Below are 57,671 nucleotides of genomic sequence, written 5' to 3'. Positions count from 1 at the left end.
GACCGTGCCGAGTCCCGGCAGCAACAGCACCGCGATCTTCGCCCGCCGCGCCTCGTCGACCGCCGCCTCGATCAGCTTCCGTTCGTCCACAAGGGAAAAGCCGTAGTTGAACGTCGAGCCGCCGAGCCCGTCGCCGTGGCTGACCTCGATCAGCGAGACCCCGGCGTCGTCCAGCGCCCGGACGGTGTCACGCACGTTCTTCTCGGTGAACTGATGCGCCATCGCGTGGCTGCCGTCGCGCAGACTGGTGTCGACCAGCCGGACCTCACGGTTCACGTCGTCCCAGCTCATGCCGCCACCTCATGGGTGGCCAGAAGGTCACCGACACGGGCGGCCGCGGCCGTCATGATGTCGAGGTTCCCGGCGTATTTCGGCAGGAAGTCCCCGTTCCCGGCGACCTCCAGGAACACCGCGACCCGCGCCTGCCCGCTCCAGCCCGGCCGGGGCGGGTCGTACTGCGGATCCGCTTTGAGCGTGTAGCCCGGCACGTAACCCTGGACGGTCTCGACCATCCGGTGGATGGATTCGCTCACCGCGTCGAAGTCCGCGTCCGGGTCGATCGCGCAGAACACCGTGTCGCGCATGATCATCGGCGGTTCGACCGGGTTGATGATGATGATCGCCTTGCCACGGCTCGCTCCCCCGACGAGTTCGATCCCGCGCGCCGTCGTGGCGGTGAACTCGTCGATGTTCGCGCGCGTGCCCGGCCCGGCCGAACGCGACGAGACGGACGCGACGATCTCGGCGTAGGGCACCGGCGTCACCCGCGACACCGCGTGCACGATCGGGATCGTGGCCTGGCCGCCGCAGGTGATGAGGTTGACGTTGGGCACGTCGAGCCGTTCGGGCAGGCCCACCGCGGGGCAGGTGAACGGGCCGACCGCGGCCGGGGTCAGGTCGATCGCGCGGATCCCGGCGGTGGCGTACCGCGGCGCGTTCGCCAGATGCGCTTTCGCCGAAGTCGCCTCGAAGACCAGGTCCGGCAGCTCGTCCCGCGACAGCAGCCAGTCGACACCACCGGCCGAGGTCTCCAGCCCGAGTTCCGCGGCCTTCGCCAACCCGTCCGAATCCGGGTCCACGCCGACCATGTACCGCACCTCGACGTGCTCGCTGCGCCTCAGCTTCGCGAGCAGGTCGGTGCCGATGTTCCCGGGACCGACGATCGCGGCCACCGCTTTCCGTTGCGCCATGCCAGGTGACGCTCCCCGAGCGGATAGGGCACACTCAACCCATGCGTGCCGCTGGGCGGAACGACGACACCGAACGAACCGGAGCGGACGGCCTCGTCGCCGCCCGGATCTCCGCGCTGCTCTCCGCCTTCCGGCCCGGCGACGACGCGCTCGGCGTCTCCGAGCTGGCACGGCGGACCGGGCTGGCGAAGTCCACCGTCCACCGGCTCACCGGCCATCTGGTCGCGACCGGTCTGCTCGAACGCGAGGGCGCGGCGTTGCGGCTCGGGCTCAAGCTGTTCGAGATCGGCCAGCTGGCCGTCCGGCGTCGCGGGCTGGTCGAGGCGGCGCGGCCGTATCTCGCGGATCTGCGTGAGGCGACCCGCAACACCGTGCACCTCGCCGTGCTGGAAGGCACCGAGGTGGTCTATCTCGACATCCTGCGGGGACCGGACGCGCCGTCGCTGCCGTCCCGGATCGGTGGCCGGTTCCCCGCGCACGCCACCGGCGTCGGCAAGGCGATCCTCGCCTTCTCCCCGGAATCCGTGGTGACACAAGTGATCGACGCAGGTTTGCCTCGCGTCAGCGTGCGGACGATCACCGCCGCCGGTCTGCTGCGCCGTCAGCTCGCCAAGATCCACGGCGAAGGGATCGCGTTCGAGCGGGAGGAGTCCGGCGTCGGCGTTGTCTGCGCCGCGAGCCCGCTGCTCGACGCGCACGGTGTCGCGGTGGCGGCGTTGTCGATCTCCGGCTGGGCGAATCGCATGCACACGAACCGCGTCGCGCCGGCCGTCCGGACCGCCGCTTTGGCTCTTTCCCGCACCCTGTAAGGGTTTACGCGACGAGCCCGCGGCGGGCCAGCTCCGGCCGCACCCCTTCGCCGAACCAGTACGCCTCTTCCAGATGCGGGTATCCGGACAGGACGAACTCCTCGATGCCGTGCGCGTGGTACTCCTCGATGAGGTCGGCCACCTCGCGGTGGCTGCCGACGAGCGCGGTGCCCGCTCCACCGCGCACCAGGCCGATCCCGGCCCATAGATTCGGGTACACCTCCAGACCGTGGACGCCGCCGTCGGTCTTCCCGCCGTGCAGCGCGGCCATCCGTTGCTGGCCGACGGATTCGCTGGCGGACAACTGTTCCTGGGTGTGGGCGATCCGCTCCGGGTCGATCGCGTCCAGCAGTTTCCCCGCCTCCGCCCAGGCTTCCGCCGACGTGTCACGGGAAAGCGTGTGCAGCCGGATGCCGAAGCGGATCTTGCGCCCCTGCTCCTCGGCGAGTTCGCGTACCTTGGCGATCTTCTCGGCGACCTGCGCGGGCGGCTCGCCCCAGGTCAGGTAGACGTCGGCGTGTGCCGCCGCGACCGGCAGCGCCGCCGCGGACGACCCGCCGAAGTAGATCGGCGGGACCGGATCCGGCGCCGCGCGCGTGGTCGCGCCCTCGACCTTGAGATGCTCGCCGTCGAAATCGAACGGCTTGCCACTCCACACTCCGCGCACGATCTCGAGGAACTCGCCGGTGCGGGCGTAGCGCTCGTCGTGGTCGTGCCAGTCGCCGAACCGGCGCTGCTCGACCGCGTCGCCGCCGGTGACGACGTTGAGCAGCACGCGCCCCTGCGAGATCCGCTGGAACGTGCCGGCCATCTGCGCGGCCAGCGTCGGCGAGATCGTCCCTGGCCGGAACGCGACGAGGAACTTGAGGCTGCGCGTCTCGCGGATCAGCGCGGCCGTCGTCAGCCAGGCGTCCTCGCACCAGGTGCCGGTCGGCGTCAGCACGCCTTCGAAGCCGTTGGCCTCGGCAGCGCGAGCGACCTGGGCGAGATAGTCGAGGCTCGGCTCACGCGCGGAGGACGCTCCGGCGGCGCGGCTGGCGTGGAAGTGCTCGACTATCGTCCGGCCGTCCCCGGTGGTGGGCAGGAACCAATGCAGCTTGAGCGTCACGGTTCCGAGCTTCGGCTTCCGGGGCGGGCCGGGTCAATCGGCGGGCTCCGCGTCCCGCGATCTGGACGCATTTAGTCCTCTGGATGCGCCTCAGCCGCCGAACATCAGCCGCCATTCCTCCAGCGACTTCGGCTGGAACACGAAGTTCGTGTCCTTCACCCGCGACAGGTTCGCCGACGGCTCGGCGGAGTACTGGTGCCCCGGGTAGACGACCGGATCGCCGTCCAGCCCGGCCAGCCACTGCAGGCTCCGGTAGATGGCTTCCGCGTCACCGCCCGGGAAATCGGTCCGGCCGCAGCCTTCGAGGAACAGTGTGTCGCCCGAGACGAGCTTCCCGTCGACCAGGAAGCACTGGCTGCCCGGGGTGTGGCCCGGCGTGTGCAGCAGCCGGATCGGCACCGCGCCGACCTCAACGACCTCGTCGTGCTCGTGCGAACGCAGGTCCGTGCCGGAGACGCCGGTGATGCGGCGGACCCACTCGGCTTCCGCGCCGTTGACGTGGATCGGCACTTGGACGCGTTCCAGCAGTTCCGCGATGCCCGGCAGCGAGAACCCCATCATCTCGCCACCGACGTGGTCGGGATGGTGATGCGTGGCGAGGACGCCGGTCAGCCGCATGCCGTCGGCTTCCAGCAGGTCCAGCAGATCGCCCACGGCGTACGCCGGGTCGACGATGACGGCCTCGTTCGTCTCCCGGTCGCCGATCAGATACGCGAAGTTGACCATCTGCGTCGCGACGGGATCCCCCACCGCGAAGTCGCGGCCCGCGAGCAACTGCCGGAAGTACAGCCTGTCAGCCATGGCGCACACCTTACGGTGCTATTCGCCGGTGGTTCCGTCGGCCAGCTCCCGCAAGACGTCCAGATGCCCGACGTGGCGCGCGGTCTCCTGAAGGACGTGGGCGAGCACCCAGCGCACGGTGAACTTCCCCGACCTGCGCGCCCGGTCGTCCGGCGAGACCCCCGCCAGCGACGACTCCGACAACGCCCACTCGGCGCGGTACGCCTCGACGACCGAGCGGGGATCGTCGTCCTCGGACAGATCCCAGCTCGGATCCGGTGAGCCTTCCCACAGCGACGGCAGGTCGGCGCCGCCCGCCTCGATCGAAAGCCACCAGCGTTCCACCGCGGTCAGATGTTTGAGCACTCCCAGCGCGCTCATTCGCGGGGACGACGGCAAGGGTGTCGCGGCCGCCTGGTCCCTGGTCAGCCCGGCGACCTTGTTGACCGCCGTCGCGCGGAGGAAACGCAGGAAGTCCCACTGGATCCCGGTCTCGTCCTCGGCGATCCGGTCCGGCCAGGCCCGCTCCACCGGCTCGGCGGTTCTCGAACTCGTGTTCGACATGCGCTCACCCTACACATCCGGCGAACTCGCGTGATCAGACGGCGAACTCGCGTGATTGAGCGGCGAACTCGCGTGATTGAAGGCGGAACTCGCGTGATCACGCGAGGGCATCACAGGGCTAGGCTCGTTTCATGTGGTGGGGATTGATCTGCGCGTTCTTCGCGGCCTGTGCCTACGGCGTCGCTTCGGTGATGCAGGCGATCGCCGCGAAGGCGACTTCGGGCACCGAAGACCGAGTCGATCCCCGGTTGCTCGTGCGGGTGCTGCGGCAGTGGAAGTTCGTCGCGGGCCTGGCGCTGGACGTCATCGGGTTCGTCGCCCAGGTCGCGGCCCTGCGCGTGCTGCCGCTTTTCGTGGTCCAGGCGGCGCTCGCGGGCAGTCTCGCGGTGACCGCGGTCGCCGCGCGCACGCTCGGCGTCCGGCTGGGCCGTCGCGAGTGGACGGCGGTCGCGGTCGTCTGCGCCGGGCTCGCGTTGCTCGGGATGTCGGCGGAGAGCGAGGGTTCGGAGCCGACCGGGCTGGGTTTCCGGCTCGTGCTGATCGGCGCGGTGGTCGTCCTCGGCACGGCCGGGATGTTCGCCGGCCGCGCGGCACGGCGGATCCGGACACCGGCGCTGGGCCTGATCGCGGGTCTGTGCTTCGGTGTCGTCGCGCTTTCCGGCCGCGCGCTCACCAGCCTCGCCCCGCTGGATCTGCTGACCGACCCCGCCACGTACACGCTGGGTGTGGCGGGCGCGCTGGCGATGTTGTTCTACGCCACCGCGTTGCAACGCGGCAGTGTCACCACCTCGACCGCGATGATGGTGATCGGTGAGACCGTCTTCCCGTCCCTGATCGGCGTGCTCGTACTGGGCGACACCACGCGCCCGGGTTTTGCGGCCGTGGCGGTCGTCGGCTTCGCGCTCGCGGTCTCCGCGGCGCTCGCGTTGGCCCGCTTCGGCGAGCCCGCGCCGATCGAGCCGGTCAGCGCGCAGCCCGGCTGACCCCGCGCCGGGAAACCAGCAGCCAGGCCAGGTACAGCCCACCGATCGCCCCGGTCACCAGGCCGACAGGCAGACCCGCCAAGAACTGCTGGGTGACCAGATCACTCGTCACCAGCAGGAGCATGCCCATCAGCGCGGCGGCGGCGAGCCCCGGGCCCGAAGACCGGGTGAGGCGCTTCGACAGCTGCGGCGCGGCGAGGGCCAGGAACGCGATCGGCCCGGCGGCCGCCGTCGCGATCGAACACAGTCCGACACTCACACCGAGCAGCACGATCCGGCTCCGCTGGACCGGCACGCCGAGCCCCATGGCCGAATCGTCGCCCATCTCCAGCAGGGAAAGCCTTCTGCCGTAGACGAACCCGGGCGGCAGCAGGACGGCGATGGCGATCGCGACCGGGACGACGTGCTCCCAGCCACGTCCGTTGAGCCCGCCGACCAGCCAGGCCTGCGCCGCGAGCCCGTCCTGCCAGGCGGCCCTGGTGATCAGATAGGAGTTGAACGCGATGAGCATCGCGTTCACGCCGATGCCGACGAGGATCAGGCGGAAGGTGTGCACGCCGCCCTTCAGCGCGAGCAGCGCGATCAACGCCGCCGTCGCGACGCCGCCGACCAGCGCGCCCAGCGAAACCTGGAGCATGCCGCCGTGCACCACGATGATCATCAGCAGCGCCCCGGCCGCGGCGCCTTCGGTGAAGCCGATGAAATCGGGGCTGCCCAAGGGATTCCCGGACAGGCTCTGCAGGATCGCGCCGCTGACCGCGAGCGCGCCGCCGACCAGCAGGGCGGTCAGCAGCCGGGGCAGCCGCAGGGTGGTCACGATGAACTCGGTGGCCCGGTCGCCGAAACCGAACAGCGTCTGGATGACCTCGCCGACGGACAGGGGGTAGTCGCCGGTGGTCATGCTGACCGCGCCGACGAAGAACACGGCGACGGCCAGCAGGGTGACGACGATCGCCGCCCGCGGGGTGACGCGCAGGGAAAGCCCGCCGCCCGGGGTGCGCAGGACGCGGGTGCTCATCCGGGGATGCTCCTTGATCGCGTTCACAGGCGGGCCAGCTTCCGGCGGCGGCACAGCGCGATGAACACCGGCGCCCCGAGGAACGCGACGACGATCCCCGCCTGCAGTTCCTCCGGCGGGTTCAGCACGCGGCCGACGACGTCGGCGCCGATCAGCGCGATCGGCGCGAGCAGCATCGAGTACGGCAGCACCCAGCGCTGATCCGGGCCGACCAGCATCCGCGCGGCGTGCGGAATGGCGAGCCCGAGGAACAGGACCGGTCCGATCGCCGCGGTGCCCGCGCCGCAAAGCAGCATCACCACGACCGCACCCAGCACCCGGGTGCGGCCGACATGGGCGCCGAGCGCCTTGCCGGTCTGGTCGCCGAGCGCGAGGACGTTGAGCGGGCGGGCGAGCAGCAGCGCGATGATCACGCCGAGTACGACGAACGGCGAGATCTGCAGGAACACGTCCCATTTGCGGCCGCTGAGCGAGCCGACGTTCCAGAACCGGAACTGGTTGAACGTCTCCGGCATCAGCAGCAGCACACCGACGATGTACGCCTGCAGCACCGCCATCACGGCCGAGCCGGCGAGCACCAGGCGGTCCGGTGTGGCGCTGCGCCCCGCCGAGCCGAGGGCGTACACCACGACCGAGGCGATCGCGGCTCCGGCGAAGGCGAACCAGATGTAGCCGAGCACGCTGGTGACACCGGCGAACGCGATCCCCGACACGACGGCGGCCGAGGCACCGGTGTTGACGCCGAGCAGGCCGGGGTCGGCGAGCGGGTTCCTGGTGAGCGCCTGCATCACCGCGCCCGCGAGGCCGAGCGCCGCCCCGACGACCAGGCCCAGCAGGGTCCGCGGGATGCGGAGGTCGTGGATGATCACCGCGTCGGTCGAGCCGTCGTTGTGCCACAGCACCGACCAGGTGGAGGTGAACGGGATGCTCTTCGACCCCACCCAGATGCTGAGCAGGAAGACGAGCGCCAGCAGCGCGAGCCCGATCACCAGACCGCCGGCGCGGAACGTCCGTGCCGCCGCGCTGGGCGGGGACGCCGCTTCGGGCGGGCGTTCGGTGACGACCACGGGACCTCCTTCGAGTGAGGCGAGGCTAACCGAACGCCGGAGTTCACCTCAACGAGCTACCTACTTAGACTAGCCTTACCTACTCCCCACTAGGAGGCGCCGGTGACCGCAACGGCCACCACCAGCCGAAGCGTCCTGCGCCAGGCGATTTCCGGGCAACGACGGCAGGTCACGCTCGCGTCCGTGCTCGCCGCCGGGCACCAGGGCGGCGAAGCACTCGTCCCGGTGATCATCGGCGTGGTGATCGACCAGGCGGTCGACGGCGGTTCCGTGGGCACACTCGTGTTCTGGCTCGCCGTGCTCGCCGTGGTCTTCGCGGGACTGTCCTACAGCTACCGGTTCGCCGCGCGCGCGGCCGAAGGCGCGTCGCTGCGGGCCGCGCACGACCTCCGCATCGCGATCAGCCGCCGGGTCCTGCATCCCGGCGGTGGCGCCGAAAACGGCAAGCTCGCCGGGGAACTGGTCAACATCGGCACCAGCGACGCGCAACGCGTCGGCGTGGTGAACGCGGTGCTGCCGTTCGGGATCGCGGCGCTGGCCGGAGTGCTGGTCAGCGCGGTCGCCCTCCTGCGCATCTCGCTTCCGCTGGGTCTCCTCGTACTGCTGGGCACGCCACCGCTGCTGTACCTCGCGCATCTCATCGGCAAACCGCTCGAACGCCGCAGTGAGGCGGAACAGGAACGGTCCGCGCACGCCTCGGGGGTCGCCACGGACCTGGTGTCCGGCTTGCGGGTGCTCAAAGGCATCGGCGCCGAACCCGCGGCCGTCGCCCGCTACCGCGACACGAGCCAGGACTCGCTCAAGGCGACGCTGCGCGCCGCGCGGGCCAAGGCCTGGCACGACGGCGCGGTGCTCGCGCTGACCGGCGTCTTCATCGCGATCGTCGCCCTCGTCGGCGGGCATCTCGCGTCGTCGGGTTCGATCAGCGTCGGCGACCTCGTCGCGGCCGTCGGGCTCGCCCAGTTCCTGCTCACGCCGTTCCTGATCTTCTCGTGGGTCAACGGCGAACTGGCACAGGGCCGCGCCTCCGCGTCCCGGGTCGCCGACCTGTTGACCACACCCGCCGCGGTGGAATCGGGCGACGGCGAACTCCCGTCGCCCACCGCCGGTAACGTGCGGCTCTCCGCGGTCTCGTACGGCAGCCTTCGCGGTGTCGACCTCGACATCCCGGCCGGGCAGCTGATCGGTGTCGTCGCCGCGGATCCGGCCGCCGCGACCGATCTGCTCGACTGCCTCGGCCGCGCGGGCGATCCCGCCGAGGGCAGGGTCGACGTCGACGGCGTTGATCTGTCCACTGTGGACCCCGAACGGGTGCGGGAGGTCGTCCTGGTCGCGGCGCACGACGCGGACCTGTTCGAAGGGACGCTCGCGGAGAACGTCCACGCCGGCGACCGCCCGCTCGACGAGGCACTGGCCGCGTCGGCGGCGGACGAGGTCGCCGCCGCGCTGCCGGACGGCACCGGGACCGCGGTCACCGAACGCGGACGTTCCCTGTCCGGCGGCCAGCGGCAACGGGTCGCGCTCGCCCGCGCGCTCGCCGCGGACGCGCCGGTGCTCGTCGTCCACGATCCGACGACGGCGGTCGACACGGTGACCGAGGCGAAGATCGCCACCGGGCTCGCCCGGCTACGACGAGGACGGACCACGATCCTGGTGACCACGAGCCCCGCCCTGCTCTCCGTGGCGGACCGCGTCGTCGTGCTCGACGGCGGCCGGATCACCGGCGAAGGCGGTCATGCCGAACTCGTCCGCGATCGCGCCGACTACCGCGCGGCGGTGCTGTCATGACCCGCGAACTCCTGCCCACCGCCGACGGCAAGCGGATCCGGGCTGTCCTCGGTGAACTGCTCCGGACGTCGAAGGCCCGTGCGGCGGGCGCGCTCACGATGCTCGTCGGCGCCACCGCGATCGGGCTGCTCACCGCCCGCCTGCTCGGCCACATCGTCGACCTGGTCATCGAAAAACGACCGGCCATCGAACTGGCGACACCGGTGGTGGCGCTGGTCCTGGTCGCCGTCGCACAGGCGATCGCGACGGCGCTGGGTGTCTCGCTCACCGCGAAACTCGGCGAAACACTGCTGGCGGACCTGCGCGAACGGTTCGTCGACCGCGCGCTGGGGCTCCCGCTGGAACAGATCGAACGCGCGGGCTCCGGCGACCTCACCGCCCGCGTCACCAACGACGTCACGGTGGTCGCGAGGGCGGTCCGCGAAGCCCTTCCCGAGCTGGGCCGCTCGGTGCTCACCATCGTGCTGACGCTCGGCGCGCTCGCCGTCCTGGACTGGCGGTTCCTGCTGGCCGCGCTGCTGGCGGCGCCGATCCAGCTGCACACCGTGCGCTGGTACGTCCGCAACGCCGTCCCGTTGTACGCGAAGCAGCGGATCGCGACGGGTTCGCAGCAGCAGCAACTGCTCGACACGATCGGCGGCGCGAAAACCGTCCGCGCGTTCCGGCTCGCCGACGCCCACGTGGAGCGTGTGCGGCAGCGGTCCGAGGGAGCGATGGACCTGATGCTGCGCGGCGTCCGGCTGATGACGAAGTTCTTCGCCCGCCTCAACCTCGCCGAGTTCATCGGTCTCTCGGCCGTGCTCGCGGCCGGTTTCCTGCTGGTGGGCGCGGACGCGGTGACCGTCGGCGCGGCGACGGCGGCGGCGTTGTACTTCCACAGCCTGTTCGGCCCGATCAACACCGCTCTCGCCTTGGTGGACGACGCGCAAGCGGCCGCCGCGAGTCTCGCCAGGCTGATCGGCGTCGCCGACCTGCCCGCGCCGCGCGAACCCGAGCGGCCCGCGAGGCCCGTCGACGCGTCGGTGAAGGCGGCCGGGATCTCCCATTCCTATGTGGACGGACATCCGGTGTTGCGGGACGTCGACCTCGACCTCTCCCCCGGTGAGCGGGTCGCGCTGGTCGGGGCGAGCGGGGCCGGGAAGACGACGCTGGCCAAGCTGATCGCCGGGATCCACGCCCCGGCTTCGGGAACGATCTGCGTCGGCGGGGTCCCCCTCGACGAGCTCGGGCCGTCCGCCACGCGGCGGGCGGTCGCGCTGATCAGCCAGGAGGTGCACGTCTTCGCCGGCTCGCTGGCGGACGATCTCCGGCTGGCCCGTCCAGACGCGTCCGACGCGGACCTGGTGGCAGCACTGGAAAAGGTCGGCGCACGGGGTTGGGCGGAGGCGCTGGGTCTCGCGACCGTCGTCGGCGAGGGCGGGCATCGGCTGACGGTGACCCAAGCGCAGCAGCTGGCGCTGGCGCGGCTGGTACTCGCGGATCCGCCGATCGCGATCCTCGACGAGGCCACCGCGGAAGCCGGGAGCGCGGGCGCGAAAGTCCTCGAGGCCGCGGCGGCCGCCGCCCTGGAGGGACGGACCGGTCTCGTCGTCGCACACCGGCTGACGCAGGCGGCGGCGTCGGACCGCGTCGTCGTGCTCGACGCGGGCGTGATCGTCGAAAGCGGGACACACGACGAACTGGTGGCCGCGGGTGGTCAATACGCAACGCTTTGGGCGGCCTGGTCGGACAACCGTTCACAGACGTGATCCGGGACGCAGCGTCACCGGTTGCAATCGGCCGGTCGGCGTCTTAGGTTAGCCAAACCTGATTCTCGATTAATCCGGCATACCGCCGGACCTCCGATCACGAAGGACGGATGATGGCCCGAATCCCCACCCTCTCCGCCGCGCGAGGGCGCCTGAAGACCGCCGGTGTACTGGCGTCCGCCCTGGTGCTGGCCGCCTCGCTCACCGCGTGCGGAGGAGGCGGCGAGTCGGCCACCCCGGCCGCGCAGAACTCCGCCGGCTCCGCGGTCGACGCGAACGCGTTCCCGACCACCATCGAGCACAAATACGGCAGCACCACCATCACCCAGGAGCCCAAACGCGTCGTCACGGTCGGCCTGACCGAACAGGACGCGCTGCTCGCCCTCGGCGTGGTCCCGGTCGGCGTCACCGAATGGCTCGGCAAGTTCCCCGGCACGATCGGCCCGTGGGCGACAGACAAGCTCGGCGGTGCCGCGCTGCCCGAGGTGCTCAAGGACGTGGACGGGCCGCAGTACGAGAAGATCGCCGCGCTGAAGCCGGATCTGATCATCGCATTGTACTCCGGGCTCACCAAGGAGCAGTACGACAAGCTGAGCCAGATCGGCGTCCCGGTCGTCGCGCAGCCCAAGGAGTACAACGACTACGGCATCCCGTGGAACGAGGCGACCAAGAAGGTCGGCCAGGCCGTCGGGCGCGCCACCAAGGCGAACGAACTGGTCAAGGCCGTCGAGGACAAGTTCGCCCAGGCTCGCAAGGAGCACCCGGAGTTCGCGGGCAAGTCGGCGCTGATGGCGTCGACCTACGAGGGCTACTTCGTCTACGGCAGCCAGGACGGCCGCTCGCACATCCTCGAATCGCTCGGTTTCAAGCTGCCCGCCGACCTCGACGCCGTCATCGGTGACAAGTTCGGCAAGAGCCTCAGCGCCGAACGGACCGACCTCCTCGACCGCGACGCGCTCGTGTGGCTGATCGACACCCCGGCCAAGGCGCAGGAGATCCTCGGCAAGGACGCGCTCTACACCGGCCTCAAGGTGGCGAAGGAAAAGCGCGAGGTCTTCATCGAGAACGAAGGCAACTACGGCAGCGCGGTCTCCTTCGTGACCGTGCTGAGCCTGCCTTACGTGATCGACCGGATCGTCCCGCAGCTTTCCGCGGCGGTCGACGGTGACCCGAAGACCGAGGTCAAGCCGGCCAGCTGAGCCTTTGGCCGTTGCGCGTGAAGGCCTCCTTCCCTCGGCTGAGCCGAGGGAAGGAGGCCTTCACGCGCTATCGGGCACGTGCTCCGGCCCGAACCGGCGCTTTCGCGTGTCTGACCGGACGACACACGTGATCAGATGGACGACACGCTCGCGGCCGCCGCGAGCCGTCCGTCCAATCACGCGTGTCGTCCGCCCGAACACGTGTGCCCTCCCGCCAGTCACGCGAGTCCTTTGGTTCTCATGAGAGGTAAGCAAAGGTGGCGCATCCGTGCCGATCAGGCGTCCGATTGATGCCTTGATATCCGTATCCATGCAGGGTCGTGAGTGATAAGGAGGGTTAGAACCACCCAAAACACTCACGACCCCCGCACAAAGCGACCAGATCGGCCGTTTGCCCCCGGGGCATCCTTTGTGGACGGTCAAAGGTCACGAGGGCGGGAGTTGTGCAGCGGCACGGTGATCTGCTTCAGCCAGGTCTTCGTGGTGAAGTCGCGGGCCTTGATCACCACCGAGCCCGACGAGACCTCGACCTGCAGTCCCTGGTTGAACGCACCGCCGAGGGACACTTCCCCGCCCTTGCCGTCATCCGTCCACCCGGTCTGAACGGCCGCGGTGTTGACCACGGTGAACCCTTCGAGGTTGCCGGTGCCCGGGACCACCCGGCGGACCACCCAGTCCGACAGGTTGAGATCCCAGTGCGTGTGCCCGGAGAACAGGAACACGTCCCGGTGACGGCCGAGAATCGAAAGCAGCCGGTCGGGCTGGAGGTAGTCGGACCGGTAGAGCTTGTTGTGCGTACCGGAAACCGTGTTGGGCAACGGATGATGGGTCAGCACCATCACCGGGCTGCGCCGGTTCGACCAGTACCGAAGCCGTTGCTCCAGCCAGGTGAACTGGGCGTCGCTCATCCAGACCTCGTCCCACAGCTTGGGGTCGTGGTACTTCGCGTACCGCTCGGTCCCGAGGCAGAGCACCGGAACCCCGCCGAACGACGTCTCGCTGTAGACCGTGTTGCGGCCCGCGAACCGGTAGAAACTGCGGAACAGCGAGTCCTCGGTCGTCCCGTTGGGCCAGGTCTCCTGGGCGAGGGTGTCGGGATCGCGCCATTTCGGGACGTAGAACTCGTGGTTGCCGATGGCCCACGCGACCTCGCGCGGATGCGGGTGCTTGTCGAAGGTCGAACGGAGTTGGGCGTACTCGAAGTCGTAGCCGCGCGGGGTGAGGTCACCCGCGATACCGAGGCCCGCGCTGCCCGGGTTGATCGCGTGCAGGTCGTCGAGCGCCTTGCCGAAATCGGTCAGGTCACCCTGGATGTCGCTGAGGATGTTGAAGCGGACGACAGGCCCGCGTGGCCCCCACTTCCCCTGCGCCTCGGCCTGTCCCGGCAGCATCGTCACTCCCGCGGCCGCACCACCGGCGGCCACCATGAACGCTCTTCGATCCATAACCCGAACGCTACTCACGTTTTATGGCCGGATTCGGTCGTGCTTCTGAACAACGCAAGTCCGTGAAGGCCTCCTTGAGGGACCAGGAGTCCCTCAAGGAGGCCTTCACGGACCGAAGCGGGTCAGGACTCCATGGCCTTGACGAGCGAAGCGGGCCGCAGGTCGGTCCAGTTGGTCTCGACGTACTCGAGGCACTCCGGACGCGAGGCCGGGCCGAACTTCGTGGTCCAGCCCGCCGGGACCTCGACGAACTCGGGCCACAGGCTGTGCTGTCCCTCGTCGTTGACGAGCACCAGGTACGTGCCGTCGGGGTTCTCGAACGGGTTCGTCATTCCTTGTTCTCCTTCTGTACGGCCGGTGAATCAGCCCGGCGAGTGAGCGCGTCCAGCGCGAGGAACCAGGCTTCCGCGAGTTCCCGCACCGAGTCTTCGGTGAGCACGGCCTCCGGCCACGACCAGTGTGCGCTCAGTTCGGGACCGCCGGGGCGGTCTTCGGCCACGACGTTGACCGTCAGCGCGTGCGAGACCGGCATCCCGTCGTCGGCACCGAGTTCGGCCGCCTCGGCCTCCGCCGCGTACGACCAGTCGGTCGCTTCGGGGACGCCGATCCGGCCCAGGTAGTTGAACTCGATCTGCGGCTTCGCGAACTTCGCGAGTTCAGGCCCGGTGTGCGGGTTCAGGTAGCGGAGCACGCCGTGCCCGATACCTCCGTCCTGCAGCCCATCGAGGTGAGCCTGGACCCGGTTCAACGCGTCGTCGGCGGCGGGCCCGCCCGCGAACGCGTCGTCCACGTCGATGTCACCCAGGTCCAAGCACACCGGGACGACGCTGGTGAACCAGCCGACCGTCCGCGAAAGGTCCGCCAGTTCCTCTTCGCGGCCGTGTCCCTCGACGTCGACCAGCACCGCCTGTCCCCCGTCCCGGCGCCAGCGGGCGACGGCGAGCGCGAGACCGGTGAGCAGGACGTCGTTGATCGTCGCCCGGGACAGCAGCGGGGCCGTCCGCTCGGTGGGCAGCCTCAGCGACATCTTCCGCACGGTCGCCTGCACGTCCCGAGCGGGGTCGAGCGGCCGCTCCAGCGGGATCGGATCCCCACCGCCCAGCACCGACTTCCACCGCCCCAGCTCACCCGCGCGGTCCTGTGTGGACAGAGCCCGCGCCCATCGCCGGAAGGAAGTGTCCACAGGGGACAGATCGGGTGTCTCGCCGCGCGCGACCGATTCCCACGCGGAAGCGAGGTCCGGCAGCAGGATCCGCCACGAGACGCCGTCGACGGCCAGGTGATGGATCATCAGCAACAACCGGCCGGAGCCCGACGAGCCCGCGTCGAACCACGTCGCGCTCAGCATCACGCCGGCGTCCGGGTCCAGCCGGGAACGAGTCGGCACCGCGTGCCGCTCGATCAGCGCGTACAGGTCGCCGTCCTCGGCGTCGACACGCTCGACGCGCGCCTCGGCCGATTCGGCCACCCGCAGCACCCAGCCGTCGACCGACCGGTCGAGGCGCGCGCGCAGCATGTCGTGCCTCGCCACGAGCGCGTCGAGCACGGTCTTCAGCTGCTCGCCGGTCATCCCGGCGGGTGTCCGAACCAGAGCGGCCTGGTGGTAACCGTCGATCGGACCGCCGAGCTCCCGGAGCGCGTGCATGATCGGCGTGAGCGCGATCGCGCCGTCGTCCTCGATCCGTTCCGCGACCTCGGCCAGCGCCGCGACCGTCCGGCCCGCGAACACGTCGTGCGGCGTGATCTTCAGCCCGGCCGCGCGTGCCCGGCCGACCAGCCGCATCGCGACGATACTGTCCCCGCCGAGGGCGAAGAAGTCGTCGTCGGAACCCAGCTCCGGCACGTCGAGCACTTCCGCGAAGAGCGCGCACAACGTCCGTTCCAGCGCGGTCTCGGGCGCGCGGCCACCGGCCAGCTCCGAGTAGTCCGGCGCCGGCAGTGCCTTGCGGTCCAGCTTCCCGTTCGACAGCGTGGGAAGCGCGTCGAGCGTGACGAACGCCGCCGGGACCATGTAGTCCGGCAGCGTCTCGGCCGCGAACCGCCGCAGCTCGTCCCGATCCACAGTGGACACCACGTACGCCACGAGCTGCTTGACCCGAGGACGATCCTCACGCACCAGGACGACGGCCTGAGCGACATCGCCGTGCCGTTCGAGCACGGCTTCGATCTCGCCCGGCTCGACCCGGAACCCGCGGATCTTCGCCTGGTCGTCGGCGCGCCCGCCGAAGTCCAGGCGCCCGTCCGCGGTCCAGCGCGCGAGGTCTCCGGTGCGGTACATCCGGGCACCCGCCGGGCCGAACGGATCCGCCACGAACCGCTCCGACGTCAGCGCCGTCCGCCCGAGGTAGCCGCGGGCGAGCCCGGCACCGGCGAGGTACAGCTCACCGGTGACCCCGGGCGGCACCGGCCGCAGCGCCGCGTCCAGCACGTAGGCGCGGGTGTTCGCGACCGGACGGCCCACCAGCGGCTTCTCGCTGTCGCCGATCCGCGCGACCAGCGCGTCCACTGTGGACTCGGTCGGCCCGTACAGGTTGAAGGCCTCCGTATCGTCCAAAGTGGCCAGACGGCGCCACAGGCTCTCGGGCACCGCTTCACCGCCGACACCGATCACCGCGAGGGGACACCGGTCGCCGTCGAGCAGGCCCGCGTCCGCCATCTGCGCGAAGAACGCCGGCGTGACCTCGATGAAGTCGAAGCCCTCCCGTTCGATCATCGCGGCCATCAGCTCGGGGTCGCGCCGCGTCTCCTCGTCCACGATGTGCACGGCGTGCCCGTCGAGCAGCCACAGTTGCGGCTGCCAGGAGGCGTCGAAGGAGAACGACCACGCGTGCCCGACCCGCAGATGCGGTTTGCCGGTGGCCTCCACCGCGGGCCGGTGCAAGGTGGCGCGGTGGCTGTGGAACAGGTTCACCACGCCGCGATGCGGGACCACGACCCCCTTCGGCGTCCCGGTCGAGCCCGACGTGTAGATCACGTACGCCGGATGCTCCGGGACGAGCGGGCGGACGCGGTCCCGGTCGGTCAGGTCGTGGGCCTGCCGGTCCTCGGTGACGAGCGCGCAGAGGGCCAGCGTCTCGATCTCGGTCCGGGGCAACGACTCCAGCAGCTCGGGCTCGGTCAGGATCACCTTGGGTCGCGCATCGGCGAGCATGGCGGCCAGCCGTTCGGTCGGATAGTCCGGGTCGAGCGGCAGGTACGCCGCCCCCGTCTTAAGGACCGCGAGGATCGCCAGCAGCACGTCGGCCGAACGCGGCAGCGCCAAGGCGACGAAGTCCTCAGGCCCCACCCCGTGGGCGACCAGCGCCCTGGCCAGCCGGTTGGCGCGTGCGTTGAGTTCGGTGAAGGTCAGGGCGACCCCACCGGACACCACCGCCGTCGCGTCGGGCGAACGCCGGACCTGCGCCTCGAACAGACCGGCCACAGTGGACGGTTCGACGGCGAGGGCCGTGTCGTTCCACTCGCGCACGATCAGGTCCAGGTCGGCCTCGCCCAGGATGTCGGCCCGGCCGACGGGAGCGTCCACATCGGACACCATCGCCGCGAGCACCCGCTCCATCGCGGGCAGAAGCCGTTCCGGCAGGCCGGCGTCGAACAGGTCGGCGCGGTACTCCGCGGTGAGCTTCAGCCGTGCTCCCGGCTCCACCGCCCAGGTGAGCGGATAGTGCGTGGAGTCGTCGTGGCGCACGATCTCCCCGCGCAACCCGGCGCCCGTCTCGTCCTCGTCCGCGCCCGGGTAGCTCTCGAACACCATCAGCGTGTCGAACAGTTCACCCAGCCCGGCGCCGCGCTGGATGTCGGCGAGCCCGAAGTGCTGGTGCGCGAGCAATCCGGACTGCTCGTCCTGGACCCGGTCGAGCAGGTCGCCCAGCTTCTCGGCCGGGTCGAGCACGATCCGCACCGGGATGGTGTTGATGAACAGGCCGATCATCCGCTCGACCCCGGCCAGTTCGGGCGGGCGCCCGGCGACCGTCGCGCCGAAGACGACGTCCGATCGGCCGGTGAGCCTGCCGAGCACGATGCTCCACGCCGTCTGGACCAGCGTGTTCAGGGTCAGGCCGCGTGACCGGGCCAGTGCGGTGAGCGCCTCGGTCGCCTGTTCCGGCAACTCCAGCGACAGGCGCTCCGGCAGGGCCGGAACCCGCTGCGGGTCGTGCGGGACGAGATGGGTCGGCTCGGTCAGGCCGTCGAAGGCCTGCCGCCACGCGGACTCCGAGACTTTCTGATCCTGCTCTCCGAGCCAGGCGAGATGGTCGCGATAGTCCCGGGCGGGCGCCGGCTCGGCGCCGGCGTAGAGCTGCGACAGCTCCGCGAACAGCTGCGGAATCGACCAGCCGTCGAGCAGCACGTGCTGGTGGGTGAACACCAGCCGGTGGCGTCCGTCCGCCAGCGCGAGCAGCAGGAACCGCAGCACCGGCGCGGCAGCCGGATCGAAGCGGCGCCTGTCGTGGGCCATCTCCGCTTCGACGGCGTCCGGCGAATCCACGAAACGCCAGGGAACCGTGACCGAACGCGCCACCAGCGCGACAGGCCGACCGGACGCCAGGTAGCGGTAGCCCGTCCTCAGGACGGCGTTCCGGTCGACAAGCGCTTGAGCGGCGTCACGCAACCGAGCCGTATCCAGCGGCCCGTCGAGATCGAAGGACACCTGGACGGTGTAGACGTCGGGCCCGTCGCCATCCATCGTCGCGTGGAAGAGCAAGCCGGCCTGCAACGGCGTCAGCGGCCACACCTCGGCCGTGTCCGGCGCGACGTCGAGGATCTCCGCGCGCTCCGCCGCGTCGAGCTCCACCAACGGTTTCCCGCTCTCGGGCGCGGGTGCGTCGAGCCGCACCGCGCTGACCTCGGCCAGGGCCGCGACGGTCCGGTGCCGGAAGACGTCACGCGGGCTCAGCAGCAGCCCGGCATTCCGCACGCGGCCGACCAGCTGCATCGCGACGATGCTGTCGCCGCCGAGGCGGAAGAAGTCGTCGTGGACACCGACCTTCTCCAACCCGAGCACTCCTGCGACGAGTGACGCGAGCAGTTCCTCGCGAGGCGTGCGCGGGGCGTCGCCGGTGACCTCGCCGGAGAAGTCCGGCGCGGGCAACGCCTTGCGGTCGAGCTTCCCGTTGGGCGTCAACGGGAACGCGTCCAGCACCACGAACGCGGACGGCACCATGTACTCCGGCAAGGTGGCCTCGGCGAGCCGCCGGGCCTCCTCGACGTCGGCATCCCCGCTCAGATACGCGACGAGCCTGCCCTCCCGCAGGACCACCCGCGCGGAGAGCACGGACTCGATCTCACCCAGCTCGATCCGGAAGCCGCGCAGTTTGACCTGGTCGTCGGCGCGGCCGAGGTAGTCGAGCGCGCCGTCGGCCCGCCACCGCGCGAGGTCACCCGTGCGGTACATGCGCTCCCCCGCCGCGAACGGGTTCGCCACGAACCGCTCCGCGGTGAGCCCGGCCCGGCCGAGATACCCGCGCGCGAGCTGCTTGCCCGCCAGGTACAGCTCCCCCGCCACACCCGGCGGCACCGGCCGCAGCCGGGAATCGAGCACGTGGACCTGCGTGTTCCACACCGGACGTCCAATGGGGACGGTGTCGTCGACGACCTCCCACGAGGTCACGTCCACCGAAGCCTCTGTCGGCCCGTAAAGGTTATGCAGCGGGACGGTCACGTGAGCGGCCAGCTCCGGCGGCAGTGCCTCGCCACTGCACAGGACGCGGCGGACGCCATGCCACTCCGGCTCTTCGGCGAGGAACGCCTCCAGCATCGACGGGACGAAGTGCAGGGTCGTGTTCCCTTGGTCGCGGATCAGCTCCGCGAGATACCGCGGATCCCGGTGCCCGTCCGGTTTGGCGACCACCAGTGTGGCGCCGGTGATCAGCGGCCAGAAGAACTCCCACACTGACACATCGAAGCTCGACGGTGTCTTCTGCAGCACGCGGTCGTCGGCCGTCAGACCGTACTCGGCCTGCATCCACAGTAGACGGTTCACGATGCCCTCGTGCGGCACCACGACACCTTTCGGGCGACCGGTCGATCCGGACGTGTAGATGACGTACGCCGGGGACGCGGGATCCACGGCCCGCCGCAGGCTCTCTCCCGAATAGCCGTCCAGCACCGGCAGCTCGTCCAGAACGACCGTCGGCACAGCATCTTCGAGCATGAACGCGACGCGATCGGCCGGATAGTCCGTGTCGAGCGGCAGGTAGGCCGCGCCTGCTTTGTGCACCGCGTACAGCGCGACGACGAGGTCGATCGACCGCGGCAGCGACACCGCGACCACCGACTCCGCACCCACACCCTGGTCTGCCAGCCATCGCGCCAGCCGATTCGCCCGCGCGTCGAACTCGGCATACGACAGCTCGACATCCTCGAACACCACAGCGGGAGCATCCGGTGTCCGAGCCACCTGCGCCTCGAACAACTCCGGCAACGTGCTCGCCGGGACGTCGTGCGAAGTGTCGTTCCAGTGCGCGAGCAACGTGCGTTCGTCCTCGGCGAGGACGTCGATTTCGCCGACGGGGATCGCGGGATCGGCGGCCACCTGGTCAAGGACCCTCACCAGCCGTCGAGCGAAAGACTCGGCGGTGGCGTGGTCGAAGAGATCGGCACTGTACTCGATCGCGCCGGAGATCCCGTCGCCGTTCTCCAGGAACCCGAACTCGAGGTCGAACTTGGCGACACCCTGCGCGAAGTCCTCTTGCTCCGCACGAAGGCCGGGCAGCTTCAGCCCGTCCTCGGCTTCGGGCAGGTACACCACCATCACCTGGAACAGCGGATGCCTGGCCAGCGAACGTTCCGGGTTGACGGCGTCGACCAGGCGCTCGAAGGGCAGCTCCTGATGTTCGAAGGCGGCGAGGTCGGTCGCGCGCACCCGCGAGAGCAGTTCGCCGAACGCCGGCTCGCCGGACAGGTCGGTGCGCAGCACGAGCGAGTTCACGAAGAACCCGATCAGCGGCTCCAGCCGTTTGTCGACGCGACCGGAACTCGGGGCGCCGAGCGGGATGTCGTCCCCGGCGCCGAGCCGGTGCAGCAGTGCCGCGACCGCGGCCTGCGCGAGCATGAACATGCTGACGTCGTGCCGCTGGGCCACCGCACGCAGCCGTGCGGTGAGCGCGGCGTCGATCGGGAAGGTGACGAGGCCACCGCGATGGCTCGATTCGGCCGGACGCCGCCGGTCCGCGGGCAGCGGCAGTTCGTCCGGCAGATCCACCAGCGCTTCCTGCCAGAATCGGAGGTGCCCGGAGGCCGTCGAATCGAGCAGTTCACGTTGCCACAGGGCGTAGTCCGCGTACTGGACTGCCAGCTCTGTCCACTGTGGAGTGTTTCCGGCGAGACGCGCCTCGTATGCGGTGGCGAGGTCGGCCATGAGCGGTCCCTGCGACCACTCGTCCGTCGCCACATGGTGGATCACCAGCAGCAGGACGTGTTCCCGCGGTGACACGGTGAAGATCGTGACCCGGATCGGGAGTTCCTCGTCGAGAGCGAATCCGCGACCGGCTTCGGCGGCCAACTGCGCGGAAAGGTCGCCCGCGTCCGCGAAACGGACCTCCGGACGCGCGTCGGCCAGGATGCGCTGCGCCGCGACGCCTCCTTCTTCGACGAACAACGTCCGGAGCGGTTCGTGCCGCTCGACGAGGTCGCCGATCGCCGCACTCAGCGCCTCCGCGTCCAGCTCGCCGTGCAGCCGCCAGGCGAGCGGGATGTTGTAGGTGGGGGTTACCCCTTCGAGCCGGTAAAGGAACCACAACCGTTGCTGGGCGGGCGAAAGCGGCAGCAGCTCCGGCCGGTTCCCCGCGCTCAGGACCGGCTGGGCCGAGGGTTCCGCGAGCCGTTCGGCCAGTGCCGCGACCGTCGGCGCGTCGAAGACGTCACGGACCGACACCGTGGCGTCCAGACTCGCCGAGATCCGGCTGACCAGGCGCATCACCAGCAGCGAATGCCCACCGAGGGCGAAGAACCCGTCGTCGATCCCGACCCGTTCGACACCGAGCACTTCGGCGAACAACCCGCACAGCGCCTCTTCCCGCGCGTTCCTCGGCTCGCGGCCTTCGGCGGTCGCGAACTCGGGGGCGGGCAGGGCTTTGCGGTCGAGTTTGCCGTTCGGGGTCAGCGGGATCTCGTCGAGCACGACGAACGCCGACGGCACCATGTGGTACGGCAGCTTCGCGGCCACCGCTTCCCTCAGCCCGTCGACCGAACCGACGACGTACGCCACCAGCCGGTCTTCACGCGCGACGACCACCGCGCGCGTGACGGACTCCGACGCGGTCAGCGCCGCCTCGACCTCGCCGAGTTCGACCCGGAAGCCGCGGATCTTGACCTGATCGTCCACGCGGCCCAGGAACTCCAGCACACCGTCGTCCGACCAGCGCGCGAGGTCCCCGGTGCGATACATGCGCTCCCCCGCGACGAACGGGTTCGCCACGAACCGTTCCGCGGTCAGCCCAGGCCGGGCCAGATACCCGCGAGCGAGCTGAACACCGGCGAGGTAGAGCTCACCGGGGACGCCCGGCGGGACCGGGTTCAGCCGCGCGTCCAGCACGTACGTCCGCGTGTTCCACACCGGACGTCCGATCGGGACGGACGGCGTCGTCTCGGCACCGGCCCGCCAAGCGGTCACGTCGACGGACGCTTCGGTCGGGCCGTACAGGTTGTACAGCGGGACGTCCACGCGGGCCGCCAGGTCCGACGGCAGTGCTTCACCGCTGCAGATCACGCGCCGCAGGCCGGTGCACTCCGCTGTCTCCAGGAAGAGCGCGAGCATCGACGGGACGAAGTGGACGGTGGTGATGCCGGCCGTGCGGATCAGCTCGGCGAGATACGCCGGATCCTTGTGTCCCTCCGGTTTGGCGACCACCAGCGTGGCACCCGTGATCAACGGCCAGAAGAACTCCCACACCGACACATCGAAACTCGACGGCGTCTTCTGCAACACCCGATCGTCGGCCGTCAGACCGTACTCGTCCTGCATCCACAGCAACCGGTTCACGATGCCCTCGTGCGGCACCACGACACCCTTCGGGCGCCCGGTCGAACCCGACGTGTAGATCACGTACGCCGGAGACGACGGGTCGACGGTCCGCCCCAGGCTTTCGGAGGAGTACCCGTCGAGAACGGGCAGTTCTTCGAGCACGACCGCGGGGGCGGCGTCTTCGAGCATGAACGCGATGCGATCGGCCGGATAGTCGCGGTCGACCGGCAGGTAAGCGCCACCGGCCTTGTGCACGGCGTACAACGCGACCACGAGGTCGATCGAGCGCGGCAGCGACACCGCCACCACCGACTCCGCACCCACACCCTGGTCTGCCAGCCATCGCGCCAGCCGGTTCGCCCGCGCGTCGAACTCGGCATACGACAGCTCGACATCCTCGAATACCACAGCCGGAGCATCCGGTGTCCGAGCCACCTGCGCCTCGAACAACTCCGGCAACGTGCTCGCCGGGACGTCGTGCGAAGTGCGGTTCCAGCCGCTGAGCTGCGCGAGTTCGTCGCCGACGAGGACGTCGAGCGCGGCGACCGGCCGCTCGGGCTCGGCGGCGACCTGCTCCAGCACGGACGTGAGCCGGTCCAGCAGGCGCACGGCCGTCGTCTCGCCGGCGAGGTCTTCGGCGTACTCCAGCATCAACGTCGCGGTCGTGCCGTCGTCGACCATCGTGAAGTGCAGGTCGAACTTCGCCATCCCGGTGTCCATCTCGAACCACTCGGCGGGCAGCCCGAGCACGTCGTGCGCGTCGCTCTGCCGGTGGTAACCCACCATCACCTGGAACAGCGGATTGCGCCCCGGAACGCGGGGCGGGTTCAGCCGTTCGACGACGCTTTCGAACGGCAGGTCGCCGTGCGAGAACGCCGCAAGGTCGGCGTCGCGCACCCGGTCGAGCAGGGCGGCGAACGTCGGATCGCCGGAGAGATCGGTCCGCAGTACCAGCGTGTTCACGAAGAACCCGACGAGATCGTCGAGCGCCGCGTCGGTCCGTCCGGCGATCGGCGCGCCCAGCGGGATGTCCTCCCCTGCGCCGGTCCGGTGCAGCAGTGCGGCCACCGCAGCCTGGAGCACCATGAACGGGCTCGCTCCCGCCTTCGCCGCCAGGTCGCGCACCGCGGCCGACAGTTCCTCGGACAGCGCGGATTTCACCTTGCCGCCCTTGCCCGTCGGCTGGAGCGGACGGGGACGATCCAGTGGCAGCGTCAGCTCGTCCGGCGCCCCACGCAGTGACTCGGCCCAGTAGGCGACCTGGGCGGCACCGTGCTGGGCGAGGAAGTCCTTCTGCCACAGAGCGAAGTCGGCGTACTGCACGGGGAGATCCGTCCACACGGGACTGTCACCGGCGAGCCGCGCCCGATAGGCCGACGTGAGGTCGCCCAGGAACGGCCGGTCGGACCATTCGTCGGTCGCGCTGTGGTGCAGGACCAGCGAGATCACGTGGTCGCCATCACCGAGCCGCAGCACCCGCAGCCGGACCGGGATCTCCCGCGCCAGATCGAACGGCGTCCGCGAGAGCTCGGCGATCCGGGCACTCAGCCCGGCCTCGTCGCAGTCCTCGACGGCGAACGGGATCTCCGGCGCGTCGAGAACACGCTGGTAGGGCTCGCCGTCGTGCTCTTCGAAGACAGAGCGCAGGACTTCGTGCCTGCCGAGTACGTCGCCGAGCGCTGCTCGCAGCGCGTCGAGATCCAGGGCTCCGCGCAGACGGAAGGTCAGCGGGAAGTTGTAGGCGACCGCGTTCGCCTCCATCCGGTCCACGAGCCAGAGGCTGCGCTGGGCGGCGGAAAGCGGGATCCGATCGGGGCGCTCGGCGCGGACCACGGCGGGCCGCGCCGGTTCGCCGCCACCCGCGCGAGCGGCCAGCTCCGCGACCGTCGGTGCCTCGAACAGGTCACGGATGGCCAGTTCGGCGCCGAGTTCGGTGCGGGCCCGGCTGATGAGCCGGGTGGCGAGCAGGGAATGGCCGCCGAGGTCGAAGAAGTTGCCCTCGACGCCGACCCCCGCCACGCCGAGGACCTCGCCGAAGAGCGCGCACAGCGTCTCTTCCTCGGCGATCTCGGCCGGACGGCTTTCGGCGAGCCGCACCGTCTGTTCGGCGTCCGGGAGCGCGCGGGTGTTGAGCTTGCCGTTGTCGGTCAGCGGCAGGGCGCCAAGGGTGACGAACGCGGCCGGGACCATGTAGTCCGGCAGTTCCGTCTTGAGCCGGTCTCGCAGGCGTTGCACGAGTTCGCCGCCGCCACGCGCCGCCGTCGGGCTCGTCGCGTACTTGGCCAGGCTCGCACCCACCGAAACCGGCTGATGCACCCCGGTGACCAGCGCATCCGTCTGTCCCTTGTGGACGAAAACGGCCTCGAACGCGCCATCGGCCGACCAGGTGCAGTACACCTGGAACCCGAGCCGGTCGCCGAGTTCGTGCACGTCCTCCGGCTCGACCCCGGCCGGAGCGCGGAAGAGGTCCAGGACGTCGATGAGCGGCGCACCGGCGTCCAGCGCACGCGTCGCCTCGACCTCGGGCGCCTGACGGGCGTCCGGGATCCGGCTCACCCGCAGCGTTTCCACGCCGCCGAGGCGGTCCTCCAACGCGGCGAGCGAGCCCACCTCGTCCCAGGACGACCGCGGTGCTTGCGCGACCGAGGAAGTCTCAGCGGGCTCTTTCACCAGGACCGCGTCGTACCGGTACCGGCTCAGCTCGTTGTGCAACCGGGCCCGTTTGATCCGGACCTGCGTGGCGACGTCCGGGAGCCGCCGCGCGAGCGCGGTGAAGTAGTCCGGGTCGATCAGCAGTTCCTTCTCCAGCGCGGCACCGCGTTCGATCGCGCGGCGCACCTGGGCGACGTCGGAGGTGGCGTCGGCGCGGGTGAGCTGGATCGCGGTGTGGAAGGCGCGGGCGAGCCGCAGGTTCCGGACGTCGCCGACGAACAGCGCGCCGCCGGGGGCGAGCAGGCCGATCGCCTGGGTGATGACGTCGGTCAGGTAGTCGACGCTCGGGAAGTACTGGATGACGGAGTTGATCACGATCGTGTCGAACCGGCCGGCGGGCAGGCCGTCGAACACGTGCGCCGGCTGGGCGCGCAGGTTCACCTTGGCCGCCAGCGCCGGGTCCTGTTCCAGCTCGCGGTTCAGCTTCGCGATCACCGGCGCGGCGAGGTCGGTACCCCAGTACTCCTGGACCACCGGCGCGATCTGCCCCATCAGCAGGCCGGTGCCGACGCCGATCTCCAGCACCCGTTCCGGCTTCAGTTCGGCGATCCGGTCGACGGTCGCGCGCCGCCATTCCCGCATGTGCTCCAGCGGGATCGGATCGCCGTCGTAGCTGGAGTCCCAGCCCGCGAAGTCCTCGGTGAACAACGCGGTCGGGATCTCGGTGTACTCGTCCGAGTAGATCTGCTGCCATTCGCCGACCTGGTCGGCTTCCGCTTCGGCGCGCGCGTCCCCGCTCAGTTCGGCCGGGACGACGTAACCGATGAGCCGCTGGAGACCGGGCGCCGACGGATCCGGTCGCGCGATGACGGCGGCCTGCGCGACCTCCGGGTAGCGGCTGAGCGCGGTCTCGATCTCGCCGAGTTCCACGCGGTAGCCGCGGATCTTCACCTGGTCGTCGGTGCGGCCGAGGAAGTCGAGGTTCCCGTCGGGGCGGCGGCGCACCAGGTCACCGGTGCGGTACATACGCCCGCCACCGGGCACGAAGGGGTCAGCGACGAACCGTTCGGCCGTCAGACCGGGACGGCCGAGATAGCCGCGAGCCAGGCCCTCGCCCGCGATGTAGAGCTCACCCGCGACACCGTCGCGGACGGGCCTGAGCCAGGCGTCGACGATGTACGCGCGGGTGTTCCAGATCGGCTTGCCGACGGTCGGGGTGTCGCTGTCGGTCGTGCCGCCGCCGAGCGTGTTGATCGTGTACTCGGTGGGGCCGTACAGGTTGTAGCCGTAAGTCCCGTCGGTGTCGCGCAGTCGGTTCCACACCGACTCCGACACCGCCTCGCCACCGAGCAGGACCAGCGCGGGCCGGTGCCCGTCCAGCAGTCCTTCCTCGATCAGCAGGTGGGCATACGTCGGCGTCACGTTGACGACGTCGACCTCGTGCTCATCGCAGTACGCCACGAGCGCCCGCGCGTCGCGGCGCAGTTCCTCGTCGCAGACGTGGACCTCGTGCCCCTCCACGAGCCACAGCAGTTCTTCCCAGGACATGTCGAAGGCGAACGACACGGTGTGCGCGATCCGCAGCCGCCGTCCGCCCGCCGACGCGATGGCCGGGGCGAAGATCGCGCCCTGGTGGTTGAGCTGCATATTCGTCAGGCCGCGATACGGCGTGACGACGCCCTTGGGTTTGCCGGTCGAGCCCGAGGTGTAGATGACGTACGCCGGGTGTTCCATGCGGTCCGCGCGGCTCCGCGCGAACAGCGGGCGTTCGGCGTCGGAGATCGGGCCGTCGCCGAACGCCCTGTCTTCGTGGTCGTCGACGAGCACCCGGGGCGTGGCACCGGGCAGCGTCGCCGAGACGTCCTTTGTGGACACCAGACAGAGCGGCCCGGCGTCTTCCAGCATCACCGCGAGCCGCTCGACCGGGTAGTCGAGTTCCAGCGGAAGGTACGCCGCACCCGTCCGCAGCACGGCGAACAACGCGACGACCATGTCGATCGAACGCGGCAGGCCGAGCGCGATCACCTGTTCCGGCGCGGCGCCCTTGGCCAGCAGCAGCCGGGCCATCCGGTTGATGCGCGCGTCGAGTTCGGCGTAGGTCAGCTGTTCTTCGCCGAACACCAGGGCCGTCTCGCCGGGGGTGCGCTCCGCCTGGACGGCGAGCAGATCCGCGATCGTGTCCTCGATGACGGGATGTTCGGCCTCGGCCCAGCCCGCTTCAAGTGCGGCACGGTCCTCAGCGGACACCGTGGCCAGCGCGGCGACCGGTTTCGCCGGGTCGTCGACGATCTGCGCGACCAGTGACGTGAACCGGTCGAGCACCGACGAGGCCTCGGCGGCGTCGATGACGTCGTCCCGGTAGGACAGCGTGACCCGCGTTTCCTCGCCCGGGGTGACCACCAGCGTCAGTGGGTAATGCGTGGCATCGATGTTCAGCAGGTCGGTGATGCCGTGGCGGTGACGGAGCCCGTCGCGCCGTTCGTCACCATCGGCGTTGCGCAGCACGAACAGTGTGTCGAAGAGGACACGGTGCCCGGCCTCGCGTTGCAGCACCCCGAGGCTCATGAACTCGTACGGGGTCAGGTCCATCCGCTCGGACTGCAGGCGCCGCACCAGGCCCAGCACGGATTCGGCCGCGTCGAGCCGCACGCGGGTGGGCACGGTGTTGAGGAACAGGCCGATGGTGTTCTCGATCTCGGGCACGGCGGCGGGCCTGCCCGCGACCGCGGCGCCGAACACGACATCGTGGCGTCCGGTCATGGTCGACAGGACCAGGCCCCAGGCGGCGTTGAGCACCGAGTTCACCGTGAGACCGTGCCTGCGTGCCTGCTCGCGCAAGGCCCGGCTGAGCCCGGAGGGCAGCACGGTGTCCAAGTTGACCGGGGTCGCCGGGGCCAAGTCACGGCCTTCAGGTCCGACGACGGTCGGCTCCGCGAGGCCGGACAGCGCCTCGCGCCACGCGTTCGTGGCGGCCTCGATGTCCTGCCGGTCCAGCCAGCGCAGGAAGTCCACATAGGACCCGGCCGCGGGTAGCGTCCGGTCGTCGCCGCCGAGGTCGTACAGCGTGAACAGCTGCTCGATGAACAGCCAGGCCGACCAGCCGTCCCAGAGCAGCAGATGCCGGTTCAGCACCACCCGGTCGCGGCCGTCGCCGAGCCGCACCAGTTTCAGCCGGAACAGCGGCGGGGCGCCGAGGTCGAATCGCGTCGCGCGGTCCTCGGCCATCAGTGCTTCGAGCCGTTCAGACCGTTCGTCTTCAGGCAGCGCCGAAAGGTCCACTTCGGACACGGGCGGCTCGACTTCGGCCGCCACGAACTGGACCGGGCCGCGCAGCCCCTCGCTGGTGAAACCGGCGCCGAGACTCGGGATCCGCCGCAGCAGCGCGGACACCGCCGCCCGGAGCCTGCCGGCGTCCAGGCGGTGATCGAAGTCGATCGCCTCCTGGATCGTGTAGATGTCGACCCGGCCGGAGTTGTAACTGGAGTGGAAGAACAGGCCTTCCTGCAGCGGCGACAACGGCCAGACGTCGGCGACCGGCACCGGGCTGGACCGCTCGACGCGGTCGATCTCCTCCTGCGTCAGCGACACCAGTTCGAGGTCGGACGGCGTGAGTCCCACCGGTGCCGTCGTGTCCACGGCCGTGAGGTCGACCAGGGCGGCGGCCCAGCGTTCGGCCAGGTCACCGCCCGTGAACGTCGCCGTCAGCCTCGGGCCTTCCTCGGTCTCCTCACAGGCGACCCCGATCCGCACCGCATAGTCGCCGGACGGCGGTGTGGCCGCGTACCCGGCGACCTGCCAGTCCCCCAGCCCGGCCGGGACGCGGCCGTCGTACCGCAGGGCGATCCGCGGTTTCGCGAGCCCGGCGAGCAGCGGTCCGGTCTGGGCGTTGAGGTACCGCAGCGGGCCGTAGCCCTCGGGCATCTTCCGGACGGTTTCCTTGACGGCCTTGAGCATCGCGAGCGGTTCGCCGGACGCGGTGATCCGCACCGGGCGCACCGAGGTCAGCGCGCCGATCGTGTCCGACGGGTCGACCCGGTCGTGCAGATCGACGAGCAGGTCACCGTCGACGGCGATCTTCAGCGCGGTCAGGAGGACGTCGGTCACGTCGCCGTGCACGGCGGACGGAAGCGTGCCGACGAGCGTCCGGGTCTCCTCGACGGACAGCGTGATCCGGCGTTCGGCGACATCTCCGTCGACCTCGAAGGAGACCGGCGCCAGCGTCTCGGTCCAGTGCTCGATCTCGCCGAGCAGCGCGGGATCCTGCGCCGCGTCGGTGATCCGGCGGGCGATGGTCCGCAACGACGTCCGCGCCGGGGTGAAGACAGGCGGGTGCCCCTCGGTCACGGCTTGCCAGGCGATCCCGAGATCGGCGGACAGCGTCGTCAGGCTCCGCGCGTCCAGCAGGACCGGATGCGCGAGCAGGAGCAGCCTGCCCGGTTCGTCGAACCAGACGGCCTGCAGGAGGTTGTCGGTCAGCCTGTCCGCAGCGGCCCGGAACTCGTCTTCGAGGGACCCGGTCGCGTGACGGAGCAGATCCGCGGCCTGGACAGTCCCTTGTGGACGGACTTCGAGCGACCACAGTACCGAGGCCACCCGCGACAGCGTGAGCCGCAGGCCGTCGTGGTGGTCGAGCACGAACTGCAGGGCCGCGGCGAGCGTCTCGAGGTCGGCTCCGGAGGGCGCGGTCAGCAGTACGGACTCTGGCTGGACCGCGTCGCCCAGCTCACGCAGCCGGAGCATTTCCGGCAGCAGAGGGACGGCTCCGATGCCGTCAACGTCGGCCATCGGCTCCGCCGGCGCGGCGGACGCGGCGAGCGCCGCCGGGGTCCGGAGTTCGAACACGTCCTTGGGGCTCAGCTCGAATCCGGCCCGCCGGGCACGGCTCGACACGGCGATCGACGAGATGCTGTCGCCGCCCAGCAGGAAGAAGTCTCCGTCGGCGCCGACGGTCTCCAGGCCGAGGACGTCGGCGAAGATCCGCGTGAGCGCGCGCTCCTGATCGTTTCCAGGCGCGGCTTCGGTCCGGCCGGTCTCGGGTGCGGGCAGGGCCCGGACGTCGAGCTTCCCGCTGGGGGTCAAGGGGAATTCGTCGAGGACGACGAACGCCTGCGGGACCATCGGGGCGGGCAGTGCCTCACTGAGCGCGGTCCGCAGGCTCTCCGGATCCGCGTTCCCGGCGACGTAGCCGACGAGCGCGCCATCCTTGGCCACGACGGTCGCGGCCGTGACCTCCGGCTGCGTGACGAGAACGGCTTCGATCTCGCCGAGCTCGATCCGGTTGCCGCGGATCTTCACCTGCCGGTCGGTGCGGCCGAGGTACTCGATCTCGCCGTCGGCGCGGCGGCGCACCAGATCGCCGGTCCGGTACAACCGCTGCCCCGGCTCGCCGAACGGGTCGGCGACGAAGCGTTCGGCGGTCAGGCCGGGCCGTCCGTGGTAACCGCGGGCCAGCTGGACACCGGCGAGGTACAGCTCGCCCGCCACGCCGTCGGGCACCGAGCGGAGGCAGGCGTCGAGGACGTGCAGCCGCGTGTTCCACACCGGACGTCCGATGGGGACGGTGGCGCCGTCGGCTCCGGTGCAGGCGAAGAAGGTCACGTCCACGGCGGCCTCGGTGGGGCCGTAGAGGTTGTGCAGCGGGACGCCGGTGAGCGAGCGCCAGCGTGCGGCGGTCTCGCCGGGCAGCGCCTCGCCGCTGGAGAACACCTGACGCAGCGATCCGAGATCGCCGGTGGCCTCGTCGCTGGCGAGGAAGGCGGCGAGCATCGACGGGACGAAGTGCAGGGTGGTGATCCGCCGGTCCCGGATCACGCGCGCGAGATAGGCGGGATCGCGGTGGCCGTCCGGTTCGGCCAGCACCACCGTGGCGCCTTCGCACAGCGCCCAGAAGAACTCCCACACGGACACGTCGAAACTCGACGGCGTCTTCTGCAGCACGCGGTCCGAGGGCGTCAGCCGATACTCGTGCTGCATCCACGCGAGCCGGTTGACGATCGCACGATGCGTGACGGCCACGCCCTTCGGTCGCCCGGTCGAACCCGACGTGTAGATGAGGTACGCGGTGTTGTCCGGTCCCGCGGGCGCGCCTTCGACGTCGTCCACGGGCTCGCCGGTCACGGGGACCCGCGTCAGCCCGGCGACGTCCGGGATCCTCGCGGCCGTCCCGGGTTCGGAGAGCACGAGACGCGCGCCGGAATCGGCCAGCATGTATTCGAGCCGGTCGGCCGGATAATCGAGGTCGATCGGCAGGTAGGCGGCCCCGGCCTTGAGGACACCCAGCAACGCGACCATCAGTTCGGCCGACCGCGGCACGGCGACGGCCACGACCTCTTCGGGACCGGTTCCCAGGGAACGCAGCCTTCGCGCCACGTTCTCCGCGCGGGCATCGAGGTCCGCATAGGACAGTTCGATGTCTTTGAACATCACCGCCGTGGCGGAAGGCGTCTTGGCGACCTGCGCGGCGAAGGCCTCGGCCAGTGTGCGCTCCAGTACGGGGTGCGCGGTCGCGTTGAGTTCGGCCAAGCGGCCGCGTTCGGCGGGCGACAGCAGGTCGAGCGCGGCGACCGGGAGACCGGGGTTCGCGGTCAACGTCTCCAGCAGCCGCGCGAACCGCTCCGCGAGCTGTCCGGCCGCGACCGCGTCGATCCGGGCGGCGTCGAATTTGAGGCTGAACGCCAGGTCTTCGCCCGGGGTCGCGATCACCGCGACCGGGAAGTGCACCGCATCGGTGACTTCAACGCCCGTGAGGCGGAGGGTTCCGGAGGCGTGCTCGTCGTCGCGCGGGAAATTCTCGACGACGACCAGCGTGTCGAACAGTTCTTCCTGCCCCGCGCCCGCGAGGCGCTGCAGTTCGCCGAGGCCGAGATGCTGGTGGTCCAGCAGGGCCGCCTGCTCGTCCTGCAGTCGCCGCAGCACGGCGGCGACGGTCTCGGCCCCAGACCAGCGCAGCCGCACCGGCACGGTGTTGATGTAGAGGCCGACCGCCGATTCGAGGCCGGCGGCGCCGGTGTCGCGGCCGGAGACCGTGCTCCCGAACAGCACGTCGTCCCGGCCGGTGAGCCCGCCGAGCAGCAGCCCCCAGGCGCCGTGCAGGACGGTGCCGAGGGTGAGCCCGTGCTCGCGGGCCATCGCGGACAACGCCGTCGTCGCCTGCTCGCCGAGGTTCAGGTGCAGCCGCGACGGCCGTCTCGCCACCCCGGCTCGTTCGTCGATCAGCCGGGTGGGTTCGTCCACTCCGGACAGTGCCGTCCGCCAGGCTTCGCGCGAGACCTCGTGATCACGCGATGCGAGCCGCCGCAGGTGGTCGGCGCGGGTGCCCGCTTCCGGCGGTACGGGCGCTCCCCCGTACGCCGCGAGCAGTTCGCGCAGCAGCACCACGACCGACCAGCCGTCGGCGATGATGTGGTGGAACGTGAGCGCCAGTTTGGCGCGATCCTCGCCGAGCCGGGTGAAGGTCGCCCGCAGCAGTGGCGGGCGGGCGAAGTCGAACCGGCGCGCACGATCGGCCTCGAAGGCCGCCTCCGCGTCTTCGGCGGTCACCTCGCGCCAAGGCAGTTCGGCGTGCCGTGCCACCGTCTGGACGACCCGGCCGCCGTCGAGCTGCCGGAAACCGGACCGCAGCGACGAATACCGGTCCAGCAGCGTCTGCACCGACCGGCGCAACGCGTCGGCGTCGACGTCGCCTTCGAGGTCCAGCACTTCCTGGACCGTGTAGATGTCGGCGGCCGAACCGCCTTCGAATTCCGCGTGGAAGAAGAAGCCTTCCTGCAACGGCGTCACGGGCAGGACTTCGGCGTATTCGGCGAACGACGCACGTTCGGCGTCGGTCAGCTCCAGCAACGGCCTGTCGTCCACAGTGGACTCGACGCTCACTGTTTCCGCACAGACGGCCAGCGCTTCGGGAGTCCGGTGCTGGAAGACCTGGCGCGGGGTGATGGCGAGACCGTGTTCCGCCGCGCCCAGCACCAGCCGGATGGACAGGATGCTGTCGCCGCCGAGGGAGAAGAAGTCGTCGTCCGCGCCGATCGTGGCCAGGCCGAGGACACGCGCGGCGACGTCGCAGAGGATCCGTTCCCGCTCGGTGCCCGGTGCGCGGCCGGTCACGGCGGCACCGAAATCGGGCAAGGGCAACGAGGTGCGATCCAGTTTGCCGTTGGGCATGATCGGCAGCCGGTCGAGTTCCACGAAGGCCGACGGCACCATGTAGTGCGGCAACGCCGATTCCGCGTGGGCACGCAGGTCCTTCAGCAACGAAGGCGAGCCATCGGCCTGCGGCACGACGTACGCCACCAGGCGCCGGTCCCCCGGCTTGACCTCACGCGGCACAACGGCGATCCGCTCGACCCCGGCGTACGCGGCGAGCGCGGATTCGACCTCCCCGGGTTCGATCCGGAAGCCGCGGATCTTGACCTGGTGATCGGTACGGCCGAGGAAGTCGAGGTTCCCGTCCGAGCGCCAGCGGACCCGGTCGCCAGTTCGATACATCCGCTCGCCGCCACCGGTGAACGGGTCGGCGACGAAGCGTTCCGCCGACAGCCCCGGACGCCCCGCGTAACCCCGGGCGAGACCGCGTCCGCCGACGTACAACTCCCCTTCGACGCCGACCGGGACCGGCCGCAGCGCGGTGTCGAGGACATAGCAGCGGGTGTTCGGATCCGGGATACCGATCGGGATCGGCCCGCTCCAGCCGGGCTCGGCCGCCCACAACGTCGAGTTCACCGTCGCCTCGGTCAGCCCGTACGCGGCGACGACGTTCAGGTCTTCGGCCCAGCGCGCGATCAGTTCCGGCGGGACGGTCTCGGTGCCGACGATCAGTACCGCGCCCTTGGGTAGCTCGCAGTCCGCCGGGAGGGCCGCGACCAGCGACGGCGGCAGGATCATATGCGTCGCCGCGTTGGCGGCGATGTAGCCGGTCAGCTCGACGCCCGCCACACGACGGTGCGACGGCACGACGATCAGCGTCCCGCCGACGCACAAAGACATGACCAGATCCCAGACCGTCACGTCGAACCCGGTGGAGGCGAACTGCACCACCCGGCTGTCCTCGCCGATGCCGATCCGCTCGGTCGCCGTGCTGATCAGGCTGCCGATCCCGTCGTGGGACAGGACCACGCCCTTCGGCTTCCCGGTGGAGCCCGAGGTGTAGATGACGTACGCGGCCCGGCTCAGCGCGATCCCGCTCACGTCCACAGTGGACGCGTTAACCTCCGCGAGCTCGGCGATGATCTCCGGATCGTCCAGCAGGATCCGCTCGACGTCCACACCGGACGGGAGCTGGACGGATTCCTCCACAGTGGACACCACGATCCCGGCGCCCGCGTGCGCGAGCATGTACGCGAGGCGGTCCTCGGGGTGGTCCAGGTCGAGCGGGAGATACGCGGCCCCCGCCTTCATGACACCGAGCAGGGCGACCACGAGATCGGCCGAACGCGGCATGGCCACGCCGACGACGTCCTCGTCACCGACCCCGCGCCGGCGCAGCAGCCGCGCGAGCCGGTTGGCTGCGGCGTCGACCTCGGCGTAGGTCATCCGGACGTCCTCGCAGACGACGGCCTCGGCGTCCGGTTTCCGTGCCACGACCCGGGCGAACGCCTCGGGCCAGGACACCTTGGGCGAATCCGCGACCGCGGTCCCGAGCTCCAGGACTCGGTCCCGCTCTTCCGCCGAGAGCAGGTCGATGGCGGCCAGCGGCAGGTCCGGCCCTGCCAGCAGAGCGTCCAGTACCGCGGCGAACCGGCGGCGATGGTCGGCGAGTTCGTCGTCGGACGACACGGCCGCATCGGCGTCGAAGTCGAAGCGGAGACCTCGGCCCTCGCCGGCGTCGTAAACGGCGATGGCGACGTCGCTGATCGGCCCGAGTTCGAGGTTGTGCGTCGTCGCGCTCGCGTCGCCGAACGCTAGTTCGCCGTCCACGGCCATGTAGTTCACGCTCAGCCCGACGAGTTCGTGCACCCCGCCGCTCGCGCCGAGTTCGCGGGCGAGGTCCTCCCCGCGGTACCGGCTGTGTTCCAGCAGGGCGGAGACCTTCTCCGCGACTTGGGCGACGAGCCGCGACGGTGTCGTCTCGGGCCGCACGGTCAGCCGAAGCGGCAGGACGTTGGAGACCATGCCCGGCTGCTCACGCAGGGCGCGGGTGGTGCGCGCGGTGACCGGGAGGCCGAGGACGAGGTCTTCGGCACCGGTCACACGATGGGCGTACGCCGCGACGGCGGCGATCGCGACCCGGGACAGCCGCGTCCCCGCGTCCAGCGCGAACTTCCGCAGCCGTCCTGCCTCGGCGGCGGGCAGTTCCCACGAATGCCGTCGCAGCCGGCCCCGGCCCGCCGACGCACGACCGAGCAGCCGCACCGGGTTCGGCCTGCCGGCGAGTTCACCCAGCCAGTAGTCGCGGTCGGCTTTCCCGTCATAGCCGGCCTCAGCCAGTCCCGACAGCGGCCAGGAGACCTCCTCGGCGGTGCCCGAATAGAGTGCCGCCGCGCGGCGGGTCAGGATGGCTTGCCCGTGCGCGTCCATCACCAGATGGTGGTAGCGCTGGAACCAGCGGACCCGGTCCCCGGCCAGGATCAGCAGCGTATGCGCGGTGAGCGGCCCCCGTTCGAGGTCGGCCGCCACGGTGAGTTCACCCCGTGCCCATTCGTCGGCCGCCCGCTCCGGATCCGGCTCACCGCTGAAGTCGAGAACGGCGACCTCGCCGGGAGCGACCGGACGCTGGACCGGCGTGTCGCCGTCCAGCCCGACCGTCACGTGCAGGCACTCGGCCTCCGCGACCGCCCGCCGAACGGCGTCGCCCAGCCGGGTGAGGTCGATGGCGCCGCGAAGCTCCACGACCCAGCCGATCGTGTAGACCGGATCGGCCGGGTCGAGCTGCTGGGCGAGCCAGATCCCCTGCTGTGCCGGGGTCAGGGGAAAGCCGCGGTTCATCGGGTTTGCCTCCACCGTTCGGAAACGCTCGGGATCGTCCGGGCCTCAGGCGGGCCCGGACCCGCTCACCGCGTACGCGGGCCGGGACGCGCCGGCCGCGCGCCGGTCCACAATGGACTGGAGGATCTCGCCGACCCGGACGGCGGTGTTGGACAGCAGCGAAGACGTGATGCCGTGCGTGTGCTCGGTGCCGCCCTGCAGGTAGATCCCGCCGTCGAGCGGCGGTTCGGTGACGATCCGGTAGTCGCGTTCGACGCGGAGCCTTCCCTCGTCGTCGCGCGCGCAGGTGGAGGCGAGCTCGCCGAGCAACGGGGTCGGGTCCGCCGGGCTGTACCCGGTGGCGTACACGACGAAGTCGGCGTCGAGCCTGGTCCGCGCCCCGGTTTCCAGCGCCTCGACGGTGACCCGCACTTCGGAGCCGGTGTCGGTGACCTCGGTGGGCCGGGAGACGTTGATCAGCTTCAGCCGCTCGATCCCCTGCACCTTCTCGCGGTAGACGCGCCGGTACAGCTCGTCGATGAGTTCGATGTCCACGGCCGAGTAGTTGGTCGCGCCGTGGTAGCGCATCAGGCGGTCCTTGACCGCTTCCGGTGCCTCGTAGAACCGGCCGACCGCCTCGGGGTCGAAGATCCGGTTGGCGAACGCGCTGTCGTCGGCCGGGCTGTAGCCGTAGCGCGCGAACACCGCGCACACCTCGGCGCGGGGGAAGCGATCGTGCAGCAGCGCGCTGACCTCCGCCGCGCTCTGGCCGGCGCCGACGACGACGAACCGGCGCGGCTCCTCGGCGGCCAGGCCTTCGAGCCGGTGCAGGAGTTCGCTGTTGTGCCAGATCCGTGTGCCCGGCGTCACACCTTCGGGGAGATTCGGCCGCAGCCCGGTGCCCATCACCAGGTTGCGGGCGCGCAGATTCACCAGTTCGCCGTCGGTACGGGCGTGGACGTCGAAGAACACGATCTCGTCGCCGTCGAACACCGGCGTGACGGAAAGGACCTCCGTGCCGTAGGAGACCAGGTCGTCGACCTTCTCCGCCGCCCATTCGAAGTAGTCGTGGAACTCGATCCGCAACGGGAACAGGTTCTTGTGGTTGATGAAATCGACCAACCGGTCCTTGCTGTGCAGATACGACAGGAAGCTGAACGAGCTGGTCGGGTTCCGCATAGTGGCGAGGTCCTTGAGGAAGGACACCTGCATGGTCGCGTTGTCGATCAGCATCCCGCGGTGCCAGCCGAAACGGGCCTGGCGCTCGAGGAAGTGGGCCGTGACGGTCTCGGCCCCTGGCGCGGCGTTGTGCTCGGTGACGGCGATGGCGAGCGCGAGGTTCGAGGGACCGAACCCGACCCCGACCACGTCGTAGACCGGAACCCGTTCACCGACCACTGCTCGTGCCATCTTGAACCCCTTGCGCGGCTCAGCCGCATCTCGGTACTTCGCAACAAAGACCAGGGAACCCTAACCTAAGTTAGGTGAGGCTCAACTAGTACTTTCAGTGGTGATGTTCATCCCTCGACCAGGAGGAGGCCGGTCCCATGCGGGTCGCCATGTTCGGATACCAGACCTGGGGACACCGCACCCTGCGGGCCTTGATCGACGCGGGCCACGAGGTCGCCCTCGTCGTCACCCACCCGAAGAGTGACCACGCCTACGAGAAGATCTGGTCCGACTCCGTCGCGGACCTCGCCGAGGAGAACGGGATCCGCGCGCTGCTGCGGCAGCGTCCCGACGACGCGGAACTGCTGGCGGAGCTGAAGGAAGCCGATCTCGACCTGATCGTCGCCAACAACTGGCGCACCTGGCTGCCGCCGGAGATCTTCGAGATGCCGCGGTACGGGACGCTGAACGTCCACGACTCGCTGCTGCCCGCCTACGCCGGCTTCTCACCGCTGATCTGGGCGCTCATCAACGGCGAGAAGGAGGTCGGCCTCACCGCCCACATGATGGACGCCGACCTCGACGCGGGCGACATCGTGCTGCAGCGCTCCGTCCCGGTCGGACCGAAGGACACGACGACCGATCTGTTCCACCGGACGGTCGACCTCATCGCGCCGATCACCACCGAAGCCATCGAGCTGATCGCGAAGGGGGACTTCACCCCGGTCAAACAGGACAGGTCGAAGGCCAGCTTCTTCCACAAGCGCGCCCTCGAAGACAGCCTCATCGACTGGTCGTGGCCCGCGGACGAGATCGAGCGGCTGGTGCGCGCCCAGTCGGACCCGTACCCCAACGCCTTCACCTACCACCGCGGCAAGCAGCTGCGCGTGATCCGCTCCTCGGTGTCGGTGGGCCAGTACGGCGGCACCCCCGGCCGGATCTTCATCCGAGAGGGTGACGGCGTCGTGATCGTCGCCGGGCCCGAGTCGCGCCGCGGCCGGTCGCACGGGCTCGTCATCGAGCGGGTGCGGACCGAGGACGGCACCGAACTGGCCGCGACCGAGTACTTCCGCACGATGGGCGGATACCTCACCGCTCGTCCCTGACCTGCGGTTTCCGCGGTCCCGCGAAAAAGTCATCGCGGGACCGATGAGTTCCGGCGAAGGGCGCCGTTACATCGGGTAAGAACACTCGATGGGAGGCGCCATGACCGACACGATCGCCGCGGCGAAGGCGGGAGACGAAACCGCCTTCGCCGCGCTCACCGGACGACACCGCCGGGAACTGCACGTCCACTGCTACCGGATGCTCGGCTCGTTCGACGAGGCGGAAGACGCCGTCCAGGAGGCGCTGCTCAACGCGTGGCGCGGGCTGGACACCTTCGACGGTGGCAATTTCCGCGCGTGGCTGTACCGGATCGCCACCAACGCCTGCCTCGACGCGATCCGCAAGAAGGACCGGCGGGTGCCATCGGTCCGCTCGTTCGCCGAAGTCCCTTGGATCCAGCCGTATCCGGACCGCCTGCTGGACGAGATCGCGCCATCGGAGGCCGAACCGCACGCGCTCGCCATCGCCAGGGAAACCATCGAGCTCGCCTTCCTCGCGGTCCTGCAGATGCTGCCGCCGAGGCAACGCGCGGTGCTGATCCTGCGCGACGTGCTCGGCTGGCAGGCCGCCGAAACCGCCGAACTGCTCGATCTCTCGGTCCCCGCCGCGAACAGCGCCCTGCAACGGGGCCGCGCGACCCTGCGTGAACGCCTCCCGCAGCAGCGCGGCGAATGGTCGGTCTCGGCTCCCTCCGAAGAGGAACGGGCGCTGGTCCGGCGGCTCGTCGAGGCCCACGACAGCGGCGATTTCAGCACTTTGAGCAGTCTGGTCCGCGACGACGTCCGCGTGACCATGCCGCCGGAACCCCACTGCTACATCGGCCTCGAACACCTCGCCCGGCACGGCAGGATCGCCGAAGAGATGGGCGAATGGCGCGCCGTCCCCGTCGACGCGAACCGGATGCCCGCGTTCGCCTCGTACCTGCGGCGTCCCGGCGACACCGTCTTCCGCGCGTTCAAGCTCGACCTCGTCCGCGTCGTCGACGGCAAGGCCGCGGAGTTCACCACGTTCGACAGTCACCTGTTCCCGGCCTTCGGCCTGGACGCCATCCTGGAGGGAAAGTAATGCCGGAGAAGATGACCGACGACCAGCGCCGCGCCTTCCTCGCCGAAGGCACCCGCACCGCCGTCTTCGCGACGGTCCGCCCCGACGGCAGGCCGCACGCGGTACCGGTCTGGTTCGCCCTCGACGGGGACGACATCCTGGTCAACCTGGGTGCGGACACGGTCAAAGGCAAGGCGCTCAAGGAGAATCCGCGGGTTTCGGTGGTCGCCGACGACCCGACCCCGCCGTACTCGTTCGTCAGCGTCGAGGGTGTCGCGGAGATCGTTTCAGATCCGGACGGCGTCCGTCTCGGCTCGGAACTGATCGCCCGGCGGTACCTCGGCGAAGCGGGGCAGGAGGTCATCGACGGCTGGCTGGCGTACGCGACGTCGCCGGGGAAGGTGATCGTGCGGGTGCGGCCGGAGCACTTCGTGGCCATCGCGAAGGTCGGCGGCTGACCGCTTCCCAAGTACATGAAGGCCCCCTTCCTTGCGCCTAAGTACAGGAAGGGGGCCTTCATGTACCGCCGAGCGGGAGCCACTTGGCCCCTGCGGGCGCCGGGCGTCAGGATGGGCCCGTGGCCGAGATCGTTTTCGACGACAGCACTCGTGTCTGGCTCATCCGCACGGCAGCCACGAGCTACGCGCTCCGGCTGAGCGACGACGACGCGCCCTCCCACGTCTACTGGGGCCCGGCGCTCACCGCCGATCAGCTCACCGACATCCTCAGCCGGACCGAAGAACGCTGGGACGCCTTCAACGATCCCGCCGAGGGACTGGACGAACTGGCCGCCGACGGCGGCACCCGCTACTGGACCCCTGCCCTCCAGGTCCGGTTCGCCGACGGGACCCGCGCCCTCGAATGGCGCTACCTCGGCCACGACATCGACGACATGAGCCTGCGCGTCCACTTCCGCGATCGCCACTACCCGCTGCGGATCACGCTCGGCTATCGCGTCCCGGCGGGCACGGACGTCATCGAACGCTGGACCGAACTCGCCCACGACGGTACGGACGGCCCGATCGAGATCATCCGCGCCGACTCGGCGACCTGGGTCGCGCCGATCCGGCCGGACTACCGGATCAGCCACGTCACCGGCCGCTGGGCCGCCGAGAGCCAGCTGCTCCGCGAGCCCGTCCCCCACGGCGAGACCACGTTCGGCAGCAGGCGCGGCATCACCAGCCATCACGCCAATCCGTGGGTGATGCTCGACGACGGCGAAGCCACCGAGCGGCACGGCGAGGTCTACAGCGCCGCGCTCGCGTGGAGCGGTTCGTGGCGGATCACCACCACGCGCTCCTCCACCGGCCGGCTGACCGTGACCGGCGGCTTCGGCCAGGACGGCGTCGTCCCCCGGCTCGCACCCGGCGACACGCTCACCACCCCGGTTTTCGCCGGGCTGTACACCGACGGCGGATTCGGCGCCGCGAGCCGCGCCTGGCACGCGTACGCGCTCGACCACGTCCTCCCGCATCCCGGCGAACTCCGGCCGGTGCTCTACAACTCCTGGGAGGCAACGGGTTTCGACGTCACCGAAGCCGGGCAACGCGCGCTCGCGGAGAAGGCCGCGGCGCTCGGCGTGGAACTGTTCGTGATGGACGACGGCTGGTTCGGCGCCCGCAGCGGTGATCACGCGGGCCTCGGCGACTGGCAGGTCAACCGCGACAAGTTCCCCGACGGTCTCGAACCGCTCGTCCGCGAGGTGCACCGGCTCGGCATGAAGTTCGGGCTCTGGGTCGAACCCGAAATGGTCAACCCGGACAGCGATCTGTACCGCGCCCACCCGGACTGGGTCCTGCACCATCCACATCGGACCCGGTCCGAACTGCGACGGCAGCTGGTGCTCAACTTCGCCCGGCCGGACGTCGCCGAGTGGGCGTTCGGCACGCTCGACTCCCTCGTCGGCGAGCACGGCATCGACTTCCTGAAATGGGACATGAACCGCCCCTTCAGCGAAGCGGGCTGGCCCGGGGCCGTCGATCCGGACACGCTGTGGGTGGAGCACACCCGCTCGGTCTACGCGATCATGGACCGCCTCCGCACCCGCCATCCCGGGCTGCGGTTCGAGGCGTGCAGCGGTGGTGGCGGGCGGATCGACCTCGGGGTGCTGGCCAGGACCGATCAGGTCTGGACGTCCGACAACACCGACGCGCTCGACCGGCTCGTCATCCAGCACGGCTACGGCCAGGTGTACCCGGCGCGCGCGATGTCGGCGTGGGTGACCGACGACCCCAACTTCGTCACCCGGCGGTCCACTCCCCTGCGTTTCCGGTTCCACGTCGCGATGGCCGGTGTGCTCGGGATCGGCGGCGACATCGTGAAATGGCCCGAGGAGGATCTGCTCTACGCGCGCGAACAGATCGCGCTGTACAAGGACATCCGGCCGATCGTCCAGCACGGCAGGCTCCACCGGCTCGTACCGCCTGCCACCGACGGTGTCTCCGCGCTGCAGTACGTGGCGGCCGACGGCGGACGCGCGGTGGTGTTCGTGTTCCGGCAAGCGGCACATTTCCACACTCACGAACGACCGCTCCGGCTCGACGGTCTCGACCCCGCCGCCCGCTACCGCGACGAGGACATCGGAAAGGTGTGGCACGGCGCCTCGCTCCTGGCACACGGCCTGTCACCGGGCCTTCCGGACGGCGATTTCGCCAGTGCGGTGATCCGGTTGACGAAGGTTCGAGCCAGCCGATAGATCAGATGTATCCTCACTTTTCACTCGCCGATGCCCGCCGGAGCTGCTTGACATCGCCCTAGACATCCGATCGAATGCCGTCGTATATGAGACGTCGTGCATCGCCGCGAGAAGGGTGACCGGGGCATGAGAAAGTCCTTCGCGTTGGGAGCCGCACTACTCCTCGCCGCGAGCCTCACCGGCTGCACCGTCGGCGGCGGGACGGATGCCTCCGACGGCGAGATCACCTTCCTGACGTTCGAGACGCCGAACCTCCCACCGTCCTATTGGGACTCCGCCATCAAACGCGTCACGGACAAGAATCCCGGCCTGAGCGTGAAGAAACTGGTCGCCCCGTCGACCGACCGCACCGGCTACGCCAAACAACTCCTGCAGTCCGGCCAGTTCCCCGACGTCGCGATCGCCGTCGATTCGGCCGGGTTCGCCGAATCGGGCAACCTCTACGCGTGGACACCCGAGGAACTCAAGGACTTCCAGTTCCCCGGCGCCAACCCGATCAAGGGCGGGCACCACCAGCTTCCCGCCAACACCCAGACCATCCCGCCGATCTACTACAACAAGAAGCTCTTCGCCGACGCCGGGATCACGTCGGTTCCGTCGACCTGGAGCGAGCTCCTCGCGGCGTCGGAGAAACTGAAGGCCAAGGGCATCACGCCGTTCACCATCGGCGGCGGCAAGGAAGGGTTCCCGTCCGCGATGCTGCTGGACGGCCTGGTCAGCGTCGAGGTCTACGGCAAGACACCGGACTGGCTTTCCCAGCGGCGGGCCGACAAGGTCAAGTTCACCGACCCGGCCTTCCAGCAGGCGTTCGGCAAATTCGCCGATCTGGCGGCCAAGGGCTACCTCGACAAGACGCAGGTGTCGCGCGACTACTCCGCGACCGAGGCGGCCTTCCTCAACGGCGAGGGCGCGATGTACCCGATGGGCAACTGGTTCGCCGCGAGCGCCGACGCCAAGAAGCCGCCGTTCGAGATCGGCGTCTTCAACTTCCCATCCGAGGACGGGAAACTCGTCGTGCCCGCGTACACCGGTGGCGGCATCGTCGTCAACGCGAAGTCGCGGAACCTCGACGCGGCGAGGAAGTTCGCGCTCGCGTTCCAGCTGGACAAGGAACAGATCGACGCCTCGGTCAAGGCAGACGGCCTCTTCCCCGCGATCAAGGGCTACACGCCGCCGGCCGACGTCGGGCCCGTCTTCAAAGCGGGATACGAGCTGTACAAGGAAGCCGTCGCGAAGAACGCCGTCGTGAACGCCTTCAGCTGGGAGACCGCGGACGACGGGCTCCTGCCGGGGATGAAGGACAAGGTGTACCAGGCCGCGCAGGACGTCATCACCGGCCGCAGAACGGTGGCCGACGCGTGCGCGTTCCTGGACACCGAGTGGGCGAAGGCGCGCTGACACCACGATGGGGAGAAAACCGATCCTGCCGCGCGTGTGGCATTTCGCCTCGTTCGGCGCGCCCGGCGTCGTCATCTACCTGTGCTTCGTCATGGCGCCGATCCTCATCAGCTTCGGCTACAGCCTGACGAACCACAACCCGTTCAGCCCGCCCGCGGAATTCGTGGGTCTCGAGAACTACCGGCTGCTATTCCAGGACGAACAGTTCCTGACCGCGCTCCGGGTCACCACGATCCTGACCGTGATCGTCGTGGTCGTGCCGAACGTGCTCGGTCTCGGTGTCGCGGTGCTGCTCGACCGGAAAGGCTGGCTGTACAACGCTTTGCGGAGCGTGTTCTTCACGCCCGTGATCCTCAGCTCGGTCGTGGTCAGCATCATCTGGACGAAACTCCTCGACGACCGGGGCCCGGTCAACGACGCGCTCCGCGCCCTCGGGGTCGAGCATCCACCGGGCTGGCTCTCCGACCCGGATCTGGCGCTGTACTCGGTCGCGTCGATCGTGTGCTGGCAGATGCTGGGGTTCTGTGTGGTCGTGTACCTCGCGGGCCTGCAGGGCGTCCCGGCCGAACTGCTGGAGGCCGCGGAGATCGACGGTGCCGGGCCGGTGCGCCGGTTCCGCGCGGTGACCTGGCCGCTGCTCGCGCCGTCGCTGACGATCAACACCGTCGTGCTGCTGATCTCGGCGTTCAAGACCTACGACTACGTCAAGGTCGTCACCAACGGCGGGCCGGGTTCGGGGACCACGGCCACCATCGCGTTCGACGTCCTCGCCACCGGCCTCGACGCGAACCACGTCGGCTACGCGTCCGCGATGGCCATGGTGATGCTGGTCATCGTCGCGACGCTGACCACGATCGTGCTGCGTTTCCTGCGGCGGCGGGAGGTCGACCTGTGACCACGAAACTCCGGCCCATCGCCGCGATCCTGGTGAGCGCGCTGTTCGCCGTGCCGCTGTACTACGTGCTCGTCAACGTGTTCAAACCCGGTGATCAGATCGCCCGGACGCCGGCGTCGGTCCCGCTGCCACCGACGCCGGCCAACATCCACGCCGTGCTCACCCGACCAGACGGCCTGTTCTGGGTGAGCCTGGCGAACAGCCTGCTCGTCACCCTGCTGTCGATCCTCGTGCTGACCGTGCTGTCGGCCATGCTCGGGCACTACCTGGCGCGGTCGGCCAAGCGGTGGACCCGGGTGCTCGCGCTGATCCTGTTGGCAGGCTTGATGATCCCGCCGCAGGTGATCCTCATCCCGGTCACCGAGGTGCTGCGGCTGACCGGGCTGATGGCGACGATCCAGGGTCTGGTGCTGTTCAACGTCGGCTACTACGTGCCGTTCGGGGTCTTCGTGTTCACCGGGTTCATCCGCGGGGTGCCGGTGGAACTCGAGGAGGCCGCGCGGCTCGACGGCGCGAGCCGGGCACAGGTGTTCTGGCGGATCGTGTTCCCGTTGCTGCGCCCGGCCACGGCGAGTGTGCTCATCTTCCTCGGCGTGTGGATCTGGAACGACTTCATCGATCCGTTGATCATCCTCGGCCCCAGCCAGGGGACCACGGTCACCACCGGGATCTACCGCTCGATCGGTCAGTACCAGGCGGATCTCGGCAGCGTCTTCGCGCTCATGTTCCTGGCGACGCTGCCGGTGCTCATCTTCTATCTGGCACTGCAGAAGCAGTTCGTGAAGGGACTCACCGGGGGCGCGACCAAGGGCTGACTCCGCGTTTAGTCCTCTGAATGCGCACGCATTCAGAGGACTAAACGCTCAGAGTTCGGTGACCTTCCCGTCGGCCACTTCCAGCCTCCGGGTCGTCGCCACGGCGTCCAGCATCCGCCGGTCGTGCGTCACCAGCAGCAGCGTCCCCGGGTAGTCCGCGAGCGCCGACTCCAGCTGTTCGATCGCCGGCAGGTCGAGATGGTTCGTCGGCTCGTCGAGCACCAGCAGGTTCACCCCGCGCGCCTGCAGCAACGCCAGCGCCGACCGCGTCCGCTCCCCCGGCGACAACGTGGCCGCCGACCGCAGGACGTGCGCGGCCTTGAGCCCGTACTTCGCCAGCAGCGTCCGCACGTCGGCGTCGGCGAGTTCCGGCACCTCCCTGGAGAACGCTTCGACGAGTGGAAGGTCGCCGAGGAACAACTTCCGCGCCTGATCGACTTCCCCGACCACGACACCGGAACCGAGCGAGGCGGCGCCCTCGTCGACCGGGACCCGCCCGAGCAACGCCGCGAGCAGCGTCGACTTCCCGGCACCGTTGGCCCCGGTGATCGCGACCTTGTCCGCCCAATCGATCTGCAGGTCGACCGGGCCGAGGGTGAACCCGCCCCGCCGCACCACCGCGCCGCGCAGGGTCGCCACGACCGCGCCCGCCCGGGGTGCCGCGGCGATCTCCATGCGCAGTTCCCATTCCTTGCGCGGTTCTTCGACGACTTCGAGCCGCTCGATCATGCGGTCGGTCTGACGTGCCTTCGACGCCTGCTTCTCGGTCGCCTCGCTCCGGAACTTGCGGCCCACCTTGTCGTTGTCGGTGGCCTTGCGCCGGGCGTTCTTGACGCCCTTCTCCATCCACGAACGCTGCATCGCACCACGGGCTTCGAGCGACGCCTTGGTGTTCGCGTACTCCTCGTACTCCTCCCGGGCGTGCCGTCGCGCGACGGCACGCTCCTCCAGATACGACTCGTAGCCGCCGCCGTAGGTCCGCACCTGCTGCTGCGCGTAGTCGAGCTCGACGACGCGATCGACGGTGCGGGCGAGGAATTCCCGGTCGTGGCTGACCAGCACGGTCCCCGCGCGCAGCCCGGTGACGAACCGCTCCAGCCGTTCCAGGCCGTCGAGATCGAGGTCGTTGGTCGGCTCGTCGAGCAGGAAGATGTCGTACCGGCTCAGCAGCAGCGACGCCATCCCGGCGCGCGCCGCCTGCCCGCCCGAGAGCGAAAGCATCGGCTGGTCGAGGTTGACGGTGAGCCCGAGATCCGCGACGACCTCCCCCGCCCGGTCGTCCAGATCGGCCCCACCGAGCGCGAGCCAGCGATCGAGGGCGAGGCCATAGGCGTCGTCCGCGCCGGGCTCGCCCGCGGTGAGCGCCTCGGTCGCGGCGTCGAGCGCGGCCTGGGCGGCAGTGACGCCGGTACGCCGGGAGAGGAACGCACGGACGGACTCACCCTCGCGGCGTTCCGGTTCCTGCGGGAGGTGACCGACGGTGGCCGTCGGCGGGTTCAGCCGGACACTGCCCTCTTCCGGCGGCACGAGGCCGCCGAGGGTCTTCAGCAGGGTCGACTTGCCCGCGCCGTTCACCCCGACGAGACCGATCACTTCGCCCGGCGCGACGACCAGGTCGAGACCGGAGAACAGAACACGGTCGCCGTGGCCGGCGGCGAGATCCTTGGCAACGAGTGTGGCGCTCATGAGATCGGTAAGTCTACGGGGACCGATTGAACAGCTCGTGGTCCCTCGGAAGAGTGGCAAGTATCCAAGCGATCACGGAACGTGGGTAACCTGGTTGTTCTTCTGGACCCGAACGAATCCCCCGAGCATTGAGGTCGGTGACAGCAAATGGCGGACTCCGCCACCCCGGTCCCCGTCGTCCACCAGCAGAAAGGCGGTACCCGCAGGCCGACATTGAGCAGGCGGCGGGAAGTCGGTCATGCCAGCGCGCGATCGCTGCTGATGACGATCCTCGGCGAGTACGTCCTGCCCCGTGACCAGGCGATCTGGACGTCCACGCTGGTCGAGGCACTGCGGGTGCTGGACATCGAGGAGAAGTCCGCCCGGCAGGCGCTCGCCCGTTCCTCCGCCGAAGGCTGGGTGGTCTCCGAACGCGTCGGACGAAGAGTGCGCTGGTCGCTCACCCCGCCAGGCAGGCGCCTGCTGACCGAAGGCGCGGAACGGATCTACGCCTTCGGCAACGAGGAAAAGGCCTGGGACGGACGCTGGCTGATGCTGATCGTCTCGGTCCCCGAAGCGAAACGGGATCTCCGGCACCGGCTCCGCACCCGCCTGACGTGGGCCGGATTCGGTTCCCCGGTGGCGGGGGTCTGGGTCAGCCCGGATCTCAGCCGCCAGCGGGAAGCCCAGCAGATCGTGCAGGACCTCGGTCTCGACGCCCAGGCGATGTCGTTCACCGCCGCCTACGGCGACGTCGGCGACCAGGAGACGATGGTCGCGCGGTCCTGGGATCTGAGCGAACTCAAAGACCGCTACGAGGACTTCATCGACCGTTTCACCGGTCTGCGTCCCTCCGGCGAAAACGGCGTCCTGCGCGCGCAGACCGAACTCGTACACGAATGGCGCAGCTTCCCGTTCCTCGATCCCCGGCTTCCGCTAAAACTCCTCCCCGACGGTTGGAGCGGCGTGCGCGCGGCGGACCTCTTCCACCGCAAGCACGTCGAATGGCGACCGGAAGCACAGGCGCAATGGGACGAACTCGCGGCGACCTCGGGCTAGGGTCACGGGAAACCGACCCACCGGAGGGAATCCGCCTTGGCCACCTCGATCCGCCTCGACCGTGAAGACGACCTCGCCGTCCTGACCATCGCTTCGCCGCCGTTGAACCTCTACACGGCGGACCTGCAGAGCGAACTGGGCGAGGCGATCGGCGAACTGGAGGCCACTCCGCCGCGCGCGGCGCTGATCCGCGCCGAGGGCAAGATCGTCAGCGGCGGGGTGGACGTCTCCCTGTTCGACGCCCAGTCGAGCGCCGCCGAGGCGAAGGTGCTCTTCGACGAGATGCTGGCGATCCCCGACCGGATCGCCGCACTCCCGTTCCCCACCGTGTTCGCCGCCCACGGTCTGTGCCTGACCTGGGCGTTCGAGGTCGCGGTCGCCTGCGACATCATCCTGGCGAGCGAGAAGGCCAAGTTCGGCCTGGTCGAACGGGTCGTCGGCCTGACCCCGACCATGGGCGGCACGCAGCGGCTCGCCGCCCGCGCCGGGGTCGGCCGCGCCAAGGAGTTCGTGATGACCGGCGCGACCTACGACGCCGCGACACTCGAACGCTGGAACGTGGTCAACCGGGTGTTCCCGGTGGACGGCTTCGACGAGGCCGCCCGCGCGTTCACGACCGACCTCGCGCAGGGCCCGACGCGGGCGCACGCCGCCACCAAGAAGGTGCTCGAGCACTACGAGCACGGCGGCGTCGCCGAGGCGAACGAGCACATCACGACGATCGCCGCCGGGCTCTTCGAGACCGAAGATCTGCGCGGCGCGGTGAAGTCGTTCCTCGCCGACGGTCCCGGCAAGGCGACCTTCACCGGCCGCTGATCGCCCTAGGGGCGTTGTCCGGCCTCGTCCACCACGCCGGACGCGGTCACCGCGGTCGAATTCGTGCCCAGATACAGGAAGGTGTCGGCGGCGAAGACGATCACCACCGGTTTCGCCACCTTCGGGTCGTCGTGCGGTCCGAGCGGCCACGTGATGCCGACACCGGGCCTGCCCGCCGCGTCCTCGGTGTGGTCGACGGCGCGCAGCCCGGGCACCTTGGCGGCCGCGCCGAACAGGGCGGCCCGGACGGCGGGCGGGAGGAGGTTCTCGTTCGCCAGCGCGAGGATGTCCTTGCCCATCGCGTTGTAGTCACCCGTCTCACCGCTGTGATGGGCGTTGAGGTAGGCGAACATCGCCTCGGCGTCGGTGGGCAGGTCCGTCCGGTAGGCGGGTGACGGCATGCAGGGCTCCGTGACGCCCTTGAGCGGCTGGTCGCCCTTGTAGACCTGCGCCCGCCCGTCCCGGCAGCCCGGGAGCGGGAAGAGCGAGCCGTCGGCCATCTTGATCCGCCCGTCGCGGGTGCCGTCGGCCGACAGCCACGCCTCCCGTTCGCCGTCGGGCTGCTTCGTCTTGGTGTAGACGAACTGGCCCGGTTTCGGCGGTGTGCCCGGCGCCTTCACCGCGGCCGCGGCGGCGTTGCGGAGGACGACGACGGGGTCCGCGACAGCCGCGGTCGGCTCCAGGCCGACCTTCTCGACCGGCGCCAGCGCGACGACGGCGGTGATCGCCGCGGCGAGCCCGGCCGCGCCGGCGCCGGTCCAGACCCAGCGGCGCCGCTTCTTCAGCGGCACCGCGTTTTCCGTTCCGGTGCGGGCGATTTCGGCCATCAATCGCTCGCGTGCCGAGCCGAGGGCGCCGGATTCCGCGAGGGGCACCGATCCGGTCCGCTCGGCGATCAGCTTCAGCTCATCCATGGGTGGAGATCTCCTTCGAAATCGTGGTGTCCGGGCGCCCGAGCGCCTCGCGGACCTTCCGGCGGGCACGGTTGAGCCGCGAGCGGACGGTGCCGAGCGGGATGTCGAGCGCCGCGGCGATCTCCTCGTAGCTCAGGCCTTCCCCGGCGAACAACGTGAGCGTGTCGCGGTCGCCGTCGGCCAGTTCCGCGAGCGCGGAGTCCAGCAGTTTTCCCATCGCCTGGGCGGTCACCTGATCGGCGACGCGTTCGGCATGCCCCTCTTCGTCGGGCGGCGGGCCGAGCGCTTCCCGCAGTTTCAGCTCCCTGACCTCGTCACGGCGCCGCTGCGCGACCAAGTTGGTCGCGATGCCGTAGAGCCACGGCCGGGCGTCGCGGCGTTCGGTGTCGTATCCCGCGCGTTTGCGGAAGGCGATCAGGAACGTCTCCCCCAGCGCGTCTTCCGCGGCCGTGGGCCCGATACGTCTGACCAGGTAGCGGTGGATGTGCGCGGCATGCCGGTCGAAGATCGCGGAGAACCGGTCCGGGCTGGTCACCGACCTCGCGATCACTTCCGCGTCCTCCGGATCGCCCGGAGCCGCCTCGGATGAGCTCATGGACCGCCTTTCGCCGTTCGTCGATGTCACTTGTTGTCCGCATCCGGCGCCGAACGGGTTCACGACCGACGAATCGGTCTAGACCTTTTATGCGTGCCGCGCTACATTCATCTGTGGTCTAGACCACACGCGCCATTTTCCGAGCAGGTCAGTCTCGCCGCCTCTTTTGGAGAGAACCGCCATGAGACGCACCAGAAGAAGACTACTCAGCGCACTCACCGTGACACTCCTCGCCGCCGGGCTCCTCGTGGCCGCAGGTAATCCGGCGTTGGCGGCGGGCCGCCTCCGCGCCGCCTTCACCTTGGCCGGAACCACCGGTGAGTACACCGTCACCAACCCCAGCAGCGAAACCGTCGCCGACTGGTCCATCACCTTCACCGTGCCCGCCGGCGTGACCGCCACGAGCGGCTCCCACGCCACGGTTTCCCAGTCGGGCAACCAGGTCACCCTCACCCCGGCGTTCTACATCAAGTCGCTCGCGCCGGGCCGTTCGACCTACCCCTACAGCCCGTCGTTCCAGCTCAGTTCCGCGGTCAACCCGACCACGTGCCGGATCGACGACGCCAACTGTGACGGCTCGGGCGACGCGCCGCCGTCGACCCCGGCCAACCTGCGTCTCGTGGCGAAGACGACCACGACCGCCGCGCTGGCGTGGAACGCCGCGGCCCCCGGCTCGCTGCCCGTCGTCGGCTACGACGTCTACCAGGGCACCACGCTGGCGGCCTCGGTCACCGGCACCGAAGCGAGGATCACCGGGCTGACGCCGAACACGGCCTACAGCTTCACCGTCGTCGCCAAGGACCGCAAGGACGCCAAATCCCCGCCCACCCCGGCGCTGGCGGTGACCACCAACAACCCGAGCGATGACACCCAGGCGCCGACGGCGCCGTCGAACCTCCGCTCGACCGCGGTCACCTCGGGCTCCATCTCGTTGGCGTGGAACGCGTCCACGGACAACACCGGCGTCGTCTCCTACGACGTCTACCGCGGCACGACCCTCGCCACCACCGTCACCGGGACGACCGCGACGGTGACCGGGCTTTCACCGTCCACTTCGTACTCTTTCACGGTCAAAGCCCGTGACGGGTACGACAACGTCTCCGCGGCGAGCGCGGCCGTCAGCGCTCGCACCGGCGACATCGTGAACGGGTACGCCCGGGTCGGGTACTTCGTCCAGTGGGGCATCTACGGCCGCCAGTTCTTCGTCAAGAACCTGGTGACCAACGGCTCGGCCGCCAAGCTGACCCATCTGCTGTACGCCTTCGGGAACATCGACCCCGTCAACCACACCTGCCTTTCGGGCGTCACCAAGGGAACGACGTCCAATCCGCAGGACCCGAACCAGGGTGACGGCGCGGGCGACGCGGAAGCCGACTACTCGCGGCCGATGTCCGCGTCCCAGTCCGTCGACGGGGTCGGCGACACCGGCTGGGAGACGCTGCGCGGCAACTTCAACCAGCTGAAGAAGCTCAAGGCCAAGTACCCCAACCTGAAGGTGCTCATCTCCTTGGGCGGCTGGACCTACTCGAAGTACTTCTCCGACGTCGCGGCCACGCCCGCGTCGCGGCAGAAGTTCGTCGCGTCGTGCATCGACACGTACCTGAAGGGGAACGTGAAGGCGTACGGCGGCGCCGGCGGGCCGGGCACGGCCGCGGGCATCTTCGACGGCATCGACATCGACTGGGAGTGGCCCGGCAGCCCCGACGGGCACCCCGGGAACCACTGGAGCGCCAACGACAAGACGAACCTGACCGCGCTGCTGGCCGAGTTCCGCACACAGATGGACGCCTACGGCGCGACCACCGGCAAGCGGTACGAACTGCAGGCGTTCACCCCCGCCGACCCGGCGAAGGTGAAGGGCGGCTGGGAGATCCCGAAGATCTTCGACTACCTCGACGTCGCGAACGTGCAGGGCTACGACTTCCACGGCTCGGGCAGCGACAACTCGTGGGAGCCGAACCGCACCGGCCATCAGGGGAACCTCTACGCCGACGCGGACGACCCGTACAACTTCAAGTTCAGCGTGGAATCGGCGATCAACGCCTACACCGAAGCCGGTGCCAATCCACGGAAACTGACCCTCGGGCTCGCCTTCTACGGAAGAGGCTGGCAAGGGGTCGCGGAAGGCGGGAAGAAGGGCGAATGGCAGAGCGCGACCGGAGCCGCGCCCGGCCAGTTCGCCGAGGAAGCAGGTACTCGTGGCTACGCGAATCTCTTGGCCAGTGTCCCCAACTGCGCCGTCCAGCACGACACCGCGGCCGTGGCCACGTCGTGCTACACGGGCAACGGCGGGCAATGGTGGACCTTCGACGACGCCTGGTCCATCCAGCAGAAGGTCGCCTGGCTCAAGACGCGAGGACTGCTCGGGGTCATGGCCTGGGAGATGTCCGGTGACACCGGAACCCTCATGACCACAGTGGACAACTCGCTGAAGTGACGCCTCGTGAGTGGTAAGGACGGTTAGAACCAAGGCTGCCTTGGGCGCCTACTGAACGTGGGTGGCCTTTGGCCGCAGGTCCGTGAAGGCCTCCTTCCCTACCCTGAAGGTAGGCAAGGGGGCCTTCACGTGTCTTAGGTGCCTGCGGTCGAGCGGTTTCGCGTGACCGGTGGGACGCCATTCGTGTCTGGACGGACGACACGCGGTAGGACTCGGCCGTCACTGCGGGGGTTGCGAAAGCCACTTTCGCAACGTTGAAGGTTGCGAAAGTGGCTTTCGCAACACCTTTAGCACTCCACTAGTAGCCAAGACACCCTTGGCTAGAACGGCCAAAACCACTCACGAGCGCCAGCCGGATCGACGTCCAGCCGACGGTCCCAGTCCTGCCTGCCCGACCAAGTCGGGCGACAGATGTGGTCAAAAGGGATTCACCTCCGCTTCGGCTTGCTGCACAGTGTGCCTCGTGACTTCTGCGAACGACGACCGGACTCTGCTCATCGTCGGCTCCTACACCGCCGCGAGCGACGGCCGCGGCGAAGGCATCGGCACGTTCCGGCGCGACACACGAACCGGGGAACTCACCCCGGTGGGCTCGCTCGCCCTGGATTCGCCGAGCTGGCTGACCCCGCATCCCACACTTCCGGTGCTCTACGCGGTGAACGAGACGGCCGAGGGTGCGATCACCGCCGTGGCGGTCGCCGAAGACGGGACCCTGTCGGCCTTGAACTCGCTGCCGACCGGCGGGGCGGATCCGTGCCATCTGTCGGTCACTCCGGACGGCCGGTTTCTGCTGTGCGCCAACTACAGCGGTGGCAGCCTGGCGGCGTTCGCACTGGGCCCGGACGGGGTGCCGACCGTGCGGACGGCGCTGGTCCAGCACGAAGGCAACGGTCCGAACCCCGAACGGCAGGAAGCCGCGCACGTCCACATGGCCGTCCTCGACGAGACGGGCACGCTGGTCACCGCGGTCGACCTGGGCACCGACGAGATCCGCAGCTATCGCCTCGGCGAGGAAGGCGAGCTGATCCCCGTGTCGGTGTCGACGCTGCCCGCCGGAACCGGACCGCGGCAACTGGTCCGGCGTCCCGGCACGAGCCACGCGTACGTCGTCGGCGAGCTGACCGCGTCGCTCGTGACGGTACGCGAAGAGCCGCCGGGTACGTTCGCCGTCGAGAACTCCGTTCCCGCGACGCTCGAACCGGGCGGCGAAAACCTCCCGGCGCAGCTCGTCCTGCACGGCGACCGGCTGTTCCTGTCGAACCGTGGGCCCGAGAAGATCACGGAATTCACTTTCGACGGCGCGGCTGTGGCCGACCACGGCACCGGCGAATGGCCGCGGCACTTCTCCATCGTCGGCGAGCACGTTTATGTCGCCGCGCAGAGCAGTGACGCGATCCAGGCCTATGAACGCGAGACCTGGCGTCTGATCGGCACTTATCCGGTCGGGAGCCCGGCCTTCGTCGGCCTTTGGCCGCATTGATTCGTTCAGCCCGCTGAACAAGCGGGCCTTCTTTCTTTTCGAGGCGAATAAAGGTCTTGACGCAACTGGTTCAGACCATAACACTGAACGCACGCCGCCGGTGACCTGGCTCACACCCGCCCGAGGAGAACCATGTCCCTACCGAGGAAACTGCTCGCCCTGGCCACGCTAGTCCCGTTGACACTAGGCCTTTTCAGCGCTCCCACCCAGGCCGCGCCCGCCGCTTTCACCCATCCCGGCGTGCTGGTCAGCCGCCCGCAACTGGACTTCGTCCGCGCCAAGGTCCAGGCCGGCGCGCAACCGTGGAAACAGGCTTACGACGCGATGATGTCGAGTTCGTACGCCTCGTTGTCCCGGTCACCGAAACCACGGGCCATCGTCGAATGCGGTTCCTATTCGAATCCGAACATCGGCTGTACCGATGAACGGCAAGACGCGATCGCCGCGTATTCCCTTTCGCTGGCGTGGTACATCACGCGCGACGCGAAATACGCGACCAAGGCGATCGAGATCATGGACGCGTGGTCCGCGGTACTGAAGGATCACACGAACAGCAACGCTCCCCTGCAGTCGGCCTGGTCGGCCTCCTCCTGGCCGCGCGCCGCGGAGATCATCAAGCACACCTACACGAGCTGGCCGAACTCCGGGCGCTTCGGCACGATGCTCCGGAACGTGTACCTGCCCGAGGTGATCAACGGCAGTCACAGCAACGGGAACTGGGAACTCAGCATGACCGAGGCCGCGATCGGCATCGCCGTGTTCCTCGACGACAAGACGGCCTACGACAAGGCCGTCGCGAAGTTCCGCACCCGCGTCCCCGCCTACCTCTACCTGACCAGCGACGGCGCGCTACCGAAGACCGCGCCCGGCAGCGGGCTGGACACGCGCGACAAGATCGTGAAGTACTGGCAAGGCCAGACGACGTTCGTCAACGGCCTCTCCCAGGAAACCTGCCGGGACTTCACGCACACCGGCTACGGCCTCGCCGCCATCGCGGACTTCGCCGAGACCACCCGCATCCAGGGCCAGGACCTCTACCCGGAGATCGCCGACCGCCTCCGCGAAGGGCTCGGCTTCCACGCGAAGTACCAGATGGGCGCGGCCGTCCCGTCGTGGCTGTGCGGCGGCAGCCTGAAGCTCGGCCTCGGCCCGATCACCGAGGTCGGGTACAACCACCTCCACACCCGCCTCGGGCACACCATGAGCAACACGGAGGCCCTCACCCTGCGCCAACGCCCGGCGGGCACCAACAACCTGTTCGTCGCCTGGCAGACCCTCACACACGCCGGCAACCCTCAGTGACCCCGTGGGGGCCGCCCGAATGCGGCAGGGCGGCCCTCACGGACCGTTTTCCCAGCTCAGACACACAGTGACCCCTGGTTGCAAGCCCCGGTTCAGGACCCGCTAAAGTACTCACATCGCACTCCACGGAGCGCGGGTCCGGGCTGTGGCGCAGTTTGGTAGCGCACTTGACTGGGGGTCAAGGGGTCGCAGGTTCGAATCCTGTCAGCCCGACCGGAAGATGAAGCCCCTGGCTTGTACCTCAGGTACAAGCCAGGGGCTCTTTCGTGTTCAGTTCAGATGGCGCATTGGTGATCTTGAGCAGAAGGCCCTCTCACATTGCAGGTCGCTCGCGAACTTCCCTCAGTGCGGTAAACGCGGTCCCGCGCGAGATCGAACTGCTCAGCGGACGGCTCGAGCTTCGACCTTGCAAGCACCGCCGACTTTTCCGCTTCCTGGACCTGGAGGTAGTTCGAGAGCAGCGCGCCGGCGTCCGTCACGGTCTGGCGGCTCGGATGCAGGTACCGCTGAGTCGTGGAGATCTGCCCGTGACCCGCGATCTTCTGGAGATGGTGGATTGGGACGCCGGCGTCGGCGAACCAGGTGAACGCCGTATGCCGGAGATCGTGTCGGCGGAGGTGCTCGAAGCCAAGCTTGGTCACGACCTGATCCCACGAGGTGGCGTCACGGAGCACCGCGGTCGTGATTCGGCCGCCTTTCGGCCCGGTGAACAGCCGTGCTTCCTTGGTCCCGTCGGTCAAGGCGATGCGGCGTTCGACGAGTTCGCGAATCTCCTCGATCACAGGCACGTCCCGGGCGCGCTTTCCCTTTGTGACCTTGTCCATCAGGCCGCCGGGGCTGGGCGTGGTCTGGCGCCGTAGCTTCCAGCTCCATTCTTTTCGGTCGATGTCGCCGACTCTGCAACCGGAGATCTCGCCGATTCGCGCACCGGTGCACCCTGCGAAAAGGACTACCTCTCCCCAGCCGATGTACTGGCCGTGTGACGCTTCGACGAGCGCGTCGGCGAGTCTGGAGAGTGTGACCCAATCCGGAAGGGCGAGCGCGCGCGGGTCGTCGAGTTCATCTTCGGCCCGGTGAAACTGGCGCTGCCATCCGGTGATCTGGGCGGGGTTCCGCTGGATGAGGTCGTCCCGCCGCGCTTGGTCCATTACGCGCACCAGGACTGAGATGCTGTTCTGATAACGGACTTTCCCAATCCGTCGCTGATCCAGCCGAGGACGGCGCGGTCGACGACACCGTAGGTGATCATGCGCACTGGGATGTGCCCCAAGGTGGGAACGACCCGCTTGCGCCATCCTGCAAGGTAGGGGTCGAGTGTCTTGGGTTCCAACCCTCGCAGCGCGAGCTTCATGTTGGAATCGCCGTACTCAGCGAGACTCATGTCCGCCACGGCGAGGTCGAGTCCCCCAGCTCCCGCGCGACGCATCTCAGTGATCCATTCGACAGCGGCTTCGTACGTGATATGCGATTTCGACAGCGATGGACGTCTTCCTGTCGCTGGATCTTTCCATCGCACCCGAGCACGAAACGACTGTCGACCACCTGAGAGCTCTTCGATATCTTCCTTCAGCTCTACACCGAGCGGCGGCTGCTTGGCTTTCTTCGTTGTCATAGTGCGAATCCAGTTCATATCAAATAAGAGCCCATAGGCGAATAGGTCAAACGGTTATCTCAGGAACTCTTTGCCTGCTCTGCGCCAGTCAACCCTTCTTGAGTGCAACCGTACTCGAAAATGACCGAATTGAACCCCATGACTTCAGTTAACCATTCTCCACAACTGCACTCGTTGCATATTTTGCACGTTTCTCATATTGCGACATGAAATGCCACTAACTCGACTCCGCCGATAGC

At 69.3% G+C, this 57,671-nt stretch carries 33 protein-coding genes and 1 tRNA gene (1 of these 34 cut by a window edge); 18 read left to right on the top strand and 16 right to left on the bottom strand.

What is annotated here, in order from left to right; genetic code table 11:
* Together dmpG and ED92_RS12640 are read right to left on the bottom strand one after the other, a co-directional pair.
* Nucleotides 1-291 carry the start of a 4-hydroxy-2-oxovalerate aldolase gene (gene dmpG, locus ED92_RS12645; protein WP_037337223.1) on the bottom strand. 744 nt of this gene lie to the left of the window's left edge, so the window shows 291 of its 1,035 coding nt (coding positions 1-291); it begins with the start codon at nucleotides 289-291; its stop codon lies off the left edge, out of view.
* Nucleotides 288-1,190, bottom strand: a complete 903-nt coding sequence (locus ED92_RS12640) for an acetaldehyde dehydrogenase (acetylating) (protein WP_037337221.1) — start codon at nucleotides 1,188-1,190, stop codon at nucleotides 288-290. The genes dmpG and ED92_RS12640 overlap by 4 nt, the downstream gene beginning before the upstream one ends.
* A gap of 41 nt (nucleotides 1,191-1,231) precedes the next feature.
* Between ED92_RS12640 and ED92_RS12635 the strand changes: the two genes are divergently transcribed.
* Nucleotides 1,232-1,999 (top strand): IclR family transcriptional regulator, encoded by a 768-nt coding sequence (locus ED92_RS12635; protein WP_037337219.1) that lies wholly within the window; start codon nucleotides 1,232-1,234, stop codon nucleotides 1,997-1,999.
* Nucleotides 2,000-2,003: 4 nt separating this feature from the next.
* Here the strand turns inward: ED92_RS12635 and ED92_RS12630 are convergent, their stop codons facing one another.
* From ED92_RS12630 to ED92_RS12620, 3 genes are all read right to left on the bottom strand, one after another.
* Nucleotides 2,004-3,107: an LLM class flavin-dependent oxidoreductase gene (locus tag ED92_RS12630; RefSeq protein ID WP_037337216.1), complete on the bottom strand. Its 1,104-nt coding sequence runs from the start codon at nucleotides 3,105-3,107 to the stop codon at nucleotides 2,004-2,006.
* 90 nt (nucleotides 3,108-3,197) lie between these two features.
* Nucleotides 3,198-3,908, bottom strand: coding sequence for an MBL fold metallo-hydrolase (locus tag ED92_RS12625; RefSeq protein WP_037337214.1), 711 nt, complete (start codon nucleotides 3,906-3,908; stop codon nucleotides 3,198-3,200).
* Nucleotides 3,909-3,926: 18 nt separating this feature from the next.
* Entirely contained in the window at nucleotides 3,927-4,451 is a 525-nt protein-coding gene (locus ED92_RS12620) for a DinB family protein (RefSeq protein ID WP_037337212.1), read from the bottom strand.
* A 131-nt stretch (nucleotides 4,452-4,582) separates the two neighbouring features.
* Between ED92_RS12620 and ED92_RS12615 the strand changes: the two genes are divergently transcribed.
* Nucleotides 4,583-5,434 (top strand): DMT family transporter, encoded by an 852-nt coding sequence (locus ED92_RS12615; RefSeq protein ID WP_037337210.1) that lies wholly within the window; start codon nucleotides 4,583-4,585, stop codon nucleotides 5,432-5,434.
* Here the strand turns inward: ED92_RS12615 and ED92_RS12610 are convergent.
* Nucleotides 5,415-6,452, bottom strand: a complete 1,038-nt coding sequence (locus tag ED92_RS12610; protein WP_052120697.1) for an iron chelate uptake ABC transporter family permease subunit — start codon at nucleotides 6,450-6,452, stop codon at nucleotides 5,415-5,417. The two genes, ED92_RS12615 and ED92_RS12610, sit on opposite strands and share 20 nt — an antisense overlap.
* 23 nt (nucleotides 6,453-6,475) lie before the next feature.
* On the bottom strand, nucleotides 6,476-7,519 hold the full coding sequence (locus ED92_RS12605; protein WP_037337204.1) for an iron ABC transporter permease: 1,044 nt from the start codon (nucleotides 7,517-7,519) through the stop codon (nucleotides 6,476-6,478).
* Nucleotides 7,520-7,621: 102 nt separating this feature from the next.
* Between ED92_RS12605 and ED92_RS12600 the strand changes: the two genes are divergently transcribed.
* The 3 genes from ED92_RS12600 to ED92_RS12590 all read left to right on the top strand — a co-directional run bounded on the left by ED92_RS12600 (nucleotide 7,622) and on the right by ED92_RS12590 (nucleotide 12,254).
* Nucleotides 7,622-9,307 carry an ABC transporter ATP-binding protein gene (locus tag ED92_RS12600; RefSeq protein WP_037337200.1) on the top strand — a complete coding sequence of 562 codons (1,686 nt, stop codon included), beginning with the start codon at nucleotides 7,622-7,624 and terminating at the stop codon, nucleotides 9,305-9,307.
* Complete coding sequence (locus ED92_RS12595; RefSeq protein ID WP_037337197.1) at nucleotides 9,304-11,055, top strand: ABC transporter ATP-binding protein; 1,752 nt, start codon at nucleotides 9,304-9,306, stop codon at nucleotides 11,053-11,055. The genes ED92_RS12600 and ED92_RS12595 overlap by 4 nt, the downstream gene beginning before the upstream one ends.
* Nucleotides 11,056-11,168: 113 nt before the next feature.
* Complete coding sequence (locus tag ED92_RS12590) at nucleotides 11,169-12,254, top strand: iron-siderophore ABC transporter substrate-binding protein (RefSeq protein WP_037339881.1); 1,086 nt, start codon at nucleotides 11,169-11,171, stop codon at nucleotides 12,252-12,254.
* A gap of 419 nt (nucleotides 12,255-12,673) precedes the next feature.
* Here the strand turns inward: ED92_RS12590 and ED92_RS12585 are convergent, their stop codons facing one another.
* The 4 genes from ED92_RS12585 to ED92_RS12570 all read right to left on the bottom strand — a co-directional run bounded on the left by ED92_RS12585 (nucleotide 12,674) and on the right by ED92_RS12570 (nucleotide 37,619).
* Nucleotides 12,674-13,699: a metallophosphoesterase gene (locus ED92_RS12585; RefSeq protein WP_235213259.1), complete on the bottom strand. Its 1,026-nt coding sequence runs from the start codon at nucleotides 13,697-13,699 to the stop codon at nucleotides 12,674-12,676.
* A 122-nt stretch (nucleotides 13,700-13,821) separates the two neighbouring features.
* Nucleotides 13,822-14,031 (bottom strand): MbtH family protein, encoded by a 210-nt coding sequence (locus ED92_RS12580; protein WP_007029404.1) that lies wholly within the window; start codon nucleotides 14,029-14,031, stop codon nucleotides 13,822-13,824.
* Complete coding sequence (locus ED92_RS12575) at nucleotides 14,028-36,245, bottom strand: non-ribosomal peptide synthase/polyketide synthase (RefSeq protein WP_255355321.1); 22,218 nt, start codon at nucleotides 36,243-36,245, stop codon at nucleotides 14,028-14,030. Before ED92_RS12575 ends, ED92_RS12580 begins: the two co-directional genes overlap by 4 nt.
* A 30-nt stretch (nucleotides 36,246-36,275) precedes the next feature.
* Nucleotides 36,276-37,619, bottom strand: a complete 1,344-nt coding sequence (locus tag ED92_RS12570) for a lysine N(6)-hydroxylase/L-ornithine N(5)-oxygenase family protein (protein WP_037337190.1) — start codon at nucleotides 37,617-37,619, stop codon at nucleotides 36,276-36,278.
* A 137-nt stretch (nucleotides 37,620-37,756) separates the two neighbouring features.
* Here ED92_RS12570 and ED92_RS12565 point away from each other — a divergent pair, with 137 nt between their 5' ends.
* From ED92_RS12565 to ED92_RS12535, 7 genes are all read left to right on the top strand, one after another.
* Entirely contained in the window at nucleotides 37,757-38,704 is a 948-nt protein-coding gene (locus ED92_RS12565) for a methionyl-tRNA formyltransferase (protein WP_037337188.1), read from the top strand.
* A gap of 100 nt (nucleotides 38,705-38,804) precedes the next feature.
* Entirely contained in the window at nucleotides 38,805-39,770 is a 966-nt protein-coding gene (locus tag ED92_RS12560) for an RNA polymerase subunit sigma-70 (protein ID WP_037337185.1), read from the top strand.
* On the top strand, nucleotides 39,770-40,207 hold the full coding sequence (locus ED92_RS12555; protein WP_037337183.1) for a PPOX class F420-dependent oxidoreductase: 438 nt from the start codon (nucleotides 39,770-39,772) through the stop codon (nucleotides 40,205-40,207). Before ED92_RS12560 ends, ED92_RS12555 begins: the two co-directional genes overlap by 1 nt.
* Before the next feature lie 119 nt (nucleotides 40,208-40,326).
* On the top strand, nucleotides 40,327-42,444 hold the full coding sequence (locus ED92_RS12550) for an alpha-galactosidase (protein ID WP_037337180.1): 2,118 nt from the start codon (nucleotides 40,327-40,329) through the stop codon (nucleotides 42,442-42,444).
* A 126-nt stretch (nucleotides 42,445-42,570) separates the two neighbouring features.
* Nucleotides 42,571-43,842, top strand: coding sequence for an extracellular solute-binding protein (locus ED92_RS12545; protein ID WP_037339878.1), 1,272 nt, complete (start codon nucleotides 42,571-42,573; stop codon nucleotides 43,840-43,842).
* Between the two features lie 7 nt (nucleotides 43,843-43,849).
* Nucleotides 43,850-44,737 (top strand): carbohydrate ABC transporter permease, encoded by an 888-nt coding sequence (locus ED92_RS12540; protein WP_228694990.1) that lies wholly within the window; start codon nucleotides 43,850-43,852, stop codon nucleotides 44,735-44,737.
* Complete coding sequence (locus tag ED92_RS12535) at nucleotides 44,734-45,552, top strand: carbohydrate ABC transporter permease (RefSeq protein ID WP_037337178.1); 819 nt, start codon at nucleotides 44,734-44,736, stop codon at nucleotides 45,550-45,552. Before ED92_RS12540 ends, ED92_RS12535 begins: the two co-directional genes overlap by 4 nt.
* 48 nt (nucleotides 45,553-45,600) lie before the next feature.
* Here ED92_RS12535 and ED92_RS12530 read toward each other — a convergent pair whose 3' ends face one another.
* On the bottom strand, nucleotides 45,601-47,238 hold the full coding sequence (locus ED92_RS12530) for an ABC-F family ATP-binding cassette domain-containing protein (protein ID WP_037337176.1): 1,638 nt from the start codon (nucleotides 47,236-47,238) through the stop codon (nucleotides 45,601-45,603).
* Nucleotides 47,239-47,385: 147 nt separating this feature from the next.
* Here ED92_RS12530 and ED92_RS12525 point away from each other — a divergent pair, with 147 nt between their 5' ends.
* Together ED92_RS12525 and ED92_RS12520 are read left to right on the top strand one after the other, a co-directional pair.
* The gene (locus ED92_RS12525) at nucleotides 47,386-48,276 is read left to right on the top strand and encodes a PaaX family transcriptional regulator C-terminal domain-containing protein (RefSeq protein WP_081975776.1); all 891 of its coding nucleotides are present in this window, start codon (nucleotides 47,386-47,388) and stop codon (nucleotides 48,274-48,276) included.
* A gap of 36 nt (nucleotides 48,277-48,312) precedes the next feature.
* Entirely contained in the window at nucleotides 48,313-49,092 is a 780-nt protein-coding gene (locus tag ED92_RS12520) for an enoyl-CoA hydratase/isomerase family protein (protein WP_037337173.1), read from the top strand.
* A 5-nt stretch (nucleotides 49,093-49,097) separates the two neighbouring features.
* On the opposite strand, the gene ED92_RS12515 is transcribed toward ED92_RS12520, so the two are convergent.
* On the bottom strand, nucleotides 49,098-50,006 hold the full coding sequence (locus ED92_RS12515) for a CU044_5270 family protein (protein WP_037337171.1): 909 nt from the start codon (nucleotides 50,004-50,006) through the stop codon (nucleotides 49,098-49,100).
* Nucleotides 49,999-50,601 carry an RNA polymerase sigma factor gene (locus tag ED92_RS12510; protein ID WP_037337169.1) on the bottom strand — a complete coding sequence of 201 codons (603 nt, stop codon included), beginning with the start codon at nucleotides 50,599-50,601 and terminating at the stop codon, nucleotides 49,999-50,001. The genes ED92_RS12515 and ED92_RS12510 overlap by 8 nt, the downstream gene beginning before the upstream one ends.
* A 220-nt stretch (nucleotides 50,602-50,821) precedes the next feature.
* Between ED92_RS12510 and ED92_RS12505 the strand changes: the two genes are divergently transcribed.
* From ED92_RS12505 to ED92_RS12490, 4 genes are all read left to right on the top strand, one after another.
* Nucleotides 50,822-53,038 carry a glycosyl hydrolase family 18 protein gene (locus ED92_RS12505; RefSeq protein WP_037337167.1) on the top strand — a complete coding sequence of 739 codons (2,217 nt, stop codon included), beginning with the start codon at nucleotides 50,822-50,824 and terminating at the stop codon, nucleotides 53,036-53,038.
* Nucleotides 53,039-53,501: 463 nt separating this feature from the next.
* Nucleotides 53,502-54,518, top strand: a complete 1,017-nt coding sequence (locus ED92_RS12500) for a lactonase family protein (RefSeq protein ID WP_052120696.1) — start codon at nucleotides 53,502-53,504, stop codon at nucleotides 54,516-54,518.
* 132 nt (nucleotides 54,519-54,650) lie between these two features.
* Nucleotides 54,651-55,820 (top strand): alginate lyase family protein, encoded by a 1,170-nt coding sequence (locus ED92_RS12495; RefSeq protein WP_037337164.1) that lies wholly within the window; start codon nucleotides 54,651-54,653, stop codon nucleotides 55,818-55,820.
* Nucleotides 55,821-55,959: 139 nt separating this feature from the next.
* Nucleotides 55,960-56,033: transfer RNA gene (locus tag ED92_RS12490), tRNA-Pro, on the top strand.
* Nucleotides 56,034-56,095: 62 nt separating this feature from the next.
* On the opposite strand, the gene ED92_RS41645 is transcribed toward ED92_RS12490, so the two are convergent.
* Together ED92_RS41645 and ED92_RS43310 are read right to left on the bottom strand one after the other, a co-directional pair.
* The gene (locus ED92_RS41645; RefSeq protein WP_063777583.1) at nucleotides 56,096-56,968 is read right to left on the bottom strand and encodes a site-specific integrase; all 873 of its coding nucleotides are present in this window, start codon (nucleotides 56,966-56,968) and stop codon (nucleotides 56,096-56,098) included.
* Nucleotides 56,968-57,432: a hypothetical protein gene (locus ED92_RS43310; RefSeq protein ID WP_235213258.1), complete on the bottom strand. Its 465-nt coding sequence runs from the start codon at nucleotides 57,430-57,432 to the stop codon at nucleotides 56,968-56,970. The genes ED92_RS41645 and ED92_RS43310 overlap by 1 nt, the downstream gene beginning before the upstream one ends.
* Nucleotides 57,433-57,671 lie beyond the last annotated feature (239 nt).

Source organism: Amycolatopsis sp. MJM2582 (genome assembly GCF_000754115.1).
Lineage (GTDB): Bacteria > Actinomycetota > Actinomycetes > Mycobacteriales > Pseudonocardiaceae > Amycolatopsis > Amycolatopsis japonica.
Note: the sequence above shows the minus strand (reverse complement) of the source record. Positions and strands in the feature narration are given on the sequence as shown.

Bases quoted from the DNA above. Each gene is read 5' to 3' on its own strand.
- ED92_RS12555 (WP_037337183.1), top strand. From the start codon at position 39,770: ATGCCGGAGAAGATGACCGACGACCAGCGCCGCGCCTTCCTCGCCGAA.
- ED92_RS12515 (WP_037337171.1), bottom strand. From the start codon at position 50,006: ATGGATGAGCTGAAGCTGATCGCCGAGCGGACCGGATCGGTGCCCCTC.
- ED92_RS12595 (WP_037337197.1), top strand. From the start codon at position 9,304: ATGACCCGCGAACTCCTGCCCACCGCCGACGGCAAGCGGATCCGGGCT.
- ED92_RS12530 (WP_037337176.1), bottom strand. From the start codon at position 47,238: ATGAGCGCCACACTCGTTGCCAAGGATCTCGCCGCCGGCCACGGCGAC.
- ED92_RS12620 (WP_037337212.1), bottom strand. From the start codon at position 4,451: ATGTCGAACACGAGTTCGAGAACCGCCGAGCCGGTGGAGCGGGCCTGG.
- ED92_RS12495 (WP_037337164.1), top strand. From the start codon at position 54,651: ATGTCCCTACCGAGGAAACTGCTCGCCCTGGCCACGCTAGTCCCGTTG.
- ED92_RS41645 (WP_063777583.1), bottom strand. From the start codon at position 56,968: ATGGACCAAGCGCGGCGGGACGACCTCATCCAGCGGAACCCCGCCCAG.
- ED92_RS12580 (WP_007029404.1), bottom strand. From the start codon at position 14,031: ATGACGAACCCGTTCGAGAACCCCGACGGCACGTACCTGGTGCTCGTC.
- ED92_RS12635 (WP_037337219.1), top strand. From the start codon at position 1,232: ATGCGTGCCGCTGGGCGGAACGACGACACCGAACGAACCGGAGCGGAC.
- ED92_RS12610 (WP_052120697.1), bottom strand. From the start codon at position 6,452: ATGAGCACCCGCGTCCTGCGCACCCCGGGCGGCGGGCTTTCCCTGCGC.
- ED92_RS12585 (WP_235213259.1), bottom strand. From the start codon at position 13,699: ATGGATCGAAGAGCGTTCATGGTGGCCGCCGGTGGTGCGGCCGCGGGA.
- ED92_RS12540 (WP_228694990.1), top strand. From the start codon at position 43,850: ATGGGGAGAAAACCGATCCTGCCGCGCGTGTGGCATTTCGCCTCGTTC.
- ED92_RS12525 (WP_081975776.1), top strand. From the start codon at position 47,386: ATGGCGGACTCCGCCACCCCGGTCCCCGTCGTCCACCAGCAGAAAGGC.
- ED92_RS12590 (WP_037339881.1), top strand. From the start codon at position 11,169: ATGGCCCGAATCCCCACCCTCTCCGCCGCGCGAGGGCGCCTGAAGACC.
- ED92_RS43310 (WP_235213258.1), bottom strand. From the start codon at position 57,432: ATGACAACGAAGAAAGCCAAGCAGCCGCCGCTCGGTGTAGAGCTGAAG.
- ED92_RS12510 (WP_037337169.1), bottom strand. From the start codon at position 50,601: ATGAGCTCATCCGAGGCGGCTCCGGGCGATCCGGAGGACGCGGAAGTG.
- ED92_RS12560 (WP_037337185.1), top strand. From the start codon at position 38,805: ATGACCGACACGATCGCCGCGGCGAAGGCGGGAGACGAAACCGCCTTC.
- ED92_RS12640 (WP_037337221.1), bottom strand. From the start codon at position 1,190: ATGGCGCAACGGAAAGCGGTGGCCGCGATCGTCGGTCCCGGGAACATC.
- ED92_RS12565 (WP_037337188.1), top strand. From the start codon at position 37,757: ATGCGGGTCGCCATGTTCGGATACCAGACCTGGGGACACCGCACCCTG.
- ED92_RS12545 (WP_037339878.1), top strand. From the start codon at position 42,571: ATGAGAAAGTCCTTCGCGTTGGGAGCCGCACTACTCCTCGCCGCGAGC.
- ED92_RS12615 (WP_037337210.1), top strand. From the start codon at position 4,583: ATGTGGTGGGGATTGATCTGCGCGTTCTTCGCGGCCTGTGCCTACGGC.
- ED92_RS12570 (WP_037337190.1), bottom strand. From the start codon at position 37,619: ATGGCACGAGCAGTGGTCGGTGAACGGGTTCCGGTCTACGACGTGGTC.
- ED92_RS12625 (WP_037337214.1), bottom strand. From the start codon at position 3,908: ATGGCTGACAGGCTGTACTTCCGGCAGTTGCTCGCGGGCCGCGACTTC.